We start from the raw sequence: 57054 nt of genomic DNA, 5'->3' as shown, positions 1-57054 counted from the left end.
GGTCTTCCTGCAGGCGCTCTTCGTTGAGTTCGAGCTTGTTCAGGCCGGTCATCAGCGAGCTGTAGGCCAGCGTGGCATAGCCCATGGCCACGCCGATGTTGCGCAGCACGGTGGAGTCGGTCAGGTCACGCTGCCAGCGCGAGATGGGCAGCTTTTCGGCCAGGTGCTTGAGCAGGGCGTTGGCCAGGCCCAGGTTGCCTTCGGCATTCTCGAAGTCGATGGGGTTGACCTTGTGCGGCATGGTCGAGGAGCCGATCTCGCCGGCCTTCAGGCGCTGCTTGAAGTAGCCCAGGGACACATAGCCCCAGACATCGCGCGAGAAGTCGATGAGGATGGTGTTGGCGCGCGCGATGGCGTCGAACAGCTCGGCCATGTAGTCATGCGGCTCGATCTGGATCGAGTAGGGCTGGAAGCTCAGGCCCAGACCCTGGGGTTCCGGCGACTCGATCACGTTCTTGCTGAAGGCTTCCCAGTCGAACTCGGGCCAGGCGGAAAGGTGGGCGTTGTAGTTGCCGACGGCGCCGTTCATCTTGGCCAGGAGCTTGACCTCGGCAATGCGCGCGGCTGCCTTTTCCAGGCGCACCAGCACGTTGGCGATTTCCTTGCCCACGGTGGTGGGGCTGGCGGTCTGGCCGTGCGTGCGGCTGAGCATGGGCACGGCAGCATAGGCATGGGCCATCTCGCGCAGCTTGGCCGTGATGCCGGAGATTGCAGGCAGCAGCACGCTGTCGCGGCCGGCGCGCAGTTGCAGCGCGTGGCTGGTGTTGTTGATGTCTTCGCTGGTGCATGCAAAGTGCACGAATTCGGCGGCCTTGAGCAGCTCGGGACGGCCGTCGAACTTGCCCTTGATCCAGTACTCCACGGCCTTGACGTCGTGGTTGGTGGTCTTCTCGATGTCCTTGATGGCCACGGCATCGGCCTCGGAGAAGTTCTTCACCAGGTCCTGCAGATAGACGCGCGCGCCTTCGGACAGGGGTTTGAACTCGGCAAAGCCGGCATCCGACAGGGCGATGAACCAGGTGACCTCCACCTGCACGCGGCGGTGCATGTATCCCATCTCGCTCATGATCGGGCGCAGAGGAGACAGTTTGGCGGCGTAGCGGCCGTCGAGCGGGGACAGGGCGGAGATGTGCGGCAGATTCATGGGCCGTGATTGTAGGTGCGCGCGGCAAAAACGGGGGCCGAGGGGGAGATCGCCGGGCAGCGCATAGAATCTGCTGCCCGCCCATGGGCCGCCTCTTCGCCACGGAAAATTGCCATGAAACTGATAGGTTCCTCCACCAGCGCCTACGTACGCAAGGTACGCGTCGTACTGGCAGAGAAAAGGCTCGACTATCAGTTCGTCGAGGAAAACCCCTGGAGCCGCGAGCTGTCGCCCGGCACCGGCAACCCGCTGGGCAAGGTGCCGCGCCTGGTCATGGACGGCAGCGATGCCATGTTCGACTCGCGCGTGATCGTCGAATATCTGGACACACTTTCCCCGGTAGGCAAGCTGATCCCCGGCACGGGGCGCGAGCGCGCCGAGATCAAGACCTGGGAAGCACTGGCCGATGGCCTGCTGGATGCCGGGGCGCTGGCCCGCCTCGAAGCCACTTGGGATGGCCGCAGCGAAGAACAGCGCTGCCAGGCATGGATAGACCGCCAGCTTGCCAAGGTGCGGGCTGCACTGAACGTGATGTCCCAGGGCCTGGGCGACAAGCCGTATTGCTGCGGCATCCACTTCACCCTGGCCGACGTGTGCGTGGGCTGTGCCCTGGGCTGGCTGGACTTTCGCTTTCCCGAGCTGGACTGGCGCGCCGACCACCCCAATCTGGCCGCACTGCAGGCCAAGCTGGCCGAGCGTGCCAGTTTTGCAGCCACGCGCCCTCCCCAGCCCTGACGCCGCACCAGCCCGGGAATGCAAAAAGGCCACCCGATGGGTGGCCTTTTTGCTGGCATAAAAAAGTTGCGAAGCATCCCGAAACGAATAAAGAGAGGGAGGGAGGAGAAGCGCTTCGGGCGGAACAGTTCAGGACTGTGGCCCCAGAGGCTTCGCAACGTGAAATTCGGTCTGGATACTCTCTCTCAACAAGCTGTTCAATAGATGAGCTACTTTTGCAGAAGTTCCAGGGGTCGTGGGCAGGAAAAATGTAACATTTTGAGGATGCCCGCGATCCTGCTGTAGGCCAATTTCCACGGATGCTGAAGTGAAGGCGTTCGCAGCCGCAAGCCGCCTTCTTTGCTTCACATCGTCAAGCCGCAACGGCGTTGGCGAAAACCGCATCCCACAAGGCCTTGACGGGCGCACTCAGCGGCTCGGCCTGCCCTGGCACCAGCTGTGCCGAGCGCTCATCCAGCCGTGCCACGTGCTGCAGGCGGCGCAGTTCGCGATAGGCCCGGGCCGCCTGCTGGCCTACGCCGGCCGGGATCAATCCTGCCTGTTCGGCGCGCTGCAGCAACGCGATATTGCCGAGGTTGGCCATCAGTTCCGGGTGCGAGGCCGATTGCGAGAGCACGAGGTACTGGACCGCGAATTCCACATCGACCATGCCGCCCGGGCTGTGCTTGACATCGAACAGGCCGCCGCGCACCGGATGGGCGCCGCGCACGCGTTCGCGCATGGCGACGATTTCGTCGCGCAGCGCCGAGGCGTCGCGAGGCGCGGTGATCACAGCCTCGCGCACGGCATCGAAGCGGGCCTGCAGATCGTCGCTGCCCAGCACGAAGCGCGCCCGCGTCATGGCCTGGTGCTCCCAGGTCCACGCCGTGTTGCTGCCGCGCTGCTGCTGGTAGTTGGCATAGGAGGCGAAGCTGGTCACCAGCAGGCCCGAGTTGCCGTTGGGGCGCAGCGCGGTGTCGATCTCGAACAGGTCGCCCTCGCCCGTCTTGACGGCCAGCCAGTTGATGAGCTTGCGCACAAAGGCGGCATAGATCTCGGAGGCGTGTTCGTCTTCGTCATCGAAGACGAAGACGATGTCCAGGTCGCTGCCGTAGCCCAGCTCCTTTCCGCCCAGCTTGCCGTAGCCGATGATGGCGAACTGCGGCGACTCGCGGTGGCGGTTCTTGAGCCGGCTCCAGCACCAGCTGGCCGTCACCCGCAGCACGCAGTCGGCCAGTGCGCTGAGATCGTCCGCCACCTGCTCGACCGTGATGCGGCCTTCGATATCGCGCGCCAGCGTGCGAAAGACCTCGGCATGGTGGGCGCGGCGCAGCAGGTTCAGCAGGGTTTCGTCATCGTCCTCGCCCGTGGCCTGCAGCGCGGCCAGGCGCAGGGCCAGCTCATGCTCGAAGTCCATGGGCGAGAAACGCTCGCCCAGCATGGCTTCGTTGGCCAGCTCGTCGATCACGCCCGGGTGCTGCTGCAGGTAGCGCGCGGGCCAGCGTGCCGCGCCCAGCAGGTCCAGCAGCCGCTCGTGCACGGCGGGGCGCTCCAGCAGCAGGGCCAGATAGCTTTCACGGCGCAGCAGCGGCTCCAGCCAGTTCAGAAAGCGCAGCGCGGCGTCTTCGGGCACGCTGCGCTCGGCCACCCATTGCGCCGTGCGCTGCACGAGTCGAAACAGCCGGCCGCGCGCCTCGTCGCGCAGGTTGGCGATGCGGGCATTGCCGCGCCAGTCGGCCACATGGGCGGCCAGGGCTGGCGGCAACTGCTCCATGAGGCCGTCTATCTCGCGCGGCGTGCCCTGGGCGGGGCTGCGCGCGCCGTTGCAACGGCCCGAGCCGCACTGGGGCTGGGCCGAGCCGCCCAGCAGGGTGTCGAATTCCTCGGCCACCTTTTCACGATGGGCATCGAGCTGGTGCAAAAAGGCGCAGGCATCGGCAAAGCCCATGGTGCGCGCAATCCATTCCAGGTCATCGTCGCGGGTGGGCAGCACATGGGTCTGCTGGTCGTCCAGGTACTGGATACGGTGCTCGACACGGCGCAAAAAGGTGTAGGCCGAGCCCAGGGCGTCGGCCACTTCCTGGCTCATGAGGCCGGCGCGCGCCAGGCGGCCCAGCGCCTCCAGCGTGGGGCGGCAGCGCAGTTCGGGGAACTGACCGCCACGCACCACCTGCAGCAGCTGCACGGTGAATTCGATCTCGCGGATGCCGCCGCGAGAGAGCTTGACGTCATTGGAGCGGCCCGGATGGCCCGCGCTGCGCCGCGCCGCATGCTCGCGGATCTGGCGGTGCAGCGAGCGCAGCGCATCAAAGACCGCGTAGTCCAGGTAGCGGCGAAAGACAAAGGGCAGGACCACGGCACGCAGCGCCTGCACCTGCTGGGAGCGCACGCAGTCCATGGGCGCCACGACGCGGCTCTTGAGCCAGGCAAAGCGCTCCCACTCGCGTCCATGGGTCTGCAGATACTCCTCCAGCGAGGCCAGCGAGACGGCCGAAGGCCCCGAGTTCCCGTTGGGACGCAGCGCCAGGTCCACGCGGAAGACAAAGCCGTGCTCGGTGGTGTCGCCGATCAGGCCGTAGATGCCCTTGACCACGCGCGCGAAGTACTCGTGGTTGGAGATCACCCCGCGCCCATCGAGCAGGCCGGCGGTGTCGCCGTCCTGCTCGTAGACGTAGATCAGGTCGATGTCGCTGGAGACGTTGAGCTCGCGTGCGCCCAGCTTGCCCATGCCGATGATCCACAGCTGCACTGGCCGGCCGTCGGGGCCTTGGGGCACGCCATGGCGCGCGTCGAGCTCAGCGCGCGCCTGGATGCAGGCGCGCTCCAGCGCCAGCTCGGCCAGCTCGGTCACGGCGCGCGTGACCACGGCCAGCGGCGCCTGCTGCTCGCAGTCGAGCACCATGGTGCGCTCCATGACCAGCTGGCGCAGCACACGCAGCGCAGCCGACAGATCCAGGCCACGCTCCAGCAGTGCCGCCAGGGCCTGCTCCATGGACGCGCGCTCGGGCGGACCCGGCGGCAAAAGGCTCAGCTCGTCGCCATAGCGACGGTGCAGCCGTTGGTGAAAACGGGAATAGGCGGCCTGTGCGGGGACATTCAAGGCCGTACCTGCCATTGCGTGAACTGAGGATTGCATACGGAACGCGAAAGAAGCGGCCACTCACGCGCAGAGGGATTGCAGCAACCCTTGGTTACCGCCCAGGCCCTGAGGGCGCCGGTCATAATTCCCGTCATAGCTGATGCCGCCGATGATCGAACCGAAACCGCACCCCACACGCCTGACCCGTTGGATGGCCGGCCTTGCGCGGTGGTCACTGGGGCTGGTCCTGGCCTTCTGGCTGGTCCTCGCCTCCGTGTGGGGGGTGCTCCATGGCTGGATTGTGCCGCGAATCGGCGAATGGCGTCCTCAGCTGGAATCCCTGGCCTCACGCACGCTGGGCCTACCGGTTCGCATAGGCAGCATCACGGCCCGCAGCGAGGGATTGGTCCCCCGCTTCGAGCTGGGCGACGTGGTGGTGCAAGACCCCGAACATTCGGCAGACGCCCTGCGCCTGCCCAGCGTGGTGGTCGCCGTTTCGGCACGCTCGCTGATGCGCCTGGGCGTGGAACAGATCTACATAGACCGTCCTGAACTCGTGGTGCGCCGCGCGGCCGATGGCCGAGTCTTCGTGGCCGGTATCGAGATCAGCCCTTCGGCCGGCGGGGACAATGCCGCCGCCGACTGGCTGTTTTCGCAGACCGAACTGGCGCTGCGCGGCGGCAGCCTGCTGTGGTTGGACGAACTGCGCCAGGCTCCGCCGCTGGCCTTGCGCGATGTGGACCTGGTGCTGCGCAACAAGGGCTGGGGCCACGGACTGCGCCTGGATGCCACGCCGCCCGAAGGCTGGGGCGAGCGCTTCATGCTGACCGGCCTGTTCCGCGAGCCGCTGCTGTCCACGCACGAGGGCAACTGGCGCCGCTGGAGCGGCCAGGCCCATGCGATGTTCACGCGGATCGACCTGTCCCAGCTCGGCCAGTACATAGACACCTCTGGCTTGCGCCTGCAGCAGGGCCGGGGCGCGCTGCGCGCCTGGATAGACCTGCGCCAGGGCCAGCCCGTGGGCGCCATGGCCGACGTGGCCGTGAACGCGCTGCAGCTGCAGTGGCGCGAAGACCTGCAGCCGCTGAAGCTGCAGGCCCTGACGGGCAGGCTGAGCGTGCAACACCAGGACGGCTGGCGCTTCGCTGCGCAGAACCTGGAATTTTCCACGGGCGACGGCCTGCACTGGCCGGCTGGCAATCTGCGCGCGCGCTACAACCCCGCCGGCGCCAGCACGCAGGGGGCGCTGGGTGAGCACGGCGAGTTCCAGGCCGATGGCATTGACCTGGCCATCCTCGCCCAGCTGGGCCAGCGCCTGCCGCTTCCAGAGCAGGTGCAGCAGCACCTGGCCGATCTGGCACCGGCCGGCCGCCTGCACCAGTTCCAGGGAAGCTGGCGCGGCCCGCTGGAGTCCTTGCAGCAGTACAAGGCCAGTGGCGAACTGCAGCAACTGTCGATCAACGGCGTGGCGTCGTCCGAAGGCCCCGCGGCGCCGGGCATGCCCGGCCTCAAGGGCCTGAACGCGCGCTTCTCGCTGGACCAGGACGGCGGCCAGGCCCAGCTGGAGATGGAGGGCACAGAGCAGCGGCCGGCGTCGCTGTCGTTCCCCGGCGTGTTCGAGGAGCCCGAGATCCCGCTGCACCGCCTGCAGGCCAGCCTGCGCTGGCAACTGCGCGGCCAGGCCATCAGCGTGCAGGTGCCCAGCCTGCGCTTTGCCAATGACGACACCGAAGGCGAGGCCCGCGCGCAATGGCATACCGGCGACGGCAGCGACAGGCAGCCGCGCTTTCCCGGCGTGCTGGACCTGCAGGGCCAGCTGCGCAACGCCGATGGCACGCGCGTGCACCGCTACCTGCCGCTGGAGATTCCCGCCGACGCGCGCCACTATGTGCGCGAGGCCATACACGCCGGGCGCGCGAGCACGGTGAACTTCAAGGTGCGCGGCAACCTGGACCACGTACCCGCCGACAAGCCCAGCCAGGGCGAGTTCCACATCGCGGCCAAGCTGCATGACGTGCACTATGAATATGTGCCGCCCCATCTGCTCACGCATGGCGAGGCGCCCTGGCCGGCCCTGGTCGATCTGTCCGGCGAGCTGGTGTTTGACCGCTCCTCCATGGCCGTGCGCAATGCGCGCGGCCAGTTCGCCGGCTATCCGCAGCTGCAGATGCGCGACATCCAGGCCAGCATTCCCAACCTGGCCCACACCGAGGTGGCCGTCACCGCCAAGGGCCAGGGCCCGCTGGCCGACATGCTGGGGGTGGTCAAGACCTCGGCCCTGTCGGCGCTGACCGGGCACGTGCTGGACGGCAGCGAGGCCACGGGCGCCGCGCAACTGGCCCTGCAACTGCAATTGCCCATCGACCATCTGGACCGCAGCAAGGTGTCCGGGCAGGTCACGCTGGCGGGCAACTCGCTGCAGCTCGATGACGAGACACCGCACCTGAGCCAGCTGCGTGGCGCCGTCAAATTCTCCGACACCGGCTTCTCGCTGGTCGGCTTGCAGGCGCGGGCCCTGGGCGGTGAGCTGCGTGCCGATGGCGGCATGCAGGCGCTGGCGCGCAATGCGCCAGCCACCGAATCGTCCGTCAAGGTGCGGGTGCAGGGCACGGCCACGGCACAGGGGCTGCGCGATGCCAGGGAACTGGGCTGGGTGGCCGACCTGGCCCGCCATGCCGAGGGCCAGTCGCCCTATTCCCTGCTGCTGAAGGTGCGCCGTGGCACGCCCGAAATCCAGGTCCAGTCCAGCCTGCAGGGCATGCGCATCAACCTGCCGGCTCCGCTGGGCAAGGCCGCCGAGTCCATCCAGCCGTTGGCCGTGAGCCACCAGCTCGCGCCCGCCAGCTTCGCCGCGCCCGATGCCCCGCTGCGCGACCAGATCAGCGTGCAACTGGGCGACACGGGCTCGGTCTTCTATGAGCGCGACATCAGTGGCAAGCACAGCCGCGTGCTGCACGGCAGCATCCTCATCGGCCAGGAAGCGGGCACCGCCCCCACTTCGGGCCAGGGCGTGCAGGCCCATGTGCATTTGCCGCTCTTCAATATCGACGACTGGCTGGCGCTGGCGCCGCAGTCCAACGGCGCCAGGCCAGAGCCCGCCGACGCCGCCACGGACCCTGCGCGCGAATACCTTCCCGATCGGCTGAGCCTGCGCGTCAAGCAACTGCAGGCCAAGGGGCGGCAGCTGCACGATGTGGTGGCGGGCATTTCGCGCGATGGCGGCTCGTGGCACAGCAACCTCACCTCCCAGGAGCTGGATGGCTATGTGGGCTTTCGCGAAGGCACGGACGCCCAGCCCGAAGGGCAACTGGTCGCCCGGCTGTCCCGCCTGACGGTGCCGGAGGCCAAGTCCGAACGCGTGGACGCCCTGTTCAACGAAGGGCCGCGCCAGCTGCCGGCGCTGCAGATCGTGGTGGACGACATGCACCTGTCGGGCCACGCGCTGGGCCGCCTGGAGGTCGAGGCCCGCAACCGCCCCGTGCCCGGCAACGCGGCGGCGCGCGAATGGCAGCTGTCGCGCTTCAACATTTCCACGCCCGAGGCCACGCTGACGGCCAACGGCCAGTGGCGCCTGCCCCAGGGGCAGTCCGAGCATCCGGGGCGCAGCCAGCTGCAGTTCCAGCTGGACCTGCGCGACGTGGGCAAGCTGCTCACGCGCTTTGACATGCCCGGCGTGGTGGGCAATGGCAAGGGGAGCCTGCAGGGCTCGGCGGGATGGACGGGCTCGCCCATCACGCCCGATTTCCGCAGCCTCTCGGGCTCCATGCACCTGGATGTGCAGACCGGCCAGTTCCTCAAGGCCGAACCGGGCCTGGCCAAGCTGCTGAGCGTGCTCAGCCTGCAGGCGCTGCCACGCCGGCTGACGCTGGATTTCCGCGATGTCTTCAGCAACGGCTTTGCCTTCGACTTCATGCGCGGTGATGTGCAGATCACCGATGGCGTGGCGCGCACCAACAACATGCAGATGAAGGGCGTCAACGCCGCCGTGCTGATGGAAGGCACGGCAGACCTGGTCCAGGAGACGCAGAATCTGCACGTGGTGGTGGTGCCCGAGATCAACGCGATGACCGCCTCCCTGGTGGCCACGGCCATCAACCCCGTGATCGGCCTGGGCAGCTTTCTGGCGCAGGTGCTGCTGCGGGGCCCGCTGATTGCGGCAGCCACCAAGGAATTCCGCATCGACGGCAGCTGGGATGATCCCCAGGTCACTGCCTTGCCGCGCCGCCGGGCCGCAACGCCCTCTGACACACCGTCGCGCACGCCCTCCACCGCCACCGAGTCAGCCCCTTCAGGAGAGAACCCATGAAAATCGCAGCCCTGCAAATGGTGTCGGAACCCGATGTGCGCGCCAACCTCGACCAGGCCATGGCCCTGCTGCGCCAGGCGCGCGAGCAGGGCGCCGAACTCGCGGCCCTGCCCGAATACTTCTGTGCCATGGGCCTGCGCGATACCGACAAGCTGGCCTACCGCGAGAGTTTCGGCCAAGGCCCCATCCAGGACTTCCTGGGCCGCGCCGCGCGCGAGCTGCAGCTGTGGATCGTCGGCGGCACCCTGCCTCTGGTGGCCGATGACGATGCCCACGTGCTCAACAGCTCGCTGGTGTTCTCGCCCCAGGGCGAATGCGTGGCGCGCTACGACAAGATCCACCTGTTCCACTACGACAACGGCCGCGAGCGCTACACGGAGGCCGCCGTGGTCCAGGCCGGCCACACGCCCGTGACCTGCGACATCACCTCGCGCGAGGGCGAGTCCTGGCGCCTGGGCCTGAGCGTGTGCTACGACCTGCGCTTTCCCGAGCTGTACCGCCGACTGGCCGAGCAGGGTGCCGACCTGCTGCTGGTGCCCGCCGCCTTCACCCACATCACGGGCCTGGCCCACTGGGAGGTGCTGCTGCGCGCCCGCGCCATCGAAAACCAGGCCTACCTGCTGGCGCCCGCCCAGGGCGGCCACCATGAGAACGGCCGCCGCACCTGGGGCCACAGCCTGCTGGCCGACCCCTGGGGCATGGTGCTGGCGCAGCAGGCCGAGGGTGCAGGCGTGGTGCTGGGCGAGATCAAGCGCGAGCGCCTGGCGCATGTGCGCCGCCAGTTGCCGGCCCTGGAGCACCGCGTCCTGTGAATCCGCTGCACCTGTCCACGCCCGCCCCTGCCGAAGGCCGCTGGCCCTGGCGCCGCTGGCGCACTGCCTGGCGGCGCTGGTCGCTGTGGAGCCTGCTGGTCGCTTTGGTGGCCAGCATGCTCATCACCATGGTCTGGCTGGCCGGACGCTATGAGGCCTCCCAGGTCCAGGACAAGCTGGAGCGCGACACCGCCAATGCCGTGGCCGACATACGCGCCGCCCTCAACCGCAACCTGCAGGACCTGCAGGCGCTGAACGCGCCCGACAACGACCCTGCCGAGTGGAAGACCCGCGCCGCCGAGCTGCTGCAGGTGCGCCGCGAGCTGATGCGCATCGAATGGCGCGATGCGGGCCTGCAGATCCGCTCCCATGCCGAGACGCCCTACCGCAACGTGCAGTGGGAAGACCAGCTGCGCACGCAAAACACCCATCCGGAGGCCGTGCTGACCTGCACCCACGCGCGCCGCCTCAACGGCCCGGCCTACTCGCCCAGCTACTTCCAGCTGCTGGCCGAAGGCCTGGGCACGGAGATGATGGAGGTCTGCCTGCCATTGACGCAAAGCGGCCACATCATCGGCTTTGTCATCGGCACCTACAGCCTGCAAAGCCTGCTGATCACCCAGGTCAGCAAGAACCTGCCGCGCACCCAGGAAGTGTCCTTCACCGAGCCGGACGGCACGCGCCTGGCCCTGCTGGGCGCCTCCTGGCGCGGCACGCGCATGTTCACGGCGCAGCAGCTGCTGGACCTGCCGGGCAGCACCCTGGTGCTGCGCATGGACAGCTGGCACCGCGCGCCCAGCGTATTCCCCAACGTGCTCACGGCCCTGGTGACGCTGATGTCCATCGCCCTGGTGTCCGTGGTCGCCGTGCTGGTGCGCGACAACCGCCGACGCCTGCGCGCCGAGCGCGATCTGGGCGATGCGCTGGCCTTTCGCAAGGCCATGGAGGACTCGCTGGTCACGGGCCTGCGCGCGCGCGATCTGCAGGGCCGCATCAGCTATGTGAACCCGGCCTTCTGCAGCATGGTGGGCTTCACGGCCGAGGAACTGCTGGGACTGAGCATTGCGCCCTACTGGCCGCCCGAGCGCGCCGAGATCTACGCGCGCCGGCGCGACAGCCGCCTGTCCGGCAACGCCCCGCCGCCGCGCGAGGGCCATGAAAGCATCTTCATGCGCAAGGACGGAACGCGCTTTCCGGTGTTGATCTTCGAGGCGCCGCTGATCAATGCCCAGGGCCAGCACACCGGCTGGATGAGTGCCTTCATCGACATCAGCGAGCAAAAGCGCATGGAAGAGATCTCACGCGCCTCGCAGGAGCGCCTGCAGGCCACGGCCCGCCTGGCCACGGTGGGCGAGATGGCCTCGCTGCTGAGCCATGAACTCACCCAGCCGCTGGTGGCCATCTCCAGCTACGCCACGGGATCGCTGAACATGCTGGGGAGCGACGATGGCACGGGCACAGGTGCAGGTGCGGGCAGCGCCATCTCGGACCATGAAGCCCGGCTGCGCCAGCAACTGCAGGACCTGCGCATGGCCATGGAGCGCATCAGCTTCCAGGCCGACCGCGCAGGCCGCGTGATCAAGAGCGTGCGCGATTTCGTGCGGCGGCGCGACCAGTCCCGCGAAGTCATAGGCGCCGCCGAACTCATAGACGCCGTGCTGCCGCTGATCAGCCTGCAGGCACGCAACCTGGGCGTGCGCGTGACCACCGACATCGAGCCCGGCCTCCCGCCCGTGCTGTGCGATCCGACCATGATCGAGCAGGTGCTGCTCAACCTGGCGCGCAACGGCATGCAGGCCATGGACTCGCCCGAGACCATGGAGCGCGAGCTGCAGCTGCGCGTGCGCCGTGCGGCCGCCAGCACGCGCCGCAGCTGGGTGGAGTTCGCCGTCATCGACTGCGGCACCGGCATTCCCCAGCATGTGGCGGAGCAACTGTTCACGCCCTTTTTCACCACGCGCAACGAGGGCATGGGCCTGGGCCTGAGCCTGTGCCGTACCGTGGTCGAGCAGCATGGCGGCCACCTGCAGCACAGCCCCCACAGCCCGCGCGGGACCGTCTTCGCCTTCACGCTGCCGGCGCACAGCCCTGCGCAGGTGCAGGCATAGATGGCACCAATGGAACAAATGGAACAATAGGCCCATGGAACCTGTACCCGACGCCACCGTCTACATCGTCGACGACGACACCGATGTCCGCGAAGCGCTGGCCTGGCTGCTGCGCTCGCGCCGCCTGCTCAGCGAATGCTATGACAGCGCAGAGGCCTTCGACGCCATGCTGCAGTCGCGCCCATCGCCACGCAATCCCTGCTGCCTGCTGCTGGACATGCGCATGGGCGGCATGAGCGGGCTGGCGCTGTTCAACCTCATGCTGGAACGCAACCAGATCGCAGGCATGCCCGTGATCTTCCTGACCGGCCATGCCGACGTACCCACGGCCGTGGACACCGTCAAGCGCGGCGCCTTCGACTTCTGCGAGAAGCCTTTCTCGGACAATGCCCTCGTGGACCGCATCGAACAGGCTCTGGAACTGTCGGCCCAGCACCAGGCCGAAACCCGTGCGCGCGAAGCCGTGCGTGCACGCTTCAACGAGCTGACGGAGCGCGAGCGCGACGTGATGCGCCTGGTGGTCGAGGGCATTCCCAACAAGCTCATCGCCGACCAGCTGGACATCAGCGTGCGCACCGTCGAGGTCCACCGCGCGCGCGTCTTCGACAAGATGCAGGTCAAGTCGGCCGTTGAACTGGCCAACCTGCTGCGCACACACGGCTGACCCCTTCAGAAATACGTGGCAATCACGTCCACCACGTCATAGCGGTCATTGACGACGGCCAACTGCCGCCATTTGTCAAAGGTCAGGCAGGGGTGGGAGATGTCGAAGGCCAGCATGTCGCCTATGCGCAGGCCATCGTCCTCGGCCACCTTCAGGAAAGCATGCTGGTCCATCATGGCCGTGACCTCCCAATGCGGTGGCGCCGCCACGGGCGCGGCATCACCGGGGCGGTAGCGCAGCGCGGGCCGGGGCGGCACGGCCTCGAAGGCGGTATCGCGCTTGCCCAGCGCCACGATGGCGCGGCCGGGCTCGGGCAGCGACTGCACATAGGCCCAGACCTGCAGCGCAGGCTGCAGGCTGGCACGCATCTGCTGCGCCACGGGATTGGTCTGGTCGATGCGCCGCTGCGCTGCCTGGTAGATGCCCGCGTCATGCGTGAGATAGCAGCCCGGGCGCAGCACCAGATCCAGCGGACCGCCGATGTCGGCCTTGCCGAACTCCTGGGCCACCACGTCATACCAGGCCGAGCCGGCGCCGGTGAGCACGGCCGGGCTGCGCTGCAGCCGGCCCTCGCCCGCCAGCCGCTGGAGCCAGTCCACGGCGCGCCGCAGCAGGGTGCGGATGGGTTCTTCTTCCTTGAGCACGCCCTCGTAGACCTCGATCCCGGCCAGTCGCACGCCGGCACCGGCCCGGGCCAGCGCGTCCAGCAGCGGCTGCATCTGCGCATCGGAGCGAACGCCCGTGCGCCCGCCGGGCGGGCCCAGTTCGATCAGCACCTGCACGGACCGGCCCGCTGCGCCAAAAAAGGCGGCCAGCTGCTCGACCTGCTCGGCACAATCGACCAGGCAGAAGAACTCGAAGCCGGGATCGGCCAGCAGCTCGGCCACGGCCGCCATGTTGCGCCGGCCGATCAACTGGTTGGCCATGAGCACGCGGCGCACGCCATGGGCATGGGCCACGCACGTCTGCTGAGCGGTGGCCAGCGTGATGCCCCAGGCGCCCGCGTCGATCTGCTGGCGGAACAGGCGGGGCGCCATGGTCGTCTTTCCGTGGGGCGCGAGCTGGGCGCCGTAGGCATCCACAAAGCGCTGCATCCAGGCCAGGTTGTGCGACAGGCGCGACTGCGACAGCACGGCCACCGGCAAACTCAAGTCTTCCCGCAGCAGATTCCAGCCCTGCGCGGCAGCGTCCTGCGGCGTGCAGGGGGCGGACAGCGCGCCCAGGCCCTTGTCGAGCGGGCTGACCACGTCGGCCGCGCCCGCTGTGCTTGCTTCACTCATACGACTCCCCATTGATGGATGGGAGCCAGCATAGGGCAATGCCGGTGCCCGCCCACGCAAAAACGCCCCGCGTTGCGGGGCGTTGCATCTGGCACAGAGCCCGGGTCAGCGGGGCTGCTGGTACTGGGGCTGGTATTGCGGCTGCTGGTACTGCGGCTGCTGTTGATACTGGGGCTGCTGCTGGTGCTGCTGCGGGATCTCGCCCACGAAGATTTCCACGCGGCGGTTCATGGCACGGCCGCTGGCCGAGTCGTTGGAAGCCACGGGCTGGTGCGAGCCACGGCCTTCGGTGGCGATGCGGGCGCCCGAGACGCCTCGCATGGTCAGGTAGTTGCGCGTGCTGTTGGCGCGGTCCAGCGACAGCGGGTTGTTGATGGCATCCGAGCCGGTGCTGTCGGTGTGGCCGATGATGCGCACCTCGGCATTGGGGTTGTTGCGCAGGCCCTCGGCGAAGCGGTCCAGGATGGGAGCGAAGTTGCCCTTGATGTCGGAACGGTTGGTATCGAACGAGATGTCGCTGGGAATGTCAAGCTTGAGCTGGTTGTCAGCCGTCTGGCTCACGTTCACGCCCGTACCCTGGGTGGCCTGCTCCATCTCGCGCTTTTGCTTTTCCATGTTCTGCGACCAGATGTAGGTACCCAGTGCACCCACGCCAGCGCCGATCACGGCACCCGTGCCGGCCCTGCCGCCGGTGACGGCGCCCAGCACGGCGCCGGCTGCAGCGCCCACGCCAGCGCCCGTGGCCGTGCGGCGCTGGGTGTCGCTCATGTTCGCGCAGCCGGAGATGAACAGTGCGGCCGCCGTTGCGGCGGCCAGAACGATGTGCTTGCGCATTGGAAACTCCTTTTGAATCTTGGGAACGCACCGTGCGGTAGCGCCAGGGTCCCCATTGTGGAAAGCAGGCTGCGCACAGCCTATCAGTGCGGGCAGGGCATACCCGTAGGACGGCGCCCGCTCCGCGAGGCTGCCTCCACGGCCGTCACGGGCCGCTGCGATCCTGCCCGGGAGAGGGTTTGTCTGGAGACGGATGCGAATCCCGTGGCGTGTCCACGGGCAACTCGCCCTTGCGGCGTCCGGAGAACATGGTCCACCACACAATAGCGACCAGAATCACCAAGGCCAGCAGTGCTTCGAGCAAAATCAACCCCATGAATTTCCACCTCCTGCGCCATGCCGCGATGGCGCTGATTGTAGGGACGCTGGTCGCCTGCACGACCACCACCAAGCCGGTCTACGACCCCTCGCCCGTACCCGATCTGCAGCCGGGCGGCTCTCCCGCCGTCACGCCCAGGCCCCCGCTGGTCACCAACACGCCCACCAAGAGCCGCTGGATCGCGGCCGACTGGAGCGAATTGCCCGGCCTGCAGGAGGACGCGCTGCACGAAGCCTGGAATGCCTGGCTAAAGAACTGCGAACGACCCAGTTCGGTCTTCGCAGGCCTGTGCCGCGATGTGCGCCAGCTGAGCATCGCCACGGGCGACGAGCAGCGCGCCTGGCTCATGGCCAATCTGCAACCCTACCGCATCGAGGCGCTGGGCGGCGGCCCGGACGGCATGCTGACCGCCTACTACGAGCCGCTGTTCGAGGCGCGGCGCCTGCCCGGCGACGGATTCAACGTGCCCCTGTACAAGACGCCGGCCGGCGCCGGCTTCGGCAGCCGCAAGCCCTGGTTCTCGCGCCAGCAGATCGAGACCCTGCCAGAGGCCCAGGCGGCCCTGGCAGGCCGCGCCATCGCCTGGCTGCGCGACCCCGTCGATGCGATGGTGCTGCACATCCAGGGATCGGGGCGCCTGAACATCACCGAGCCTACAGGCGCGCAACGCACGATCCGCGTCGCCTTTGCGGGCACCAATGACCAGCCCTACAAGAGCGTGGGCCGCTGGCTGCTGGACCAGGGACTGGTGCGCGACGCCACCTGGCCCGGCATCAGCGCCTGGGTGGCCGCCAACCCCGGCCGCGTCAATGAAATGCTGTGGAGCAACCCGCGCTACGTCTTCTTCCGTGAGGAGCCGCTGGAAGGCCTGGACCTGCAGTTCGGCCCCAAGGGCGCCCAGGGCGTGGCCCTGACGCCAGGCCGCTCCATCGCCGTGGACAAGCAGAGCATCCCCTACGGCACACCGGTCTGGCTGTCCACATCCGGGCCCACCGTGGCGCTGAACCGCCTGGTCTTCGCCCAGGACACGGGCAGCGCCATCGTCGGCGCCGTGCGCGCCGACTACTTCATGGGCTGGGGCCCCGAAGCCGGCGACCTGGCAGGCCGCATCAAGCAGAACCTGCGCCTGTGGGCCTTCTGGCCGCGCGCCCTGGCGAGCCAGGCACCGCACTTGAGGTGATTCCCTGAGCGGCTACGCCGCTTCCCCCTCTCTACTCGCTTCGCGAGGGAGGGGGAAGGCGCGCAGCGCCTCAGGGGGTATCGAAGTACCTCGTGACGCGCGGCGGTTCCTTGCCCTTGTGATACGCCAGCTTGCGGTCGCGCAGCGCCACGTCGGCGGCGGTGACGCGGTCGAAGCGGCGAAGGTGCTCGGTCCATGACTCGTCGATGATCTGCTCCACGTAGCGCTCCGGGTGGCTCATGCTGTGCAGCAGGCTCCAGCCCAGCGCGCCCTGGCGCATGCGGCTGCGGCGGCTTTCCTGCATGAGGGCGCGGAAGGCCTCGGCCTGGGTGGGGTCGATCTGGTACTCGATGGTGACGACCACGCGGCCGGCTTCGGGGATGTTGACCTCGGGGCGCTGGAAGGCCTTGGAGGGGCTCAGGTCCTCCTCGATCTGGCGGTCGCGCACCAGGCGCTGCACCAGCAGCATGCAGGCCACGCCGCTGGCGGCCGCCACCATGAGGCTGCCGCGCACGCCCACCATGCTGGCCACCTGTCCCCAGAGCGCGGCGCCTGCCGCCGTGCCGCCCATGATGGACATCTGGTAGATGGACATGCCGCGCGCCCGCACCCAGTTGGGCAGGGCCATCTGGGCCGAAACGCCCAGCACGTTGGCCGTGGAGATCAGCGCCATGCCGGCCAGCATCATGGCCGGCACCGCCATGTAGACATTGGGCGACAGGGCCACGGCCAGCGTGGCCAGCGCATGCACGGCAGAGCCCGACCGGATCAGCCTTTCCTTGGACATGGCCTGGCGCAGGCGTGGCAGGAACATGGCGCCCACGATGGCGCCCGCCCCCATGGAGGCCAGCAGCAGCGTGAAGGTCTCGGCGCCGCCCCCGCCCTCGGTCGGGCCGTGCAGGCGCTGGGCCACCAGGGGCAGCAGGGCCATCACCGCCGTGCACTGCAGGAAGAAACACACCGTGCGCGCCAGCACCGCATGCATGCGCGGCGACTCGCGCACGAACTGCAGGCCCACGCGCATGGCCGAGGGCAGGCGCTCGCGGCCCAGCGGGTTGGCCACGTGGCGGCGTTTCCAGCGGATCAGCACAATGCCCGAGATGACGGACAGCACGGCGTTCAGCACGAACACCCAGGCACTGCCCAGGCTGGCGATGATGGCGCCTGCCACCAGGGGGCCGATGATGCGCGAGGCGTTCATGGCCACGGCATTGAGCGCCATGGCCGAGGGCAGGTGGTGCTTGGGAACGAGTTCGGGAATCAGCGCCGAGAACACCGGCCAGCGCATGGCCAGGCCGATGCCGTTGGCAAAGGTCAGCACCAGCAGCCAGTGCGCCGTCATCCGGCCCGAGAGCACGAACAGGCACAGCACCAGAGCCACGGCCGCCACCCAGAACTGGGTGACGATGAAGTAGCGGCGCCGGTCCAGGATGTCGGCCAGCGCACCGCTGGGCAAGCCCAGCAGGAAGACGGGCAGCGTGGAGGCCGATTGCACCAGGGCCACGAGCACGGGCGAGGTGGTCAGCGAGGTCATGAGCCAGGCCGCCGCCACATCGTTCATCCACATGCAGGTATTGGCCGCCATCCAGATCAGCCAGAGCATGCGGAAGGTGGGGCCGGACAGCGGCGCCCAGACGCCCTGCTGGGCCTGGGCCGTCTTCTGGCCTTCGGCCTCGGCGGCCGCCCTGTCGGCAGCGGCCATGCCGGACGGGTCCTCGAGCAGGGTGCCCGGCGCCCCCGCGCCCGAGGGCTCGGCCGGGGGCTGGGTGGAAGGCTCGGTTTCTGAGGCGGGTGGCTGGGCGGGGTCTGGTGTTGATTGTTCTGCGGCCATGTGTCCCGATTCTCGGGCCAAACGCAGGGTGGCGCCAGAAATGGTTGCCTTACTAATAACCACGATCACCACCTTGTACGACAACCGTTTTTCGCTCCTGTTACAGGAGCACACTGTCGCTTCGGCGCGACCTTCATAGGCCAGTCCGCCGGCCTGCGGCTACTGGCCAGGCAGTCCCTGGCCCGCCATGGGTCCCAACTGGGACAGCGGCAGCGCATGGCTGGACTTGATCTCGCCCAGCGAGAAACTGGTCTGCATGTCCTTCACGTTGGGCAGGTTCAGCAGCGTGTTGCGCGCGAACTGCGCAAAGCTGTCCAGATCGCGCGCCACCACCTGCAGCTCGAAGGTGCCGGTGCCGCTGATGTAGTGGCAGGTGACCACCTCGGGCAGCTTGCGGATGGCGTCCTCCATCTCCAGCGTCAGCGTGCCGGCCGTGCGCACGGCGTCCAGCCGCACGAAGGCCAGCACGCCCAGGCCGATCTTGTGGCGGTCGATGTCGGCGTGGTAGCCGCGGATGAAGCCCGCTTCTTCCAGCGCCCGCACGCGGCGCCAGCACGGCGCGGCCGACAGGCCCACGCGCTGGGCCAGCTCGGCATTGGTCAGGCGCGCGTCGGCCTGCAGGTGGCCGAGGATGGCAATGTCGAATTTGTCCAAAGTTTGCACAAAACACCATTTTCAAGAAAGATCCTTGCTCAGGATACTTGAAACAGCGCAAAGAAAGCAAAGACCTATCAGACGAGCACGAATACACTGAAAAAAGGCGATTTGGTTCAGACAACGAGTGCCGTGCATGCCTCTTTCCCATTCCGGGCAGGACATGACAGGGCACCGACCATCGATGGAGACAAGCCATGAATGCCCCACTGCCCGAAGACGTGCGCCGCGCCCTGGAGACGGTCACCCTTGACGACAAATACGCTCTGCAGCACGGCCGTGCGTTCATGAGCGGAGTACAGGCCCTTGTGCGCCTGCCCATGCTTCAGCGCCAGCGCGACGCTGCAGCGGGCCTGAACACCGCAGGCTTCATCAGCGGCTACCGGGGCTCCCCGCTGGGCGGCTATGACCAGGCGCTATGGGCGGCGAAAAAGCACCTCGAATCCAACAACATCGTCTTCCAGCCCGGCGTCAATGAAGAGCTGGGCGCCACGGCCGTCTGGGGCACGCAGCAACTGGATCTCTATCCCGAGACCAAGAAGTTCGACGGCGTCTTCGGCCTGTGGTACGGCAAGGGCCCGGGCGTGGACCGCTGCTCCGACGTGTTCAAGCACGCCAACATGGCGGGCACGGCCCGGCACGGCGGCGTGATCGCGCTGGCCGGCGACGACCACATCAGCAAGAGCAGCACGGCCGCCCACCAGAGCGACCACATCTTCAAGGCCTGCGGCACGCCGGTGTTCTTTCCCAGCAATGTGCAGGACATCCTGGACATGGGCCTGCATGCCTTTGCCATGAGCCGCTTCTCGGGCCTGTGGTCGGGCATGAAGACCATCCAGGAGGTGGTCGAGTCCTCGGCGAGCGTCTCGGTGGAGCCGGACCGCGTGAACATCATCCTGCCCGAGGACTTCCAGATGCCGCCCGGCGGCCTGCACATCCGCTGGCCCGATGCGCCGCTGGAGCAGGAGCAGCGGCTGATGAACTACAAGTGGTATGCGGCCCTGGCCTATGTGCGCGCCAACCGGCTCAACCACAACGTGATCGAGGGCCCCAACGACCGCTTCGGCCTGATCGCCAGCGGAAAGGCCTACAACGACATGCGCCAGGCCCTGGCCGACCTGGGCCTGGACGACGACACCTGCCGCCAGCTGGGCATACGCGTGCACAAGGTCAACGTGGTCTGGCCGCTGGAGGCCACCATCACGCGCGACTTCGCGCGCGGCCTGCAGGAAATCCTGGTGGTGGAGGAAAAGCGCCAAGTCATTGAATACCAGATCAAGGAAGAACTGTACAACTGGCGCTCCGACGTGCGGCCCAACGTGGTCGGCAAGTTCAGCGATGAGCACGGCGGCGAATGGTCGGTGCCCAATCCCAGCCAGGACTGGCTGCTGCGCCCCAATGCGGACCTGACGCCGGCCCTCATCGCGCGCGCCATCGTCCAGCGCCTGACCAAGATCGGCGTGCCCGAACACATCGCCCAGCGCATGCATGAGCGCATTGCCGTGCTGGACGCCCGCGAGGCCGCCCTCAAGGCCGCCCAGAGCCAGCCCACGGGCGACCGCGTGCCATGGTTTTGCAGCGGCTGCCCGCACAACACCAGCACCCGCGTGCCCGAGGGCAGCCGCGCCGTGGCCGGCATCGGCTGCCACTACATGACGGTGTGGATGGACCGCTCCACCAGCACCTTCACGCAGATGGGCGGCGAGGGCGTGACCTGGGTGGGCCAGGCGCCCTTCACCAAGGACGCCCATGTCTTCGCCAACCTGGGCGACGGCACCTACTTCCACAGCGGCCTGCTGGCGATACGCCAGAGCATCGCGGCCGGCGTGAACATCACCTACAAGCTGCTGTACAACGACGCCGTGGCCATGACGGGCGGCCAGCGCGTGGGCGAGCGGCCCGAGGGCCACTCGGTGCTGCAGATCATGAACAGCCTCAAGTCCGAGGGCGTGGCCAAACTGGTCATCGTCACCGACGAGCCCGCCAAGTACGACGGCGTGGCGCTGGCCGAGGGCGTGACCGTGCACCACCGCGACGAGCTGGACCGCATCCAGCGCGAGTTCCGCGCCCTCAAGGGCTGCACGGCCATCATCTACGACCAGACCTGCGCCACCGAAAAGCGCCGCCGCCGCAAACGCGGCACGCTGGCCACGCCCGACAAGACCGTGGTCATCAACGAATTGGTCTGCGAGGGCTGCGGCGACTGCTCGGTGCAGTCCAACTGCCTGTCGGTCGAGCCGGTGGAGACCGAGTTCGGCCGCAAGCGCCGCATCAACCAGAACACCTGCAACAAGGACTACTCCTGCGTGAAGGGCTTTTGCCCCAGCTTCGTCACCATCGAAGGCGGCCAGCTCAAGAAGCCCAAGAAGGAGAAGAAGGGCGACCTGTCCGTGCTGCCGGGCATCCCCGAGCCCGTGCTCCCCGTGGCCGAGCAGGCCTGGGGCATCGTCGTGGCCGGTGTCGGCGGCACGGGCGTGATCACCATCGGCTCGCTGCTGGGCATGGCGGCCCACCTGGAGGGCAAGGGCGTGATCACCCAGGATGCGGCCGGCCTGGCGCAAAAGGGCGGCTCCACCTGGAGCCACATCCAGATCGCAAACCGCCCCGAAGCCATCTACACCACCAAGGTGGACATGGCCAAGGCCGACCTGGTGATCGGCTGCGACCCCATCGTCACGGCCACGCCGACCACCATGTCGGTGATGCAGCCGGGCCGCACCTTCGTGGCGCTCAACAGCCATGGCTCGCCCACGGCAGCCTTCGTCACCAACCCTGACTGGCAGGCACCGGACGACCGCTGCGCCAGCGCCCTGGCCCAGGCCGTGGGCCCCGAGCTGCTGGGCAGCTTCGACGCCGAGCAGGTGGCCGTGCAGCTGCTGGGCGACAGCATCTACACCAACCCGCTGATCCTGGGCTACGCTTGGCAAAAGGGCCGCGTGCCGCTGTCGCATGCGGCGCTGATGCGTGCCATCGAACTCAACGGCGTGCAGGCCGACAACAACAAGGCCGCCTTCGAGTGGGGCCGCCGCTGCGCCCATGACCTGGCTGCCGTGCGCGCCCTGTTCCAGACGGCCCAGGTGATCCAGTTCGTCAAGAAGCCTTCGCTGACCGAGATGGTGGCCAAGCGCGTGGACTTCCTCACGGCCTACCAGAACGCCGCCTATGCGGCCGAGTACCAGGCCTTCGTGGACAAGGTCCATGCCGCCGAGCGCGCCGTGGCGGGCTCGGGCACGCGCCTGTCGCAAGCCGTGGCCCGCTATCTGTTCAAACTCATGGCCTACAAGGATGAGTACGAGGTCGCGCGCCTGCACACCGATGCGGCCTTCAGCCAGCGCATCGCCAGCATGTTCGAGGGCGACTACCGCGTGGTCCACCACCTGGCGCCGCCGTCGTCGGCCGCCAAGGACGAGCAGGGCCATCTGGTCAAGAAGTCCTACGGTCCCTGGATGCGCAAGGCCATGCAGGTGCTGGCGAAGATGAAGGGCCTGCGCGGCACGGCGCTGGACCCCTTCGGCCGCACGCAGGAGCGCCGCACCGAGCGCGCACTGATCCAGGAATACCGCCAGTGCATAGAAGGACTGCTGTCCGAGCTCACGCCCGAGCGCCTGGCGCTGGCCGTGGAGATCGCCAGCATTCCCGAGGACATCCGCGGCTACGGCCACGTCAAGGAGCGCAACCTGGCTGCGGCCCGCACCAAGTGGAAGGCGCTGATGGCACGCTGGAACGCCCCGTCACGGGGCGCGGGCAGCACGGGACAGCCCGCAGTCGGCGTGGCCTGAAACCACACGGACCGCCCCGCCACAGGGGCGTCCTGTAAGATCGCGGCCGCCGCCCGTACCGTGAGGTGCGGGCGGCGCGGTTGCCTCCGGGGCCGCTTCAAGTGCCGTCACGCCGGGCGCAAAAACCACGAAAAACCGCGCTCCGCCCCTTTAAAAACGGCAGATGGCCGCCAGTTGCAGCCATCGTCGCCGAAAAACCCGCAGCAGCCAGATCCTGGCAGCCCATGTGGGTCAGGGCTGACGCATACAATGCTCCGTTCTCCTGCGCGGGCCCGTGCATATCGGCGTGCGCAGCGACCCTTTTTCGACCTTCCAATCCTGGAGTCTTGCCCGTGTTTATTTCTTCCGCTTTTGCCCAGACCGCACCCGCAGCAGCAGCCTCCGGTGGCGACTTCATGTCGCAGTTGATGGGCATGGCGCCTCTGGCGCTGATGTTCGTGGTGCTGTACTTCGTGATGATCCGTCCGCAGATGAAGCGCCAGAAGGAGCATCGCTCCATGATCGAGGCACTGGCCAAGGGTGACGAAGTGGCAACGGCCGGCGGCATCATCGGCCGCGTGACGCGCATGTCCGAGCAATTCCTGCACATCGAGATCGCCTCGGGTGTGGAAGTCCAGATCCAGCGCAGCGCCGTCGTCCAGGTGTTGCCCAAGGACACGCTGAAGTAAGCGCTGTCCCTGTCTTGCGGGTGTGCGGACCGCGCAGGCGGCAGCACACCCTTTTGTGCGTTGCTGTCTACAAAGAGCGAAGAGCGCGATCATGAACCGATATCCGGTCTGGAAGTACGCGATCATCGTGATCGCGCTGCTGGTAGGGGTGCTCTACACCCTGCCCAATTTTTTCGGTGAGGCGCCTGCGGTGCAGGTCTCCTCGGCCAAGGCCACCATCAAGGTGGACAACGCCGTGCTGCAGAAAGTCGAAGAGGCCTTGAAGGCTGCCGATGTCAAGCCCGACGTCCTGTCCATCGAAGGCACCTCGGTGCGCGCGCGCTTCAACACGCCCGACGAGCAGCTCAAGGCCAAGGACGTGATCCAGAAGGCCCTGATCCCCGATGCCAACGACCCGGCCTACATCGTGGCCCTGAACCTGGTGTCGCGCTCGCCGCAATGGCTCACGGCCGTCGGCGCCAAGCCCATGTACCTGGGGCTGGATCTGCGCGGTGGCGTGCACTTCATGCTGCAGGTGGACATGGCCGCCGCCCTGACCAAGAAGGCCGACTCCTTTGCCGGCGACCTGCGCAGCTCGCTGCGCGACAAGAACATCCGCCACGGCGGCGTCTCGCGCAACGGCAACACCGTCGAGATCCGCGTGCGCGACGAAGCCATGCTCACGGCCGCGCGCAACCTGGTCTCCGACCAGTTCCCCGATCTGGCAGCCACCTCCGAGCCGGATGGCGCAGGCTTCAAGCTGCTGGCCTCCATCAAGCCCGAAGCCCTGCGCAAGGTGCAGGAGCAGGCGCTCAAGCAGAACATCGTCACCCTGCACAACCGTATCAACGAGCTGGGCGTGGCCGAGCCCGTGATCCAGCAGCAGGGCCTGGACCGCATCATCGTGCAACTGCCCGGCGTGCAGGACACGGCCAAGGCCAAGGACATCCTGGGCCGCACGGCCACGCTGGAAGTGCGCCTGGTCGACGAATCCTCCGAGGCGCGCGGCGCCGAACTGGGTTCGGGCCCCGTGCCCTTCGGCTCCGAGCGATACCTGGACCGCAACGCCCAGGCTGTGATCGTGCAAAAGCAGGTCGTGCTGACCGGCGAGAACCTCACCGACGCACAGCCCGGCTTCGACAGCCAGACCCAGGAGCCCACGGTCAACCTGGTGCTGGATGCCAAGGGCGCACGCATCTTCAAGGACATCACGCGCGAGAACGTGGGCAAGCGCATGGCCATCATCCTGTTCGAAAAGGGCAAGGGCGAGGTCGTGACGGCTCCCGTGATCCGCACCGAGATCGGCGGCGGACGCGTGCAGATCTCGGGCCGCATGACCACGGCGGAAGCCAACGACACGGCCCTGCTGCTGCGCGCCGGCTCGCTGGCCGCGCCCATGGAGATCATCGAGGAATACACCATCGGCCCCAGCCTGGGCGCCGACAACATCAACCGCGGCATCCACTCCGTGGTCTGGGGCCTGGTGGCCATCGCGGCCTTCATGTGCGTGTACTACCTGCTGTTCGGCGTGATCTCCACGGTGGCCCTGTCGGTCAACGTGCTGCTGCTGCTGGCCATCCTGTCCATGCTGCAGGCCACGCTGACCCTGCCCGGCATCGCCGCCATGGCGCTGGCGCTGGGCGTGGCCATCGACTCCAACGTGCTGATCAACGAGCGCATCCGCGAGGAACTGCGCGGCGGCGCGTCGCCGCAGGCGGCCATCCATGCAGGCTACGAGAACGCCTGGCACACCATCCTGGACTCGAACGTGACCACGCTGATCGCGGGCCTGGCGCTGCTGGCCTTCGGCTCCGGCCCGGTGCGCGGTTTCGCCGTGGTGCACTGCATCGGCATCCTGACCAGCATGTTCTCGGCCGTGTTCTTCTCGCGCGGCCTGGTCAACCTCTGGTACGGCCGCCGCAAGAAGCTCAAGAGCATTTCCATCGGCCAGGTCTGGAAGCCTGAAGACACCAGCCAGCTGCGCTCGGTGACGGCCAAGGGATCCAGCGTCGCCGATTCCGGCGCCAACAACTGAAAGGGGGAAGACCATGGAGTTCTTCCGCATCCGCAAAGACATCCCCTTCATGAAGTACGCGTTGATCCTCAACGCGGTGTCCTTCATCACCTTCGCGCTGGCCGTGTTCTTCCTGCTCACCCGCGGCCTGCACCTGTCCGTGGAATTCACGGGCGGCACCGTGATGGAGGTGGCCTATACCCAGCCCGCCAACATCGCCAAGGTGCGCGACACGGTCGCCGGCCTCGGCTACGCCGATGTCACGGTGCAGAACTTCGGCACATCGCGCGACGTGATGATCCGCCTGCCCGTGCAAAAGGACGTGACCTCGGCCCAGCAAAGCGAGCAAGTACTCACGGCACTCAAGAAGGAAGACGCCGAAGTCACGCTGCGCCGCACCGAGTTCGTGGGCCCGCAGGTGGGTGACGAGCTCATGCACAACGGCCTGATGGCCCTGGGCTTCGTGGTGCTGGGCATCGTGATCTACCTGGCCATGCGCTTCGAGTGGAAGTTCGGCGTGGCCGCCGTGATCGCCAACCTGCACGACGTGATCATCATCCTGGGCTTCTTCGCGTTCTTCCAATGGGAGTTCTCGCTGTCGGTGCTGGCCGGCGTGCTGGCCGTGCTGGGCTACTCGGTCAACGAGTCGGTCGTGATCTTCGACCGTATCCGCGAAGCCTTCCGCAAGTTCCGCAAGCTCAGCACCACCGAGGTGATCGACCACGCCATCACCAGCACCATGAGCCGCACCATCATCACCCACGCCTCCACCGAGGCCATGGTGCTGTCCATGTTCTTCTTCGGCGGTCCCAGCCTGCACTACTTCGCGCTGGCGCTGACCATCGGCATCCTGTTCGGCATCTATTCCTCGGTCTTCGTGGCCGCCGCCATCGCCATGTGGCTGGGCGTCAAGCGCGAGGATCTGATCAAGGCGCCCAAGGCTTCCTCGGACCCCAACGACCCCAACGCCGGCGCCACCGTGTAAGCGGATGTTTTAGCCCTGGACCGGCTTACACTCCCGGGCATGCCCTCCCTGCCCCACCCTTCCAACGCGCCTGCTGGCCCCCAGTCCTCCCTGGGCCAGCAGGCGCGTTTGCATTGGGTGCGAGGACTGTGCAAGGGCCTGCCCGGCGTGGCCCAGCAGCTGCTGGCGCAGATGGAGCAACAGGCCCAGGCCGTGGGCACGCAGCGCGAAATGCAGGAGCGGCGTGAAGCCTGGGGCAACTACCGCCAGCACCAGAACGCCTGGCTGAACGCCAGCATGCAGGCCCTGCAAGGCGCGCTGCAGCCGGCCAAAGCCGCGCCTGCCGCCGTGCCGCAGCGCGGCGCGCTGCAGTTCGAGTTGCTCAGCGACGATGTGGTGGAGAACAAGATCCTGGCCTCCCGCATGGCCCTGGCCATGGGAGAGACCGCAGCGCCGGCCTTCGACACGCTGCGTCTGCGCATGCAGTTCATCGAGGGCCGCGAGCTGCCCTCGGACGACATCCTGCGTACCGAAACCGTGTGCCGGCACCTGGTCGAGCAATGGCTGGCCACGGGCCTGCAGCGCGGTGATCTGCAGCGCGTGCTGGACCTGCTGCAGACGGCCCTGGCGCCCGTGCTGGTGACCGAGTACCAGGCCGCCCATGTGCTGCTGGACGGCCAGGGCGTCACCCGCTCACAGGACGTGGCCATGCGCGTGCGGCGCACCGAGGCAGGCAACTCCACGCGCGCCATGGGCCTGGGCCAGACCGCCGCGCCACCTGCTGCGGCATCGCAGCATGCCACTGCATCACAGCATTCCTCGGCCTATGCGCCCACGCAGATGGGCGGCGTGCCCGGCGCTGCCGCCTACCCGCCCGACACTGCGGCGCCCCCCCATGGCCAGATGCCGGCGATGCCCGCCATGCCCGTAGGCCTGACAACCCTTTCGCGCGCACGCCACCGCGCCCAGGAAGTCGTGGGCCAGTTGCGCCGCCTGCTCATGCAGCCGGGCGTGGGCGTGCAGGGCCTGGTGCCCGGTGTGGGCGCAGGCATGCCCCAGGCGCCCGCATCGGCCGCGCTGACCCAGGCCTTGCTGGAGCAGCGCGTGGTGGCCCAGACGCAGTACCAGCAGATGCTGGCCCAGGGCCTGACCACGCTGCACATCGATGTCAGCCCGGCTGCCATCGGCCAGCTGGTCGGGCAGGTGCGCGAACGTTCGGCCGACCTCAAGCGCAAGGCCACCACCTCGGGCGAAAAGGCCACCATCGAGATCGTGGCCCTGATGTTCCAGGCCATCCTGACCGAGGACCGCATCCCGCCCTCGGTGCGCGTCTGGTTTGCCCGGCTGCAGGTGCCGGTGCTGCGCGTGGCACTGGCCGAGCCGGAATTCTTCAGCAACCTGCGCCATCCGGCCCGGCTGCTGATCGACCGCCTGGGCTCCTGCGTGATGGGATTCGACGCCTCCAGCATCAGCGGCAGCGCGCTGGAGTCCGAGATCCGGCGCATCGTCCAGGTCATCGAGCAATACCCCGAAACGGGCCAGAAAGTGTTCGTGCTGGTGCTGCGCGAGTTCGAGGATTTCCTGGCGCGCTACCTGACCCAGTCGCAGGACAAGGCCAAGATCGTCACCGTGGCCCAGCAGGTGGAGCAAAAGGAAACCCTGGCCATCCAATACACGATCGAGCTGCGCCACCTGCTCACCGACATGCCGGTGCGCAAGGAGATCCGCGAGTTCCTGTTCAAGACCTGGACCGAGGTGCTGGCCCTGGCCGCCGTGCGCCACGGCGCCAAGGACGCGCGCACCATGCGCTTCAAGCAGGCCGCCAGCGAACTGGTCTGGGCCGCCAGCGCCAAGCCCACGCGCCAGGAACGCTCGCGCGTGATCCAGACGCTGCCGACGCTTTTGCAGACCCTGCGCGAAGGACTGGCCCTGATCGGTGTCACGGGCGACGCCCAGTCCACGCGCATCAAGCTGGTCACCGACACGCTGGCCGAGGCCTTTGTCTCCAAGACCGCGACCATCGCCCCGGCCCGCATCGAGGCCATGGCGCAGCGGCTGGCCCATCTGGAGCAGTACATCAATGAAGACGGCATGCTCGACGAGGACATGCCGCTGTCGCCCGAGAACATCGAGATGATCCTGGGCGTGGACACGGCCGGCCTCAACGTCATCCCGAGCACCAACACGGCCGTGGAGCCGGTGATGCTGGAATGGGCGGCCTCTCTGGAGACGGGCCGCTGGTTCACCCTGGACCACAACGGCGCGCGCATCCAGGTGCAATACACCTGGCGCAGCCGCCGCAAGCAACTGCACCTGTTCGCCGCGCTCGATGGCACCTGCCACCTGCTGCAGCTGCGGCGCATGGCCTCCTACCTGCAGTCCGGACTGCTGGCCGTGCATGACGAGGAGGCGCTCACCGTGCGCGCGACGCGGGATGCGCTGCAGAAGATTCAGGCGAACCCTGAAAGGCTAAGCTCCCCCTGAGGCGCTACGCGCCTTCCCCCCGGGGCACGGCGCCTCTCTACCCGCTTCGCGGGGGAGGGGGACGATGCCATCGGCTAGGCGCCCCCACCGCGAGGCGGCTCTTGCTCGGCATCTCCCGCTTGGGGACGCGCCAGTTTTTGAGATCAGGCCTGGGCCAGGCGCTGGAACAGGCCGCCGGGCAGGCGTTCCACGCGGCCGTCCAGTTCCAGCTCCAGCAGGCGGGCCTGCAGGGCTGAGGCGTCCATGCCTGTGCGGTCCATGAGCTCGTCCAGCGACAGCGGGTCGTGGGCCAGGGCGCGCAGGGTGGCGTCGCTCTCAGGGTCCTGGGCGGACTGGAAAGCTGCCGCTGCCGGTACGGGCTTGGGAAGCGGCAGGCGCGCGGCCGTGCCCTGCAGCTCATCGAGCACGTCCTGCGCCGTTTCCACGAGCTTGGCGCCCTGGCGCAGCAGCGCATGGCAGCCGCGAGACTGGGGCGCGTGGATGGAGCCAGGAATGGCAAAGACTTCGCGGCCCTGTTCGCTGGCCAGCCTGGCCGTGATCAGCGAGCCCGACTGCAGGGCCGCCTCGACCACCAGCGTGCCCTGGGACAGGCCCGCGATGATGCGATTGCGCTGCGGAAAGTGCGCGGCCATGGGGCCGGTGCCCAGCGGATATTCGCTGACGATCAGCCCGTGGCTGGCCACTTCGCGGGCCAGGGCGGCATGGCGCCGCGGGTAGACCTGGTCCAGGCCCGTGCCGACGACGGCAATGGTGACGGGAGCAGCCAGTCCGCCCAGGCGTGGCGCCGCGCGCAGCGCGCCTTCATGGGCCGCGCCATCCACGCCCTGCGCCAGTCCGGAGACGATGCACAGGCCGGCCTCGGCCAGCGCCTGCGCCATGGCACGCGCGTTGGCCGCGCCCTGGACCGTCGGCCCGCGGCTGCCCACCATGGCCAGGGATTGGGGATAGGGGAACCAGGGCCCCGGCCCTGCCATGCAGCGCTCGCTGCCCTGCACATGCAGCAGCAGTGGCGGATCTTCCGTCTGCAGCAGCGCCTGCGGATATTGGGGGTGGCCCAGCACGAGCACGGCGTGCAATTGACCGGACGCGGGCTTGTCCAGCCATTGCGCCGTGGCCGCTACAAGCTGGCCCAGGCGCTGGGGCACGGTCTGCAGGGCATGGGCCTGAGCGGCGGTCACCAGTCCGTGCCAAGCGGACGGCGGGCCGCTCCAGATGTCCTGCGCACCACCGCAGGCCGCCAACAGACGCCGGGCCGTGGTGCGGCCCACGCCGGGCGTCAGCAGCAGCCGGAGCCAGGCAGAGAGTTCGTCAGGAGCCAACCGGTCCGTGGACTGCAGGGCGGCCGCCATGGCGCTGCCGGCAGGCCGTGGTGGCTCAAGGAGCCGGCGAGGTCAGGCTGTCGCCGACCTCAACACCGCGCCGCGCCTCCATGATCAGCGCGTAGGAGACGCGATCGAAGGTCCGGAACACCATGGCATGGCCGTTGTGTTCGTCGGGCAGTTGCACCTCTTCCTTTTTCTCGCCCGTCTTGTCCACGATGCGTGCGCCGCGGCGTATCAGCTCCAGCACCGTGCCCACGTCCATGCCGTCCTGCGTGCCCTTGTTGATGGCAATGACCTGGTTGTTGGCCGCCCAGCGCACGGCCTGATCACCGTACAGGGAAACCACATGGGCCTTCACTGCCTGTTGCGGCGCGTGGGGCGCGTAGTTCATGTAGCTGCGCTCGGGCGCGGGCAGCAGGCGGTCGCCGGCGCGCATTTCGGTCTTGGAACGCGACAGGTCCACCGTGGCGGGAGAGTTCTGCTGGTGCTTTTCGCCCTTGCTGTCGACGATCTCCAGCGTGGTCTCGCCCTCGATGAGATCGGCCAGGCCCAGGTACTTGGCCTCATAGCCCAGCACCTCGCCGGAGATGGGATCCTTGAGCGCCACGGCATCGCGGAAGACGCGGTACTGGCGCGGCAGGCCGTCGCCCTTGCGCAGCGGCGCCTCGGCGGTGCCGCGTGCATAGGCGCGGTCGCCGCTGGCCATGAGCACGCGCTCGTCCGTGGTGGCGATCAGGCGTGGCGCGCGCAGCAGCGTTTCGGCATCGACGACCAGGGGCTCGGCCAGGAAGGGCTCGATCAGATGAGGCTGCAGCGTGGGCAGGGCCGCCTGGGCCAGGGATTCGCTGCGCGTGCTCGGAGTGATGCGGACCACGCCGGGCTCGCCGCCATCGCCCATGGGGCGGGCCGTGCTCAGGCGGGCGTAGCCGTCACGCTTGTCCAGGTACAGCACCTGGCCCGGATAGATGAGATGGGGGTTGGCGATGGCCTGCATGTTCATGCCCCACAGCTCGGGCCAGCGCCATGGACGGCGCAGGAACATGCCGGAGATGCCCCACAGCGTGTCGCCGCGCTTGACGGTGTAGCTGTCGGGCGCATCGGGCGCCAGCTCACCCACGGGAACGCCCTGCTGCGCCACCTGCTGGGCTGCCGAGCGCTGCGATGGCGTCACCGGATACTGCTGCGCGTGGGCCGCCGCACACGCGGCGATCAGGGCCGAGGCAACAGTCCAGGTACGAGCTGTGGCGAATGCAGTCATGGAATTCCTCTTCTTGTGTCTGACACAGCGTCCCTCCTAGGCACTGCGGCACGGCCGATCTTGTCATGAACGGCCATACAGGTCTTACAAATCAGCAAAGATTCTGCGTGCAAGGCCATGAGAGGGCAACGCTTATTGCGTCGTCCCGCTGCGCCCAGGCAGAAAAGTGGCGAAAATAACGACATTCACCGACCACGCCATGTCCATTCTGCCCATTCTTTGCTATCCCGACCCCCGCCTGCACACCGTCGCCAAGCCGGTCGCCAAGGTCGATGACCGCATTCGCCAACTGGTCCAGGACATGTACGCCACCATGTATGACGCCCAGGGCGTGGGACTGGCCGCCACCCAGGTGAATGTGCATGAACGCGTGGTCGTGGTCGATGTCTCCGAAGGCCGCGACGAGCCCTTTGCGCTGATCAACCCCGAGCTGCTCTGGGCCAGCGACGAGAAGCAATTGGGCGAGGAAGGCTGTCTGTCCGTGCCCGGCATCTACGACGGTGTCGAGCGCTCCACGGCCATCAAGGTCAAGGCGCTGGACGAGAACGGCAACGAACGCATCATCGAGGCCGAAGGCTTCAAGGCCATCTGCATCCAGCACGAGATGGATCACCTGATGGGCAAGGTCTTCGTCGAATACCTGTCGCCGCTCAAGCGCAACCGCATCAAGACCAAGCTGCTCAAGCAGCAGAAACAGGCAGAACGCGCATGACCCGCCTGCCAGCGCCTCGCTTCATGCCGCGCTGGAAGATGGACGGCGCGGGCCTCGTTGCCTGGGCGCTGCTGGCCCTGTCCCTGCTGCTGGTCGGCTGCACCGTACCCGAGTGGCAAAAGCCCGGCACGCCACGGGCCGACATCGAGCGCTCCATGGGCCGCCCGACCCTGAGCCTGCCGCTGGACGGCGGCGGCACGCGCCTGGTCTACAGCTGGCAGCCTGCAGGCCAGCAGGTCTACCACATGGATTTCGACGCCAGCCAGCGCCTGGTGCGCGTGGAGCAGGCGCTCACCATCGAACGCTTCCACGCCCTGCGCAATGGCGAGGACACCCGCGAAAGCGTGCGTCAGCTCTTCGGCCCGCCTGCGCTGATCGAGAGGGTCTACAGTTTCAACGGCGACATCTGGACCTACCGTATTCTGGAAAATGGCATTCGCCGCCAGGCCCATGTGCATATCGACCCCGCCGGCGTGGTGCGCCGCGTGATGTTCACCGACGAAGTGTTCAATGACGACGATCGGCGTTGAGCCTGCACACCGTCCCCACCGTCCCTACTGGATTGCATGAGAGTCATTTTTGCCGGCACGCCCGAGTTCGCGCGCGTTGCCCTTGAACGCCTGCTCGCCGCGGGCTTCACCGTCCCCCTGGTGCTGACCCAGCCCGACCGTCCCGCCGGGCGCGGCATGAAGCTGCAGGCCTCTCCCGTCAAGCAGTGCGCTCTGGAGCATGGCATTGCCGTGGCCCAGCCGCGCAGCCTGCGCCTGGACGGCAAATACCCCGAAGAGGCCGCCGCCGCCCGCGCCGCCATCGAAGCGGCCCAGGCCGATGTCATGGTCGTGGCCGCCTACGGGCTGATCCTGCCGCAGTGGGTGCTCGATACGCCCCCGCGCGGCTGCCTGAACATCCACGCCAGCCTGCTGCCGCGCTGGCGCGGCGCCGCGCCCATCCATCGCGCCATCGAGGCCGGCGATGCCGAGACCGGAGTCACCATCATGCAGATGGACGCCGGCCTGGACACGGGCGACATGTGCCTGGTCGAGCGCCTGCCCATCACCGCCGACGACACCACGGCCAGCCTGCACGACAAGCTGGCCGACCTGGGCGGGCGCCTCATCGTCGAGGCGCTGGAGATGAGCGCCTGCGGCGGCCTGCCGCGCACGCCCCAGCCTGCCGAGGGCGTGAACTACGCGCACAAGATCGAAAAGGCCGAAAGCCAGATCGACTGGCGCCAGGATGCCGAGGCCATTGCCCGGCGCCTGCGCGCCTTCAATCCCTTCCCGGGCGGCGCCACGCAGTACGGCGATGAAGCCATCAAGGTCTGGGAGGCTCACGCCGACCCCGCCGCCGCCGTGGCGGCGGCAGTGCCCGGCACCGTGCTGTCCGCAGGCGCCGACGGCGTGCGCGTGGCCTGCGGCCAGGGCGTGCTGTGCATGACGCTGCTGCAGCGCGCGGGCGGCAAGCGGCTGGCGGCGGGCGATTTCCTGCGCGGCTTCGATCTGCCTGAAGGAGCCATCCTGGACGGTGCTGCCAGCGGCGGCACGCCATGAACCTGCAGCCCCTGGTGGAGCGCGCACGCGGCATTGCGCGCGATCCCGCCTTCATGACCGGCGTGCGCGACATGTCGGGCACGGCGCTGGGCATCGGCGCCTGGGGCCTGGTCACGGGCGTGGCCATGATCAAGAGCGGCATGTCCCTGCCCCTGGCGCTGTTCATGGGCCTGCTGGTCTATGCCGGCAGTGCCCAGCTGGCCGTGCTGCCGCTGATGGCCGTGGGCGCGCCCATGTGGGTGGTCTGGTTCACGGCCATCTGCGTGAACCTGCGCTTCGTCATCCTCAGCAGCATGTGGCGCAGCTACTTTGCCCACCTGCGCCTGCGCCACCGCCTGGCCATCGCCTATTTCAGCGGCGACGTGATCTTCGTGGGCTTCATGAAGCGCTACCCCGATGCCCGGCCCCAGCCCGAGCAGTTGCCCTATTTCTGGGGTGCCGCATCGACCAACTGGCTGGCCTGGCAGATCCCGTCCACGCTGGGCATCCTGCTGGCCGACCAGGTGCCCCTGTCCTGGGGCCTGGGCTTTGCGGGCGTGCTGGCCCTGATGGGCGTGCTGCTGTCCATGCTCAACGACCGTGCCACCTGGGTGGCAGGCGTGGTTGCGGCCAGCGCGGCCGTGGCGACCTTTGCGCTGCCGCTCAAGCTCAATATCCTCGTGGCCATCGCGGCAGCCGTGGCCGCAGGCCTGCTGGCGGAATCGCTGCAGCAGCGCCTGCGCGCACTGCAGGCGCCTGAAAAAGGGGAGCCAGGCCCGGTGATTCTCCCGCCCGATACAGCCCATGGCGAGCGCCATGCCCGGCTGCCGCTGGACGAAGACGTCCGACCCGTGGAAACAACCAAGGAAAAGGAAACGCTCTGATGGATCTGTCCTGGCTGTGGCCCTGGCTGGCCTGCGTGGGCCTGGCGGCCATCACGCTGTTCACACGCGCCTTCTTCCTGATTCCCGAGCGCGAGGTGCCCTTGCCGCAATGGCTCAAGCGCGGCCTCAAGTACGCGCCGCTGGCGGCCCTGGCGGCCGTGATTGCGCCCGAGATCGTGATGACCAACGGCCGGCTGATCTCCACCGTGGTCGATGCGCGCCTGCCGGCCCTGGCTTGCGCGGTCATGTATTTTTTTTACAAGCGCAGCATCATGGGAACGATCGCGCTTGGCATGGCGGTCTATCTGCCACTGCATATCGGCCTGGGCTGGTAGGCGCAGCGCGGCCGAGAGCGACCGAGAGCGCCCGGCTGCCCGGCTGAAACCGGATTACAGGCGCTCCCGATGCCCCGGATCGCCGGTGCGCCCGCCCGCTGCCAGGGCGGGCACGCCGCCTACAATGGCCGCGCTTTACCCCTTTTTCGTTTCAATTCCATGGCGATCGCCACCGATCGCAACGCCGCCGTCATGAACATTCTCCGCTTCTCCGATCTGTGCGCCCAGGGCAAGGCCCAGGGCCAGCGCGTCTTCATCCGCGCCGACCTCAACGTGCCCCTGAACGATGCTGGCGAGATCACCGAGGACACGCGCGTGCGCGCCTCCGTGCCCGCCATCGAGATGGCACTGAAGGCCGGCGCCGCCGTGATGGTGACCAGCCACCTGGGCCGCCCCACCGAAGGCGAGTTCAAGCCCGCCGATTCGCTGGCGCCCGTGGCCCGCCGCCTGGGCGAGCTGCTGGGCCGCGAAGTGCCCCTGGTCGCCGACTGGGTGGACGGCGTGCAGGTGGCGCCCGGCCAGGTCGTGCTGCTGGAGAACTGCCGCGTGAACGTGGGCGAGAAGAAGAACAAGGAAGAACTGGCCCGCAAGCTGGCCGCGCTGTGCGACATCTTCGTGCACGACGCCTTCGGCACTGCCCACCGTGCCGAGGGAACCACCTACGGCATCGCCCAGTTCGCGCCCATTGCCTGCGCGGGACCGCTGCTGTCGGCCGAGATCGACGCCATCACCAAGGCCCTGGCCAACCCGCGCCGCCCGCTGGCCGCCATCGTGGCCGGCTCCAAGGTGTCAACCAAGCTGACCATCCTGCAGTCGCTGGCCAAGAACGTGGACCAGCTCATCGTGGGCGGCGGCATTGCCAACACCTTCATGCTGGCGGCGGGCCTGAAGATCGGCAAGAGCCTGGCCGAGGCCGACCTGGTCGGCGAGGCCCGCGCCGTGATCGACGCCATGGCCGCACGCGGCGCCGAGGTGCCGATTCCCACCGACGTGGTGGTCTCCAAGACCTTTGCGGCCGACGCGCCCGCCACCGTCAAGAAGGCCACCGAAGTGGCTGACGACGACATGATCCTGGACATCGGCCCCGAGACTGCCGCCCGCCTGGCCGAGCAACTGCGCAAGGCCGGCACCATCGTCTGGAACGGCCCCATGGGCGTGTTCGAGTTCGACCAGTTCGCCAACGGCACCAAGGTCGTGGCCCAGGCGATTGCCGAGTCCGACGCCTTCAGCATCGCCGGTGGCGGCGATACCCTGGCCGCCATCGCCAAGTACGGCATCGAGGACAAGGTCGGCTACATCTCCACGGGCGGCGGCGCCTTCCTGGAAGTGCTGGAAGGCAAGACCCTGCCTGCCTTCGAGATCCTGCAAAAGCGCGCCAACGGCTGAGCACGGCAACATCCGGATACGGGGCACTTTCTTGTCAGTGCCTCGCGGCGAAGCCACAATCGACACTTTGCGCAGCTGCAGCAATCCGCCGCAGCGCGCACCCGCACCGAGGAGAAATCCATGCGATCGTTCAAATCCGCCGGCGGCCTGGCCCTGGCGGGCCTCTGCCTGGCCCTGGCGGGCTGCGTCAATGCACCGATGACCAGCTACTTCGAAGCCACGGCCCAGCCCAAGATCGGCGCTGCCGGCCACTGGGACTCCGTGGCCAACGATGTCGTCGCCAAGACGCTGGAGACACTGCAAAAGACCGGCATCGAGCGCACCACGCCGGTCCACGTGGCCCTGCCGGCCGAGCCCAGCCCGTTCGACAAGGGCTTTCGTGAGCTGATCATCACCAAGCTCGTGCAAAGCGGCGTGACCGTCATGCTGCAGCCGGCCCAGGCCCAGCTGCAGGTGAGCTACGGCACCCAGGTCGTGCGCCACGGCAAGCGCCTGCCCAACCCCGAACTCGTGCTGACGACGACGGTGGTGCGCAACAACCAGTACCTGGCGCGCAAGACCGACGTCTACTACCTCGAAAAGAGCGACGCCGTGCTGTTCACGGCCGAGGACGAGCGCCCCGAATTCCCCACCAAGAACCTGAAGGTGGTGGGCCAATGACGCTGCGCACGCCCCTCCTGCCGGCCGTGCTGGCTGCGGCGGCCCTGCTGTCCGCCTGCGCCGTGCCCGCCCCCGCGCCTTCGCCCGAGTTCTCGGCCGCACGCCGTGGCGAGCCCACCTACCAGTCGGCCGCAGCCAACCCCTTCATCGCCAGCAGCCGCGCTGCCGTGGACGAGCTGGTCAAGGGCCTGAACACCGAGGAACTGGGCGAGGCGCCCGTGCTCGTGGCCACCGTGGTCAACGTCAACGACCTGACGCGCTCGGCCCCGCTGGGCCGCACGCTCAGCGAGCTGTACGCCTCCCAGCTGTCCGCCAAGGGCTACAACGTCAAGGAGCTGAAGCTGCGCGGCGATGTGTACGTCAAGGAAGGCACGGGCGAGCTGCTGCTGTCGCGCGAGATCAAGGACATCGCCCGCAACCACAATGCGGCCCTGGTCCTGGTGGGCACGTACTCGGCGGCTGCCAAGTACACCTATGTGAGCCTGAAGCTGGTTCGTACCGACGACAGCCGCATCGTGCGCAGCCACGACTACGCGCTGCCCAACAACATCGACATCCAGCGCCTGCTGGGCGCCCCGGCCACGGCGCAACGCTGAGGCCCTGCAGCCTGACTGCGCCCGTGTGCGCAGTCAGGCTGCGTCTTCTTCTCCCGACCTTCTCCTGCTTGCCCTCAGCGGCCGCGCGCCGGCCACAGCACCGAGGCAATGGCCACCACCATCAGCGCCACGGCCGTCCAGTCCTGCCAGTGCAGCACCTCGCCCAGCCACCAGGCGCCGCTGAACACGCCCAGCACGGGGATCATCATCACGCTCAGCGTGGACGCCACGGGCGGCAGGCTGCGCGCCAGGAAGAACCAGACCGTCTGGCCAAAGCCCAGCACCAGCACGCCGTTGAAGACGATGGCGCCCGTGGCCTGGGCATCGGGCCAGTGCCACAGGTGGCGCTCGAAGACGAAGGCCAGCACCGTGAGCGTCAGCGCGGTCAGCGCCACCATCCACAGCGTCATCGTCAGCAGGGGCACGGGCACCTCGGCGCGGCGCAGCTTCTGCGTGCCGAAGGCCCAGCTCAGCGCGGCGGCCAGCATCAGGCCCACGCCGATGGGGCGGCTGCCCAGGGCGCCGACCTCGTGCCACAGCAGCAGGAGCACGCCCGCCAAGGCCGCCGCCACACCCGCCCAGGCACGCGGCGCCAGCCGGTCATGGAAGAACAGGCTGCCCAGCACGGCCGAGAAGATGGGCATGGTGTAGCCCAGGATGGCCGCCCGCCCGCTGGACAGCATGGGGATGGCAATGATGATCAGGCTGTTCCACAGCACCATGTTGAACAGCGTCAGCTGCGCCAGCCGGGGCCAACAGGCGCGCGGCACGGCCAGCGGCAGGCGGCGCCAGACCACGAAGGCCGCCAGGATGGGCAGCCCCACCCACATCGAGGCCATGCGGAAACTCAGCGGCGGGAAATGCTGCACGCCCAGCTTCATCACCGGCCAATTGATGCCCCAGATCAGGGTCAGCGCGATCAGCAAAAGGATTTGTCGGGCGGTGAAGGCAGGCATAGGCCGCCGATTGTGCCCATGGGCCGCCAAACCCGCTGGATGCCCGGCGACAGGCCCCGGGAAGGGCCGATCGCTAAAATCGCGCCCCATGACCTTTCTCGACATGCTGCGCAATGCCACCGCCCAGAACCAATCCATGCTGTGCGTGGGCCTGGACCCCGAACCCAGCCGCTTTCCTGCGGCCATGCGCGGCGATGCAAGCAAAATCTACGAATTCTGCGCCGCCATCGTCGAGGCCACGGCCGACCTGGTGAACTCCTTCAAGCCCCAGATCGCCTACTTCGCGGCCCACCGCGCCGAAGACCAGCTGGAAAAGCTCATGGCCCACATGCGCGCCGTCGCGCCCCATGTGCCCATCATCCTGGACGCCAAGCGCGGCGACATCGGCTCCACCGCCGAGCAGTACGCCAAGGAAGCCTTCGAGCGCTATGGCGCCGACGCCGTGACCCTGTCGCCCTTCATGGGCTTCGACTCCATCACGCCCTACCTGCAGTACGAGGGCAAGGGCGCCTTCCTGCTGTGCCGCACCTCCAACCCCGGCGGCGACGACCTGCAGGCCCAGCGCCTGGCCGACCTGCCGGGCCAGCCCCACCTGTTCGAGCATGTGGCGCGCCTGGCGCAAGGCCCCTGGAACACCAACGGCCAGCTCGGCCTGGTGGTGGGCGCCACGCGCCCGCAGGAGATCGAGCGCGTGCGTGAATTCGCGCCCTCGCTGCCGCTGCTGATTCCCGGCGTGGGCGCCCAGGGGGGCGATGCCGTGGCCACGGTCAAGGCGGCGCGCATCGGCGGCGGCCCCATCATCATCAATTCCTCGCGTGCGGTGCTCTATGCATCGCAGGGCGACGACTTCGCTGCCGCCGCGCGCACCGCCGCCCAGGCCACGCGCCAGACGCTGCAAGACGCAGCCGCTGCCTGAGACGGCAGGGAAGCCCGGCCATGCAAGGCAAATGGCTGGAAGACTTCCTGCTGCTGGCCCAGGAGCGCAGCTTCACGCGCGCGGCCGAGCTGCGCCATGTCACCCATCCGGCCTTCGGGCGGCGCATCCGCGCGCTGGAGGCCTGGGCCGGCACACCCCTGGTCGAGCCCGGCGGCGGCCCCGTGCGGCTGACGCCGGCCGGTGAAGCCTTCCGCGATACGGCCGAGCAACTGGTGCGCACGCTGGCCCAGTCGCACGATGAACTGCAGGCCGTGGCCGGGCGCCAGGCCCGCGTGATCACCCTGGCCACGGGACGCACGCTGGCGCGCACCATCGTGGCCGACTGGCTGACGCGCCACGGCAGCGTGCTGCAGACGGCCGAGCTGCGCGTGGTCACGCGCACGCTGGACGAGACCGTGGCCATGCTGCAGCGCGGCGAAGTCAGCTTCACGCTGGTCTACCACCACGCCGCCATTGGCGTGCGCCTGGACGGCCGCCAGTTCAGCTACCTGACGGTGATGCAGGACAGGCTGGTGCCCGTGGCCCGCGCCGATGCCCGGGGCCGCCCGCTGTACGAGCTGTCGGCCAGCCACCAGCCCGTCGCTCCCGTGCCCTACCTGGCCTTCTCGCACAGCATGGCCCTGGGCCGGCTGGTGGAAGACCACCTGGCCCGGCATCCGCTGGCGCCGCGCCTGCGCCGCTGCGTGGACTGCGACTCGGCCGACGCCCACTACGAATACGTGCTGCGCGGCCTGGGCCTGGCCTGGATGCCGTGGTCCATGGTGCGCGGCGACTGCCAGGCCGGCCGCCTGGCCGTGGCCGGCGACCCGGGCCTGGAAGTGCACTTCGACGTGCGCCTGTACCGTCCCAAGCGCCACCTGGGCCCCGCGGCCGAGCAGTTCTGGAGCGACATCACGGGCGCCTGACGGGTGCATGCATGCGCCCTCCTGGTGCAAACCCGCACCGCGCTGTGGAACAAGCGGGTTTTGGTGCTGCAATGGCTCCGCCTCGTGCTGAATCAGCACCAAATGCCTGGGAAGTCCTTCGCACAATCAATCTCATACATTTCAGGAATAACCCCATGCCCAGCAACTCCCTCCTGCGCCGCACCGCCCTGGCCTGCGGCCTGCTGATCGCCGCCACCGGCAGCGCCTTCGCCGACGACGCCGCCAGCTACCCCAACCGCGCCATCACCATGATCGTGGGCTACCCCGCCGGCGGCAGCACCGACCTGGTGGGCCGCTTCGTGGCCGATGGCCTGGCCTCGCGCCTGGGCCAGCCCGTGGTGGTGGAAAACCTGGGCGGCGCAGGCGGCGCCATCGGCGCGCAAAAGGCCGTCAAGGCCACGCCCGACGGCTACACGCTGTTCGTGGGCGCCAACAACGAGCTGGCCATCGCCCGGCTGATCAACAAGAGCATCAAGTACTCCATCGGCGACTTCACGCCCATCGGCATGATCGGCTCCCAGCCCATGGTGCTGGTGGCCTCGCAGAAGGCCGGCGTGAAGACCGCCGCCGAGTTCAGCGCCCTGGTGGCCAAGAACCCGGGCAAGTTCAGCTACGGCAGCTCGGGCGTGGGCACGGCACTGCACCTGGCCGGCGAGATGGTCAAGGAGCAGGGCAAGCTGCACATGACCCACATCCCCTACCGTGGCGTGGCGCCCCTGACCACGGACCTGGTGGGCAACAACATCGAGTTCGGCATGTTCGTGCTGTCCTCGGGACTGCCCCAGATCCGCGCGGGCAAGGTCATCGCCCTGGGCACGACGGAGGCCAAGCGCTCGGCCATCACGCCCGACATCCCGGCCCTGTCCGAGCTGCCCCAGTACAAGAACGTGGACATCAACGTCTGGTTCGCGCTGATGGCGCCCAAGGGCCTGCCCGCACCCGTGGCCGCCAAGGTCAAGAAGGCGCTGGACGAGACCATGGCCTCGCCCGAGTTCCGCAAGAAGATGGAAGAGTCGGGCTCGGTCGTGGCCGATCCCAAGACCGATGCCGGCAAGTACATCAACGCCGAGATCGCCAAGTACACAAAAATCGTCCAATTCGCCCACATCGAGAACTGAGCCAGCCATGGACGCTTTGCGATTTGACCTTCCCCTGCCCGACCTGAGCGCCTGGCGCGCGGGCAATACCGGTACCGAGGGCGTGTGGCAATTCGACTCGGGACGCCCGGGCCGCCACGTGATGATTTCCGCGCTGGTGCACGGCAACGAGATCTGCGGCGCCTGGGCCGTGTCCGGGCTGCTTCAGGCCCTGCACAACGGCCTGGCGCTGGACAACGGCCGCCTGACCCTGGTGCTGGCCAACCTCGATGCCTTCGACCGCTTCGACGCGGCCAGCCACGATGCCTCGCGCTTCGTGGACGAGGACATGAACCGCCAGTGGATAGACGCACGCATCGACGAGGGCAGCACCCGCGAACGCCGCCGCGCCGCCGCGCTGCGCCCCTTCGTGCAGCAGGCCGACTGGCTGCTGGACCTGCATTCCATGCACGAGCCCTCGGCCCCGCTGCTGCTGACCGGCATGCAGCCGCGCAACCGCGATCTGGCACGCCAGATGGGTGCGCCGGCGAACATCGTCGTGGATGCCGGCCACAAGGACGGCACGCGGCTGCGCGACTACGGGCGCTTCGGCCTGCCCGACGCCGAGGCCGGCGACTCGCGCTCGCTGCTGATCGAATGCGGCTTCCATGGCGATCTGGCCAGCCGCGACGTGGCGCACGACCAATGCCTGCGTTTCCTCGAAGTGGCCGCCATCTTCGACAACGGCGCGCTGCACGCCGCCCTGCCCGACTGGAAGCAGGCCGACGCACCGGCCCAGTGGGCGCTGGAAGTCACGGCGCCCGTGGTGGCCAAGAGCAGCGGCTTTCGCTTCACGGCGCCGTTCACGGGACTGGAGCGCTTCGAGAAGGCCGGCACGGTGATCGGCGACAACGATGGCGAGCCGGTGATCACGCCCTATGGCGACTGCGTGCTGGTCATGCCCTCGGTGCGCCAGGCGCGCGCGGGCGTGACCGTGGTGCGCTTTGCGCGGCGCTCGCCGCTCTGAGCGGCACGCTTCAACCGAACCTCAGCCGCGCTGGCAGCGCGCAGGCGACAGCCGTTCAGGCTGCACGCCCTGCGCGGCCAGGCGTGCATCCAGCGGCTCGCCGCACAGCAGGTTGCGCGCCAGCAGGCTGTAGCCGAAGGCGCTCTGTATGCCGTAGCCGCCCTGGGCGGCCACCCAGAAAAAGCCCGGCAGCGGCACGGGCGAAGCATCCCAGCCCACGGCCATCTCGCCGTCGGCCACAAAGCTGCGCAGCCCGGCCCAGGTGTGGGAGGGGCGGCGGATCTGCAGCGTGGTCACTTCCTCGATGCGCCAGATGCCCGTGGCCACGTCCAGTTCCTCGGGCGCCACGTCCTGCGGCGCCACGGGGTCGGCGTTGGCGGGCGAGCCCAGCAGCTGGCCTGCATCGGGCTTGAAGTAAAAGCCCTCGTCGGCGCTGATCACGGCGGGCCAGTGCGCGGCGTCCATGCCGTCGGGCACGGCAAAGGTGAAGGCACTGCGCCGCTTGGGCACCAGGCCGATGGGCGCTGCGCCCGCCAGTGCGCCCAGCGCATCGGCCCAGGCGCCGGCCGCGTTGACCACGCAGCGCGCGCGCACCTGGCTGCCGTCGGCCAGGTCCACGGTCCAGACACCTGCGGCATGCGCCAGCGCACGGACCTCGGCGCTGCAGCGCAGCTCGCCGCCGCACTGGCGCAGGCCGCGCAGGAATCCCTGGTGCAGGCCATGCACGTCGATGTCGCGCGCGCCGTCGTCCGCAAAGCCATCGACCAGCAGCGTGGTGTTCAGGCAGGGCACCAGGGCCTTGAGTTCATCGGGGCCCAGGCGCCGCGCCTGGGGCGAGTGCAGGAGCGCCTCGGCATGGGCGGCATCGAGCAGGTCCTTCTGCGCGGCCGTGCCCACATAGAGCACGCCGCGCGGCGCCAGGATGGGCGCCTGCACAAAGCCCTGCGGCGGCTGCTCGTAGAAGGCGCGGCTGGCGCGCGTCAGCGCCTGGACTTGCAGCGGGCCATAGTGCTCCTCATACAGCGCGGCCGAGCGGCCCGTGCTGTGGTAGCCGGGCTGGGATTCGCGCTCCAGCACCAGCACCGAGGCGCCGCCATCGCGCGCCAGCTGCCAGGCCACCGAGGCACCGGCCATGCCCGCGCCCACCACCACGAAATCAAGGATGCTGCTGTCCATGGCCGGCCTCACTGTGCTTTCCGGCGACCAGCCTTGGCCGCTGCAGGAGCCGACACCGACGCTGCCTCCAGATAGGGCCGCAGGTAGCGCCCCGTATGGCTGGCCGGGTTGGCCGCCACGTCCTCGGGCGTGCCCGTGGCCACCACCTGGCCGCCGCCCGAGCCGCCTTCGGGGCCCATGTCGATGATCCAGTCGGCCGTCTTGATCACGTCCAGGTTGTGTTCGATGACCACGATGGTGTTGCCCGCATCGCGCAGCTGCTGCAGCACCTTGAGCAGCAGGGCGATGTCGGCGAAGTGCAGGCCCGTCGTGGGCTCGTCCAGGATGTAGAGCGTGCGCCCCGTGTCGCGCTTGGACAGCTCCTGGGCCAGCTTGACGCGCTGCGCCTCGCCGCCCGACAGCGTGGTCGCGCTCTGGCCCAGCCGGATATAGGACAGGCCCACGTCCAGCAGGGTCTGCAGCTTGCGGGCGATGGTGGGCACGTCCTTGAAGAAGGCATGGGCGTCCTCCACCGTCATCTCCAGGATCTGGGAGATGTTGCGGCCCTTCCACTGCACCTCCAGCGTCTCGCGGTTGTAGCGCTGGCCGTTGCAGATGTCGCAGGGCACGTAGACATCGGGCAGGAAGTGCATCTCCACCTTGACCACGCCGTCGCCCTGGCAGGCCTCGCAGCGGCCGCCGGCCACGTTGAAGGAGAAGCGCCCGGGGCCGTAGCCGCGCTCCTTGGCGGTGTTGGTCTCGGCCATCAGGTCGCGGATGGGCGTGAACAGGCCCGTGTAGGTGGCCGGGTTGCTGCGCGGCGTGCGGCCTATGGGCGACTGGTCCACATTGATGACCTTGTCGAAATAGCCCATGCCGATGATGTCGTCGTGCGGCGCGGCCTCGCCGCCGGCACGGTGGATCTGGCGCGCGGCCTCGGTATAGAGCGTGTCGTTGACCAGGGTGCTCTTGCCCGAGCCCGAGACGCCGGTCACGCAGGTCAGCAGGCCCACGGGAAAGTCCGCCGTCACGCCCTTGAGGTTGTGGCCGCGTGCCCCCACCACGCGCAGGGCCTGCAGTTGCGGCGCAGCCGCACCGGCCTCGGCCGGATGCTGGCCCGTGCGTGCGGGGAAGCCCTTGGCAGGAGACCGGACCTCGCCCTCGGCCGGCGCCTCGACCACGGGCTGCCAGGGCGTGCGCCGCGCAGGCACTTCGATGCGCTGGGTGCCCGCCAGGTAGCGGCCCGTGGGCGAATCGGGGTTGGCGCGCACCTCTTCGTAGCTGCCCTGGGCCATGACGCGGCCGCCATGCACGCCCGCGCCCGGCCCCAGGTCGATGATCTGGTCGGCCGCGCGCATCATGTCCTCGTCGTGCTCGACCACGATGACGCTGTTGCCGATGTCGCGCAGGTGCTGCAGCGTGCCGATGAGCTTGTCGTTGTCGCGCTGGTGCAATCCGATGCTGGGCTCGTCCAGCACATACATCACGCCCGTCAGGCCGCTGCCGATCTGGCTGGCCAGGCGGATGCGCTGGGCCTCGCCGCCGGACAGCGTGTCGGCCCCGCGCTCCAGGCTCAGGTAGCTCAGGCCCACGTCGTTGAGGAACAGCAGGCGCGAGGCGATCTCGCGCACCACCTTGCCCGCGATCTCGGCCTTGGCGCCCGACAGCTGCAGGGACGCGCACCAGGCATGGGCCTCGGCCAGCGTGGCGTGGCCCACCTCGTAGATGGCGCGGGCCTGCTCGCCCTCGCCGATGCGCACGAAGCGCGCCTCGCGGCGCAGCCGCGTGCCGCCGCAGTCGGGGCAGACGGCGACGCTGCGCAGCCGCGCCAGGTCGTCGCGCACCACGCTGGACTCGGTCTCGCGCCAGCGCCGCGTGATGTTGGGGATGATGCCCTCGAAGGGATGGCTCTTGACCAGGGTCTCGCCCTTGCGCGCACCGCTGTCGAAGACATAGGTGAAGGGCATTTCCTCCTCGCCCGAGCCCCACAGCATCACGTTGCGCACCTTCTCGGGCAGCTCCTCGAAGGGCAGCTCCACATCGGCGCCATAGTGGCGCGCCACGCTCTCCAGCATGGAGAAGTAGTAGCCGTTGCGCCGGTCCCAGCCCTTGACGGCGCCGCTGGCCAGGCTCAGCGTGGGAAAGGCCACCACGCGCTCGGGATCGAAGGACTCCGTGCAGCCCAGGCCGTCGCAGCCCGGGCAGGCGCCCATGGGCGAGTTGAACGAGAACAGGCGCGGCTCCAGCTCGGGCAGCGAATAGCTGCACAGCGGGCAGGCGAACTTGGCGCTGAAGAGGTGTTCCTTGCCGCTGTCCATCTCCAGGGCGATCACGCGGCCGCCGGCGTCGGCGCCACCCGCGCGCAGGGCGGCCTCGAAGCTCTCGGCCAGGCGCTGCTGGGCGTCGGCGCGCACCTTGAGGCGGTCGATCACCACGTCGATGTCGTGGCGCTCGTTCTTCTCCAGCGCGGGCAGGGAATGGGACTCGTGGATCTTGCCGTCGATGCGAAAGCGCACATAGCCCTGGGCCTGCATCTGCGCGAACAGCTCGGCGAACTCGCCCTTCTTGTTGCGCGCCAGCGGCCCCAGCACCATGAGGCGCGTGTCCTCGGGCAGGGCCAGGGCCGCATCCACCATCTGGCTGATGGTCTGGGACTGCAGCGGCAGGTTGTGGTCGGGGCAGTAGGGCGTGCCGGCGCGTGCGAACAGCAGGCGCAGGTAGTCGTTGATCTCGGTCACCGTGCCCACGGTGGAGCGCGGGTTGTGGCTGGTGGCCTTCTGCTCGATGCTGATGGCGGGCGACAGGCCCTCGATCAGGTCCACATCGGGCTTGTCCAGCCGCCCCAGGAACTGGCGCGCATAGGCCGACAGGCTCTCCACATAGCGGCGCTGGCCCTCGGCGTACAGGGTGTCGAAGGCCAGGCTGGACTTGCCCGAGCCCGACAGCCCGGTGATCACCACCAGCCGGTTGCGCGGAATGTCCAGGTCGATGTTCTTGAGGTTGTGCGTGCGCGCACCGCGGATGGCGATGCGTGACTGCGCCAGCGCCTGGCCGAGGTAGCGGCCGTCGGGCTGGGAGCGGGAGTCGGCGGCCCGGTCCAGGCCGCCGTCTTCGGAAATCGTGTGGGAACCAGGCATCGGGAAAACCCCTGCGAAGGCGAACCCGCCATGATAGGTCAGAACCCGTGCCACCGCATGGCGGCTCGGTCTGCGGGGCGGCAGGGCCTGCCGCGGCGCCCCTTCACAAAACTGTCTTGCACTGCCTTGCATAACCCAGCCACCCCGCAGCGCCGGCCTATGGGCGAGAATGGCGGATTGCTTGCCCCCACAACAGTGCACCCCGTGCTCGATTCCCCCACACCCGTCCACGGCGCCCAGGCGCCAGCCCCCTCCTCGGCCGCATCGGGCCGCATGACCTCGCAGGAACGCCGATCCAGCGCCAGCCTGGCGCTGATCTTTGCGCTGCGCATGCTGGGCCTGTTCCTGGTGCTGCCGGTGTTCGCGCTGGAGGCGCGCAAATACCCGGGCGGGGATGATCCGGCCATGATCGGCCTGGCCATGGGCCTGTACGGGCTCACCCAGGCCGTGTTCCAGCTGCCCCTGGGCCTGGCTTCGGACCGGTTCGGGCGCAAGCGCGTCATCGTCGCCGGGCTGCTGGTCTTTGCCGCGGGCAGCCTGCTGGCGGCCACGGCCGACTCGCTGCTGGGCCTGATGTGGGGCCGGGGCCTGCAGGGCGCGGGCGCCGTCTCGGCCGCCGTGACCGCGCTGCTGGCCGACCTCACGCGCGACAGCGTGCGCACCAAGGCCATGGCCATGGTGGGCGGCAGCATCGGCCTCATGTTCGCGCTGGCCCTGGTGCTCAGCCCCTTGCTGGCGGCCTGGGGCGGGCTGCCCGGCATCTTCGGCCTGACCTGCGCCCTGGCGCTGGCGGGCATTGCCGTCGTGCTCTGGGTCGTCCCGCCCGAGCCAGCGCGCCACGCCGACCAGCCGCGCGGCCGCATGGCCGAGCTGTGGCGCCACGGCGACCTGGTGCGCCTGAACCTGGGCGTGTTCGTGCTGCACACCGTGCAGATGTCCATGTGGGTGGCCGTGCCCGCCATGCTGGTGCAGGCAGGCCTGGACAAGCAGGCGCACTGGCATGTCTACCTGCCGGCCGTGGTGCTGTCCTTCGCCGCCATGGGCGGCCTGTTCGCCATGGAGCGGCGCGGGCGCCTGCGCGCGGCCCTGCTGGGCGCCATCGCCCTGATCACCCTCGTGCAGATCGGCCTGGGCCTGCTGGCGGCCGGCGGCACGCAGCCGCCGCTGTGGGCCATGGCCGTGCTGATGTTCGTGTTCTTCTGCGGCTTCAACGCGCTGGAGGCCACCCAGCCCAGCCTGGTCTCGCGCATGGCGCCGGCCCCGCTGCGCGGCGCGGCGCTGGGCGCCTACAACACGCTGCAATCGCTGGGCCTGTTCGCAGGCGGCGCGCTGGGCGGCGCCGTCGCCAAATGGGCCGGCATGCCGGGCCTGTTCACCCTGACGAGCGTCCTGGCCGTGCTGTGGCTGGTCGTCACCTGGCCGCTGCGCCCCGTGGGCCGCCACGGCTGAACGGCAGTTTTCCGACGGTTACAAACTGCTGCAGCCAGCCGCTGCACCGGCATATCCGCCCCCTGCCAACGGCGGACGGCTTGCGGCACAATGGCGCGTCTGGCCCGGGATCCATCCTTCTATGCCCGGGCCACTTCTCTCTGTAAAGGTATTTCACTCATGGCATCCGTCAACAAGGTCATCATCGTCGGCAACCTCGGGCGCGACCCCGAAATGCGCACCTTCCCGAGTGGCGACCAGGTGGCCAACGTGACCATCGCCACCACCGACCGCTGGCGCGACAAGAACACGGGCGAGAACAAGGAAGCCACCGAGTGGCACCGCGTGGTCTTCAACGGCCGCTTGGCCGAAATCGTGGGCCAGTACCTGCGCAAGGGCAGCCAGGTCTATGTCGAAGGCAGCCTGCGCACGCGCAAGTGGACCGACCAGGCCTCCGGCCAGGAACGCTACGCCACCGAAATCCGCGCCGACACCATGCAGATGCTGGGCAGCCGCCAAGGCGGCGGCGGTGGCCAGCAAGGCGGCGGCTATGGCGATGAAGGCTATGGCGACAGCGGCTACGACGCCCCTCCCCAGCAGCAACAGCGCCGCCCGGCCCCTGCCCCCATGGCAGCGCCCGCACCGCGCCAGGCCCCTGCCCAGCGCCCCGCTCCCGCACCCATGGCACCCCCGCCGCAGCGCGCGGCCTCGGGCTTTGACGACATGGATGACGACATTCCGTTCTGATTCGGACCATCAAGGTTCTTGAGCATCCAGACCCGCTTTCCCCGGAAAGCGGGTTTTGTTTTTCCAGGCGCCCGACGACAAATCCCATGCTCCTGCCGCGTGCCAGAACCCTGTTGTGGAGTCTTGTCCTGTGCCTGCCGCTAGCCGTGTTCGGCTGGCTGGCTGCAACCCTATGCCTGATCTCGCAGGAGGACTACACGCCCGAGCCCGGCAGCTTCACCTACTACATCGGCATCTCGTCCCTGGTGCGCCATGCGCCGCTGGTGGGCGCGCTGGGCAAGGCGGAGTACTTCGGCACCGTGGGCGACGGCAACAAGCCGCCACACGGCCTGGTGTCCTATGACGTGGAGTTCGCAAGCATTGGCCCCGCCACGCACGCCTTCGATGCCTACCTGCTCGGCAAAGGCTATTCCCGGAGTGCGGACGACGAAACGCCCGGCCCCTCCTACGGCACGGGGCGGCGCGTTCGCCATGCCAGGTACACGGCGGCTTCGGGCCAAGTCGTCTACGTGGAAGTGGTGCAGGCCTCGTCGGCCGAGCAAGGCCCTGTGCGCTACCGCGCCACCATGGCGCACTACGACTGATTGCGGCCAGGGGTCCATCCCGCGGCAGGCAGCACCCCCTCGTACAATCGCGCCCGTGATTTCAGTCCACCGGCACCGTCAACCCGGGGCTCGCCAAGCGCGCAGCCGCGATGCCGCGCGCCTTCACAGCTTCACGCTGGCCCGCATCGCGCGCGGCTCGCAGAGCCGGCGCTCGGGCTGCACCCGCCTGGCGCCGCCGTAGCACGGCCGAACCGTACAAGCCGCCAGGTTTCGGGCATCGCCCGACGCCCGGCATGTTCATTCCCGTCTACAAAATCCTGCCCCGCCCTGCCACACCCAGCGCGGCGGGGCTGGCCATTTCCATGTCGAAGCATCCCCATCCCTTTCGCGCCGAGTGGGCGCCCAGCATTCCGCGCGAGCTCATGGCCGGCGCCGTGGCCACCTTTGCGCTGATCCCCGAGGTCATCGCCTTTTCCTTCGTGGCTGGCGTCGATCCTGCCGTCGGGCTGTTCGCGTCTTTCATCATCAGCATCGTCATCGCCTTCACGGGCGCGCGCCCGGCCATGGTGTCGGCGGCAGCGGGCTCGGTCGCCCTGGTGGCCGCTCCGCTGGTGCATGCGCATGGCGTGCAATACCTTTTTGCGGCCGGCATTCTTGCGGGAGCCGTGCAGATCCTGTTCGGCCTGCTGCGCCTGGGCGTGCTGATGCGCTATGTGTCGGGCTCGGTGCGCACGGGCTTCGTCAATGCGCTGGCCATCCTGATCTTCTCGGCCCAGATGCCGCACCTGATCGGCGCCAATGCCGCCACCTGGGCCATGGTGGGCGCCGGCCTGCTGATCATCTACGGCCTGCCCCGGCTGACCACGGCCGTGCCCTCGCCCCTGGTCTGCATCGTGGTGCTGACGGTGGCGGCGAATTGGCTGGACCTGCCCTTGAAGACGGTCGCCGACCTGGGCCTGCTGCCGGACGGCCTGCCCAGCTTCGGGCTGCCGCAGGTGCCTTGGTCGCTGGAGACGCTGCGCCTGATCGCCCTGCCCGCGCTGGCGATCGCCATGGTGGGATTGCTGGAGTCCATGATGACGGCCAGCGTGGTCGATGAACTCACGGACACGCCCAGCTCCAAGAACCGCGAGTGCAGCGGCATCGGCGTGGCCAACATCGCAGCCAGCCTGTTCGGCGGCATCGCGGGCTGCGCCATGATCGGCCAGACCGTGGGCAATGTGCGCTACGGCGGCCGGGGCCGGCTGTCCACGCTGTTCGCGGGCGCCTTCCTGCTCATCCTGATGGTGCTGCTCAAGCCCTGGGTGTCCCAGGTGCCGGTGGCGGCGCTGGTGGCCATCATGGTGATGGTGTCGGCCTCCACGCTGGACTGGGGATCGGCCCGCGCCCTGCTCAGGCATCCCAAGCTGTCCAGCGCCGTGATGCTGGCCACCGTGGTGGTCACCGTGGCCACGGACAACCTGGCCGCCGGCGTGGGCGTCGGCGTGCTGCTCAGCGGGGTGTTCTTCACCTTCAAGGTCTCAAGGCTGCTGTCCGTCGAGAAGACGCAGGACGGCGCAGGCCTGACCTACCGCGTCTCGGGCCAGGTCTTCTTTGCCTCGGCCGACCAGTTGGTCGATGCCTTCGACGTGCGGGACATCGAAGGCCGGCCCGTGCGCATCGAACTGACCAACGCCCATTTCTGGGACATCACGGCCGTCAATGCGCTGGACAAGGTCTGCCAGCGCCTGCGCAAGCACGGCAGCAAGGTCAAGGTGACGGGCCTGAACGAACACGGCCGGGCACTGGTGTCGCGGCTGGATATCGGCATCGAGTAGGAAACCTGCCCCGGGCATGGTTTCACTGCGCTGGCAGACCGCTTGCTTTCCTGGGGCAGACGCGGTCTGCTCTTTCGCAAAGAGAAATCCGTCAAATATCGAATGTGGCATTCAGAAAATTCTCTATTTCAAAGAGTTACTCTTTTGAAATAAAGATTCCAGCCCGCTCATTTAGGATCTGGACCGCTGTCACCTCCCCGAACCCGTTCCATCTCTTCCATGCGACTCAGATCCGTTATCTTGGGCCTTGTCCTCCTGGTCTTTGCCGCATCCGCATCCTGGTTGGCCGTGTATGGGTTTCTCATCTCCCAGGAGGACTACTCGCCTGAGCGGGGATCGCTCAGATATTACGTAGGCATCTCTTCCCTGATACGCAATGCGCCAGCGACAGGGACGATGGCGCAGCCCACCTACTTCGGCTCCGTCGGTGATGGCAACAAGCCCCCGCAGTCCGAGATGACCTTCGAGACCAGCGCCAAGGACATCACCGAGGCCACTGCGGCCATCACCAGCTACCTGCGCCAGAAGGATTTCCACCAGAGATCCATCGATGCCGGAAATGCCGCCGCATCGTTTGTCCCCGAGGGAGAGCGCCTTGTCCAATACGCGCAATACGCGTCATCGGCCGGCGAAGTTGCCGTACTGGCGGTCACCCAGGCAATCGCAACAGGCCTTTGCAAGGTCACGCTCACCCATTACGACTGAACATGTCCAGCAGATCCCACATACCCCGAAGACTCATCTATACCTGCAACTGCGGATGGATTGACCTGGGCCACCTCCAATCGGTCGAGAGCCATCGCAATCGCTACGCCAGTGCGGCCTATCTCTGGAAAGACATACTGCATGAGCGCGGCATCGGGATTCCCGGTCACTCCGACAGCCATCTGATTCAATACAAGCAATCCATGGGGCGCTTTGGCCTGACCCAGGAATTTGCCAAGTTCTATCTCGTCAAGAAAGGCCTGTCTCTTTCAGCGAAGCGCTCCGTGGCCCTGGCCATATTCATGGAGGTTTCCATGGGCTTCGAGAGCCTGCAGGCATCCATGTCGCTCCTCACAGACAGTGGATTCAGCCAGGAAGACCTGGTTTCCAACCTGATTGGCTTCTACATGGTCGTGCACGGGGCACTGGACTGGAAGAATCTGTGCAAGCCGGTTTCCACCGAGGCATCGCTGGCCGTCTGGGATGCCAACGGTCCCGTGGGAAGCCATAAAAACAAAGTCTTCCAGCCGCAGTTCCACGCCTGCGAGGAATGCAAGAGCAAGCACCATGTGCAGCTGCCGCGCTTTCCTTCCGCGTTTCAGTCCATACAGCCCGCATCCAAGGGTCTGCATTTCATCGAAGCATCTGATGGGCTGCCAGTGCCAAAGCACATGCTTTCGACACTGTTTCCCTGAGTCTTCCTGCCCTGCGCCAGAACGCAGGCGCCCTCACCGCTCATCGAACGACAGCACCACGCGCTCGGTCAGCGGATGCGCCTGGCAGGTCAGGACAAAGCCGCAGGCGACCTCGTTCTTGTCGAGGGCGAAGTTGCGCTCCATGCGCACTTCGCCCTCGACCACCTTGGCGCGGCAGGTGCCGCAGACGCCCGAGGTGCAGGAATAGGGCACTTCCAGCCCGGCCGAGGAGGCCGCGTCCAGGATGCTGGCCTGGCCGCGCGTGAAGGGGATTTCGCGCGAGAGGCCGTCGCGCACCAGGGTGATGCGGGCGGTGGCGGCGTCGCCGGGCTGGGCCTCGTGCACCACGGCGCCCACCGTGCCCTGGCCTGCGACCGGCAGGGCCACGCCGAAGCGCTCGATGTGGATGCGCTCCTCGGGCACGCCGGCAGCCAGCAGGGCGGCCTCGGCCTCGTCGTTCATCTGGAAGGGTCCGCAGATGTAGACATGGTCGATGTGCGCGGCCGGCACCACGCCCTGCAGGAATTCGGCGATCTTGGTTCGGTCCATCACGCCCATGTTCAGCGGCAGGTCGGTGTGTTCGTCCGAGAACACATGCTGCAGCGACAGCCGCGACATGTAGCGGTTCTTGAGGTCCTCGATCTCCTCCTTGAACATGGTGGACTGCAGCTGGCGGTTGCCGTAGATCAGCGTGAAGCGGCTGGCGGGCTCGCGCGCCAGCACGGTCTTCATGATGGACAGGATGGGCGTGATGCCGCTGCCGCCGGCGATGCCCACATGGTGGCGCGCGGCCTCGGGCTCGATGGGCACGAAGAAGCGGCCCTGGGGCGCCATGACCTGCAGCGTGTCGCCGGGGCGCAGATGCTCGTTGATCCAGTTGGAGAACTGGCCACCGCGCACCTTGCGCACGCCCACGCGCAACTCGCCGTCATCCACGCCTGCGCAGATGGAGTAGCTGCGGCGCAGGTCCTGGCCGTCGATCTGGTGGCGCAGCGTCAGGTACTGGCCCTGGGTGAAGCCGAAGACCTCGCGCAGCGCGGGCGGCACGTCGAAGGAGACGACCACGGCCTCGGCCGTGTCGGGCGCAATGCTGCGCACGCGCAGCGGGTGGAACATCGTGGTCGTGGTCATATCGGCTTGAAGTGTTCGAAGGGTTCGCGGCAGTCCAGGCAGCGGTGCAGGGCCTTGCAGGCCGTGGCGCCGAAGGCCGACAGCCGCTCGGTGTGCACGCTGCCGCAGTGCGGGCAGGCAACGGGCTCGGGCACGACAATGCCCTGGCGGCGGCGCACCAGGCGGATGGGCGAAGTGCCCTCCGGCAGGCCGGGGTCGCCACAGCGCCCGGGCGGCGCGATGCCGTACTCGCGCAGCTTGCGCCGGCCGTCGTCGCTGATCCAGTCCGTGGTCCAGGCCGGGGCGCGGCGCAGCACGGCGCGCGCGGGGCCCAGGCCTGCGGCCTCGATGGCATCGAGCACGCTGCGCTCGATGACCTCGGTGGCGGGGCAGCCCGAGTAGGTGGGCGTGAGCACGATCTCCATGCCCTGGCCTTCGGGCAGGGCATGGACCTCGCGCACGATGCCCAGCTCGCAGACCGAGATCACGGGCACCTCGGGATCGGGCACGTCCTGCAGCGCGGCCCAGGCCAGGCGCTCGCGCTCGGCCGAGGCGGATGTGACGGCCACAAGCCGTGCGGCAGCCATCACCACACCCCGCCCGGATAGGCGCGCTGCAGGTGCTGCATCTCGGCCAGGATGAAGCCCATGTGCTCGCTGTGCACGCCGTTGCGGCCCGTACTGCGGAAGGCGGATTCGGCCGGCATGTCCAGCGTGGCCTCCTGCAGCAGGGCGGCCATTTCGGCCTGCCAGGGCTCGCGCAGCTCGGACCAGGCCGGGCCCAGGCCGCTGGCGCGCGCGGCGGCGTCCGTGGCGTCGTCGGTGAACAGCTCGGCCGCATAGCGCCACAGCTGGGCCAGCGCCGCCTCCATGCGCTGGCGCGATTCCTCGGTGCCGTCGCCCAGGCGCACCACCCAGTCGCCCGCGTGCTGCTCGTGGTAGCGCGCTTCCTTGAGCGCCTTGGCGGCGATGGCGGCCAGCTCGGCGTCGCTGGAGTGCACCAGGCGCTCCCACATCAGGCGCAGCCAGGTGGCAGCCATGGCGTTGCGCAGCACGGTGAAGGCGAAGTCGCCGCGCGGCAGCTCGGCCAGCGTGGCGTTGAAGTAGTCGCGCTCGTCGCGCAGAAAGGCGAGCTGGTCCTCGTCGTGCGCGCGGCCTTCGAGCTGGCCGGCGCGCGTGAGCAGCGCACGCGCCTGGCCGACCAGGTCCAGCGCCATGTTGGTCATGGCGATGTCCTCTTCGAGGATGGGCGCGTGGCCGCACCACTGGCCCAGGCGCTGGGCCAGGATCAGGCAGGTATCGCCCAGGCGCAGCAGGTACTGCACCTCGGGGCGGGCGTCGATGGCGATGGAGGAGGCGGAGGCGGTCATGGCTGCACCCCGCTCACATGTGGTCCACCGAGGGCGGCAGCTGGTAGAAGGTCGGATGGCGGTAGACCTTGTCCTGGGCCGGGTCGAAGAACATGTCCTTGTCGCCGGGGTCGCTGGCCACGATCTGGTCCGAGCGCACCACCCAGACGCTCACGCCCTCCTGGCGCCGCGTGTAGACATCGCGCGCCATCTGCAGCGCCATCTGCGGGTCGGCCGCATGCAGGCTGCCGCAGTGCTTGTGGTCCAGGCCGGCCTTGCTGCGGACGAAGACTTCCCACAGCGGCCATTCGTTGGTGATGTTCTGTTCGACGGTGGTCATGCGGCCTCCTTGCGGGTCTGGTTTCTCTGTGTCTGCTTGCGGGCATGGGCCAGGGCGGCCTCGCGCACCCAGGCGCCTTCGTCCCAGGCCTTGACGCGGGCGCCCAGGCGCTCGCGGTTGCAGGGGCCGTCTCCGGCGATCACGCGCCAGAACTCGTCCCAGTCGATGGGGCCATGGTCATGGGCCTGGCGGGCCTCGTTCCATTTCAGGTCGGGATCGGGCAGGGTGACGCCCAGCACCTTGGCCTGGTCCACCGTGGCGTCGATGAACTTCTGGCGCAGCGCGTCGTTGGAGATGCGCTTGATGCCCCAGCGCATGGACTGCGCGCTGTTGGGCGACTGGTCGTCGGGCGGGCCGAACATCATGATGGACGGCCACCACCAGCGGTTGACGGCGTCCTGCACCATGGCCTTCTGCGCCTCGGTGCCCTGCTGCATCATGGTCAGCAGCGCCTCGTAGCCCTGGCGCTGGTGAAAGCTCTCCTCGCGGCAGATGCGCACCATGGCGCGCGCGTAGGGCGCATAGGAGCAGCGGCAGATGGGCACCTGGTTCATGATGGCCGCGCCATCCACCAGCCAGCCGATGGTGCCCATGTCGGCCCAGGTCAGCGTGGGGTAGTTGAAGATGGAGCTGTACTTGGCCTTGCCCGTGTGCAGCGCGTGCAGCATCTGGTCGCGGCTGCTGCCCAGCGTCTCGGCGGCCGCGTAGAGGTACAGGCCATGGCCGCCCTCGTCCTGCACCTTGGCCAGCAGGATGGCCTTGCGCTTGAGGGTGGGCGCGCGGCTGATCCAGTTGCCCTCGGGCAGCATGCCGACGATCTCGCTGTGCGCATGCTGGCTGATCTGGCGCAGCAGCGTCTTGCGGTAGTTGTCGGGCATCCAGTCCTTGGCCTCGATGAATTCGCCGGCATCGATGCGCTCGTCAAAGCGCTGCTGCAGGCGCATTTCGTCGGCCGAGCGCACGGCCTTGCCGCCATCGCCCGCTTCCTTGCCCATGGTGTCCATGGCCTGGGTGTACATGTGCGATCTCCTTCAGTGAAATGGTTGACGACGGCCGGCGGTGCCTCAACGCGGCCGCTTGTCGTACACGCGCCGGGCCTTGCCGGTCTGCGTGCGCTCGATGGTGTCGGGATCGAAGACGCGCACCGCCGTGGAAATGCCCACCAGGGTCTTGATGCGCTGCTGCACCCACTGCGCGATCTCGCCGCGCTCGGCATCGCCCAGGCCGCGCCGCTGCGGCTGCAGCTCGCAGTGCACCTCGACGGTGTCCAGCAGGCCTTCACGGCTGATGTGCATCTGGTACAGGCCCGTGAGGCTGGCATTGGCCAGCACGATTTCCTCGATCTGGGTCGGAAAGACGTTGACGCCGCGGATGATCATCATGTCGTCGCTGCGCCCCACGATCTTGCCCATGCGCCGGAAGCTGCGCGAAGTCGGCGCCAGCAGCCGCGTCAGGTCCCGCGTGCGGTAACGAATGATGGGCATGGCCTCCTTGGACAGCGACGTGAAGACCAGCTCCCCCTCGCTGCCGTCGGGCAGCACCTCGCCCGTGTCCGGGTCGATGATCTCGGGATAGAAATGGTCTTCCCAGATCACCGGCCCGTCCTTGCT

46 protein-coding genes and 1 pseudogene (1 of these 47 only partly in view) are annotated in these 57054 nt (G+C 68.2%); 29 read left to right on the top strand and 18 right to left on the bottom strand.

All coding sequences use genetic code 11. From position 1 onward, the window contains the following. Window positions 1-1144: the 5' portion of an adenylosuccinate lyase gene (purB, locus tag ACF8NF_RS05285; protein WP_017404067.1), read on the bottom strand. Its footprint begins 236 nt before the window's first position; the window shows 1144 of its 1380 coding nt (coding positions 1-1144); it begins with the start codon at window positions 1142-1144; the stop codon falls past the left edge of the window. 114 nt (window positions 1145-1258) lie between these two features. Here purB and ACF8NF_RS05280 point away from each other — a divergent pair, with 114 nt between their 5' ends. Continuing rightward, complete coding sequence (locus ACF8NF_RS05280; protein WP_016449378.1) at window positions 1259-1879, top strand: glutathione S-transferase family protein; 621 nt, start codon at window positions 1259-1261, stop codon at window positions 1877-1879. Between the two features lie 352 nt (window positions 1880-2231). Here ACF8NF_RS05280 and glnE read toward each other — a convergent pair whose 3' ends face one another. Continuing rightward, on the bottom strand, window positions 2232-4973 hold the full coding sequence (gene glnE, locus ACF8NF_RS05275; RefSeq protein ID WP_392450396.1) for a bifunctional [glutamate--ammonia ligase]-adenylyl-L-tyrosine phosphorylase/[glutamate--ammonia-ligase] adenylyltransferase: 2742 nt from the start codon (window positions 4971-4973) through the stop codon (window positions 2232-2234). Window positions 4974-5106: 133 nt separating this feature from the next. On the opposite strand from glnE, the gene ACF8NF_RS05270 reads away from it, so the two are divergent. From ACF8NF_RS05270 to ACF8NF_RS05255, 4 genes are read left to right on the top strand one after another with little or no spacing between them, the layout of a single operon-like run. Beyond that, on the top strand, window positions 5107-9243 hold the full coding sequence (locus ACF8NF_RS05270) for a YhdP family protein (RefSeq protein WP_016454245.1): 4137 nt from the start codon (window positions 5107-5109) through the stop codon (window positions 9241-9243). Continuing rightward, on the top strand, window positions 9240-10055 hold the full coding sequence (locus ACF8NF_RS05265; protein WP_016454246.1) for a carbon-nitrogen hydrolase family protein: 816 nt from the start codon (window positions 9240-9242) through the stop codon (window positions 10053-10055). Before ACF8NF_RS05270 ends, ACF8NF_RS05265 begins: the two co-directional genes overlap by 4 nt. Continuing rightward, a complete protein-coding gene (locus ACF8NF_RS05260) occupies window positions 10052-12163 on the top strand; it encodes a nitrogen regulation protein NR(II) (protein WP_016454247.1) in 2112 nt (703 codons plus the stop codon). The genes ACF8NF_RS05265 and ACF8NF_RS05260 overlap by 4 nt, the downstream gene beginning before the upstream one ends. Window positions 12164-12197: 34 nt before the next feature. Next, complete coding sequence (locus ACF8NF_RS05255) at window positions 12198-12827, top strand: response regulator (RefSeq protein ID WP_312840845.1); 630 nt, start codon at window positions 12198-12200, stop codon at window positions 12825-12827. A 5-nt stretch (window positions 12828-12832) separates the two neighbouring features. Here the strand turns inward: ACF8NF_RS05255 and ACF8NF_RS05250 are convergent, their stop codons facing one another. The 3 genes from ACF8NF_RS05250 to ACF8NF_RS05240 all read right to left on the bottom strand — a co-directional run bounded on the left by ACF8NF_RS05250 (window position 12833) and on the right by ACF8NF_RS05240 (window position 15257). Continuing rightward, window positions 12833-14107: an amino acid deaminase gene (locus ACF8NF_RS05250; protein WP_017404062.1), complete on the bottom strand. Its 1275-nt coding sequence runs from the start codon at window positions 14105-14107 to the stop codon at window positions 12833-12835. 105 nt (window positions 14108-14212) lie between these two features. Beyond that, on the bottom strand, window positions 14213-14941 hold the full coding sequence (locus ACF8NF_RS05245) for an OmpA family protein (RefSeq protein WP_016449372.1): 729 nt from the start codon (window positions 14939-14941) through the stop codon (window positions 14213-14215). Window positions 14942-15086: 145 nt separating this feature from the next. After that, a complete protein-coding gene (locus tag ACF8NF_RS05240; RefSeq protein ID WP_016449371.1) occupies window positions 15087-15257 on the bottom strand; it encodes a hypothetical protein in 171 nt (56 codons plus the stop codon). On the opposite strand from ACF8NF_RS05240, the gene ACF8NF_RS05235 reads away from it, so the two are divergent. Continuing rightward, complete coding sequence (locus ACF8NF_RS05235) at window positions 15256-16440, top strand: murein transglycosylase A (protein ID WP_017404060.1); 1185 nt, start codon at window positions 15256-15258, stop codon at window positions 16438-16440. The two genes, ACF8NF_RS05240 and ACF8NF_RS05235, sit on opposite strands and share 2 nt — an antisense overlap. Window positions 16441-16510: 70 nt before the next feature. On the opposite strand, the gene ACF8NF_RS05230 is transcribed toward ACF8NF_RS05235, so the two are convergent. Next, complete coding sequence (locus tag ACF8NF_RS05230) at window positions 16511-18271, bottom strand: MFS transporter (protein WP_374006324.1); 1761 nt, start codon at window positions 18269-18271, stop codon at window positions 16511-16513. A 159-nt stretch (window positions 18272-18430) separates the two neighbouring features. Continuing rightward, window positions 18431-18934 (bottom strand): Lrp/AsnC family transcriptional regulator, encoded by a 504-nt coding sequence (locus tag ACF8NF_RS05225; RefSeq protein ID WP_016449368.1) that lies wholly within the window; start codon window positions 18932-18934, stop codon window positions 18431-18433. 188 nt (window positions 18935-19122) lie between these two features. On the opposite strand from ACF8NF_RS05225, the gene ACF8NF_RS05220 reads away from it, so the two are divergent. The 5 genes from ACF8NF_RS05220 to ACF8NF_RS05200 all read left to right on the top strand — a co-directional run bounded on the left by ACF8NF_RS05220 (window position 19123) and on the right by ACF8NF_RS05200 (window position 28813). Next, entirely contained in the window at window positions 19123-22704 is a 3582-nt protein-coding gene (locus ACF8NF_RS05220) for an indolepyruvate ferredoxin oxidoreductase family protein (protein WP_288897891.1), read from the top strand. A gap of 332 nt (window positions 22705-23036) precedes the next feature. Beyond that, window positions 23037-23372 (top strand): preprotein translocase subunit YajC, encoded by a 336-nt coding sequence (gene yajC / locus ACF8NF_RS05215; RefSeq protein ID WP_016449366.1) that lies wholly within the window; start codon window positions 23037-23039, stop codon window positions 23370-23372. Window positions 23373-23463: 91 nt separating this feature from the next. Beyond that, window positions 23464-25386 (top strand): protein translocase subunit SecD, encoded by a 1923-nt coding sequence (gene secD, locus ACF8NF_RS05210; protein WP_016454252.1) that lies wholly within the window; start codon window positions 23464-23466, stop codon window positions 25384-25386. Between the two features lie 13 nt (window positions 25387-25399). After that, window positions 25400-26350 carry a protein translocase subunit SecF gene (gene secF, locus ACF8NF_RS05205; RefSeq protein ID WP_017404054.1) on the top strand — a complete coding sequence of 317 codons (951 nt, stop codon included), beginning with the start codon at window positions 25400-25402 and terminating at the stop codon, window positions 26348-26350. A 39-nt stretch (window positions 26351-26389) separates the two neighbouring features. After that, window positions 26390-28813, top strand: coding sequence for a DUF1631 family protein (locus ACF8NF_RS05200; RefSeq protein ID WP_250439023.1), 2424 nt, complete (start codon window positions 26390-26392; stop codon window positions 28811-28813). A 143-nt stretch (window positions 28814-28956) separates the two neighbouring features. On the opposite strand, the gene dprA is transcribed toward ACF8NF_RS05200, so the two are convergent. Beyond that, entirely contained in the window at window positions 28957-30162 is a 1206-nt protein-coding gene (dprA, locus tag ACF8NF_RS05195) for a DNA-processing protein DprA (protein WP_392450199.1), read from the bottom strand. 25 nt (window positions 30163-30187) lie between these two features. Then, window positions 30188-31393: a LysM peptidoglycan-binding domain-containing protein gene (locus ACF8NF_RS05190; RefSeq protein ID WP_074920909.1), complete on the bottom strand. Its 1206-nt coding sequence runs from the start codon at window positions 31391-31393 to the stop codon at window positions 30188-30190. A gap of 199 nt (window positions 31394-31592) precedes the next feature. On the opposite strand from ACF8NF_RS05190, the gene def reads away from it, so the two are divergent. From def to ACF8NF_RS05150, 8 genes are all read left to right on the top strand, one after another. Beyond that, entirely contained in the window at window positions 31593-32105 is a 513-nt protein-coding gene (def, locus tag ACF8NF_RS05185) for a peptide deformylase (protein ID WP_016449360.1), read from the top strand. Further along, window positions 32102-32635: a membrane protein gene (locus ACF8NF_RS05180; RefSeq protein ID WP_034366210.1), complete on the top strand. Its 534-nt coding sequence runs from the start codon at window positions 32102-32104 to the stop codon at window positions 32633-32635. The genes def and ACF8NF_RS05180 overlap by 4 nt, the downstream gene beginning before the upstream one ends. A gap of 36 nt (window positions 32636-32671) precedes the next feature. Continuing rightward, window positions 32672-33655, top strand: coding sequence for a methionyl-tRNA formyltransferase (gene fmt / locus ACF8NF_RS05175; RefSeq protein WP_016449358.1), 984 nt, complete (start codon window positions 32672-32674; stop codon window positions 33653-33655). Continuing rightward, window positions 33652-34518, top strand: coding sequence for an AzlC family ABC transporter permease (locus tag ACF8NF_RS05170; RefSeq protein ID WP_392450197.1), 867 nt, complete (start codon window positions 33652-33654; stop codon window positions 34516-34518). Before fmt ends, ACF8NF_RS05170 begins: the two co-directional genes overlap by 4 nt. Continuing rightward, window positions 34518-34853: an AzlD domain-containing protein gene (locus ACF8NF_RS05165; RefSeq protein ID WP_012202761.1), complete on the top strand. Its 336-nt coding sequence runs from the start codon at window positions 34518-34520 to the stop codon at window positions 34851-34853. The genes ACF8NF_RS05170 and ACF8NF_RS05165 overlap by 1 nt, the downstream gene beginning before the upstream one ends. Before the next feature lie 192 nt (window positions 34854-35045). Continuing rightward, complete coding sequence (locus tag ACF8NF_RS05160) at window positions 35046-36239, top strand: phosphoglycerate kinase (RefSeq protein ID WP_026062985.1); 1194 nt, start codon at window positions 35046-35048, stop codon at window positions 36237-36239. A gap of 120 nt (window positions 36240-36359) precedes the next feature. Further along, window positions 36360-36899 carry a hypothetical protein gene (locus tag ACF8NF_RS05155; protein ID WP_074920911.1) on the top strand — a complete coding sequence of 180 codons (540 nt, stop codon included), beginning with the start codon at window positions 36360-36362 and terminating at the stop codon, window positions 36897-36899. After that, window positions 36896-37495, top strand: a complete 600-nt coding sequence (locus ACF8NF_RS05150) for a FlgO family outer membrane protein (RefSeq protein WP_016449354.1) — start codon at window positions 36896-36898, stop codon at window positions 37493-37495. Before ACF8NF_RS05155 ends, ACF8NF_RS05150 begins: the two co-directional genes overlap by 4 nt. 74 nt (window positions 37496-37569) lie before the next feature. Here the strand turns inward: ACF8NF_RS05150 and ACF8NF_RS05145 are convergent, their stop codons facing one another. Beyond that, complete coding sequence (locus ACF8NF_RS05145) at window positions 37570-38451, bottom strand: DMT family transporter (RefSeq protein ID WP_026062986.1); 882 nt, start codon at window positions 38449-38451, stop codon at window positions 37570-37572. An 88-nt stretch (window positions 38452-38539) separates the two neighbouring features. Between ACF8NF_RS05145 and pyrF the strand changes: the two genes are divergently transcribed. From pyrF to ACF8NF_RS05125, 4 genes are all read left to right on the top strand, one after another. Next, on the top strand, window positions 38540-39367 hold the full coding sequence (gene pyrF, locus ACF8NF_RS05140) for an orotidine-5'-phosphate decarboxylase (protein WP_016449352.1): 828 nt from the start codon (window positions 38540-38542) through the stop codon (window positions 39365-39367). Window positions 39368-39387: 20 nt separating this feature from the next. Next, window positions 39388-40293, top strand: coding sequence for a LysR family transcriptional regulator (locus ACF8NF_RS05135; protein WP_017407708.1), 906 nt, complete (start codon window positions 39388-39390; stop codon window positions 40291-40293). A gap of 155 nt (window positions 40294-40448) precedes the next feature. Then, window positions 40449-41432: a tripartite tricarboxylate transporter substrate binding protein gene (locus tag ACF8NF_RS05130; protein ID WP_016449351.1), complete on the top strand. Its 984-nt coding sequence runs from the start codon at window positions 40449-40451 to the stop codon at window positions 41430-41432. Between the two features lie 7 nt (window positions 41433-41439). After that, entirely contained in the window at window positions 41440-42417 is a 978-nt protein-coding gene (locus ACF8NF_RS05125; RefSeq protein ID WP_209799372.1) for a succinylglutamate desuccinylase/aspartoacylase family protein, read from the top strand. A 21-nt stretch (window positions 42418-42438) separates the two neighbouring features. Here the strand turns inward: ACF8NF_RS05125 and ACF8NF_RS05120 are convergent, their stop codons facing one another. Further along, complete coding sequence (locus tag ACF8NF_RS05120) at window positions 42439-43593, bottom strand: FAD-binding oxidoreductase (RefSeq protein WP_016454261.1); 1155 nt, start codon at window positions 43591-43593, stop codon at window positions 42439-42441. 8 nt (window positions 43594-43601) lie between these two features. Then, window positions 43602-46709: an excinuclease ABC subunit UvrA gene (uvrA, locus tag ACF8NF_RS05115; protein ID WP_016449348.1), complete on the bottom strand. Its 3108-nt coding sequence runs from the start codon at window positions 46707-46709 to the stop codon at window positions 43602-43604. Between the two features lie 273 nt (window positions 46710-46982). Here uvrA and ACF8NF_RS05110 point away from each other — a divergent pair, with 273 nt between their 5' ends. From ACF8NF_RS05110 to ACF8NF_RS05085, 6 genes are all read left to right on the top strand, one after another. Next, complete coding sequence (locus tag ACF8NF_RS05110) at window positions 46983-48158, top strand: MFS transporter (RefSeq protein ID WP_034348262.1); 1176 nt, start codon at window positions 46983-46985, stop codon at window positions 48156-48158. Window positions 48159-48317: 159 nt separating this feature from the next. Next, window positions 48318-48884 carry a single-stranded DNA-binding protein gene (gene ssb, locus ACF8NF_RS05105; protein ID WP_016449346.1) on the top strand — a complete coding sequence of 189 codons (567 nt, stop codon included), beginning with the start codon at window positions 48318-48320 and terminating at the stop codon, window positions 48882-48884. 86 nt (window positions 48885-48970) lie between these two features. Then, complete coding sequence (locus ACF8NF_RS05100; RefSeq protein ID WP_392450195.1) at window positions 48971-49468, top strand: hypothetical protein; 498 nt, start codon at window positions 48971-48973, stop codon at window positions 49466-49468. Between the two features lie 323 nt (window positions 49469-49791). Continuing rightward, complete coding sequence (locus tag ACF8NF_RS05095; RefSeq protein ID WP_392450194.1) at window positions 49792-51246, top strand: SulP family inorganic anion transporter; 1455 nt, start codon at window positions 49792-49794, stop codon at window positions 51244-51246. Window positions 51247-51642: 396 nt separating this feature from the next. Further along, on the top strand, window positions 51643-51951 hold the full coding sequence (locus ACF8NF_RS05090) for a hypothetical protein (protein WP_267179028.1): 309 nt from the start codon (window positions 51643-51645) through the stop codon (window positions 51949-51951). 2 nt (window positions 51952-51953) lie between these two features. Beyond that, window positions 51954-52646, top strand: a complete 693-nt coding sequence (locus ACF8NF_RS05085) for a hypothetical protein (protein WP_016449342.1) — start codon at window positions 51954-51956, stop codon at window positions 52644-52646. A 33-nt stretch (window positions 52647-52679) separates the two neighbouring features. On the opposite strand, the gene paaE is transcribed toward ACF8NF_RS05085, so the two are convergent. The 6 genes and pseudogenes from paaE to ACF8NF_RS05055 form a co-directional block, all read right to left on the bottom strand. After that, window positions 52680-53777 (bottom strand): 1,2-phenylacetyl-CoA epoxidase subunit PaaE, encoded by a 1098-nt coding sequence (gene paaE / locus ACF8NF_RS05080; protein ID WP_047328037.1) that lies wholly within the window; start codon window positions 53775-53777, stop codon window positions 52680-52682. Continuing rightward, on the bottom strand, window positions 53774-54343 hold the full coding sequence (gene paaD, locus ACF8NF_RS05075) for a 1,2-phenylacetyl-CoA epoxidase subunit PaaD (protein ID WP_392450193.1): 570 nt from the start codon (window positions 54341-54343) through the stop codon (window positions 53774-53776). Before paaD ends, paaE begins: the two co-directional genes overlap by 4 nt. Then, complete coding sequence (gene paaC, locus ACF8NF_RS05070; RefSeq protein WP_016454265.1) at window positions 54343-55125, bottom strand: 1,2-phenylacetyl-CoA epoxidase subunit PaaC; 783 nt, start codon at window positions 55123-55125, stop codon at window positions 54343-54345. Before paaC ends, paaD begins: the two co-directional genes overlap by 1 nt. 13 nt (window positions 55126-55138) lie before the next feature. Next, a complete protein-coding gene (paaB, locus tag ACF8NF_RS05065) occupies window positions 55139-55444 on the bottom strand; it encodes a 1,2-phenylacetyl-CoA epoxidase subunit PaaB (RefSeq protein WP_016454266.1) in 306 nt (101 codons plus the stop codon). Then, entirely contained in the window at window positions 55441-56463 is a 1023-nt protein-coding gene (gene paaA / locus ACF8NF_RS05060; protein ID WP_012202742.1) for a 1,2-phenylacetyl-CoA epoxidase subunit PaaA, read from the bottom strand. Before paaA ends, paaB begins: the two co-directional genes overlap by 4 nt. Window positions 56464-56508: 45 nt before the next feature. Then, a pseudogene (locus ACF8NF_RS05055) lies at window positions 56509-57054 on the bottom strand (phenylacetate--CoA ligase); the annotation flags it as partial.

Origin of the sequence: Delftia sp. WSY_22 (assembly GCF_043104185.1) — a bacterium.
Taxonomy (GTDB): Bacteria; Pseudomonadota; Gammaproteobacteria; order Burkholderiales; family Burkholderiaceae_C; genus Comamonas; species Comamonas tsuruhatensis.
This window is presented reverse-complemented; position numbering and strand designations above follow the sequence as displayed.

What these genes read in the sequence shown, in the direction of transcription:
- ACF8NF_RS05265 (WP_016454246.1), top strand. Translation starts at nt 9,240, where the DNA reads ATGAAAATCGCAGCCCTGCAAATGGTGTCGGAACCCGATGTGCGCGCC.
- uvrA (WP_016449348.1), bottom strand. Translation starts at nt 46,709, where the DNA reads ATGCCTGGTTCCCACACGATTTCCGAAGACGGCGGCCTGGACCGGGCC.
- ACF8NF_RS05145 (WP_026062986.1), bottom strand. Translation starts at nt 38,451, where the DNA reads ATGCCTGCCTTCACCGCCCGACAAATCCTTTTGCTGATCGCGCTGACC.
- glnE (WP_392450396.1), bottom strand. Translation starts at nt 4,973, where the DNA reads ATGGCAGGTACGGCCTTGAATGTCCCCGCACAGGCCGCCTATTCCCGT.
- ACF8NF_RS05200 (WP_250439023.1), top strand. Translation starts at nt 26,390, where the DNA reads ATGCCCTCCCTGCCCCACCCTTCCAACGCGCCTGCTGGCCCCCAGTCC.
- ACF8NF_RS05120 (WP_016454261.1), bottom strand. Translation starts at nt 43,593, where the DNA reads ATGGACAGCAGCATCCTTGATTTCGTGGTGGTGGGCGCGGGCATGGCC.
- ACF8NF_RS05165 (WP_012202761.1), top strand. Translation starts at nt 34,518, where the DNA reads ATGGATCTGTCCTGGCTGTGGCCCTGGCTGGCCTGCGTGGGCCTGGCG.
- ssb (WP_016449346.1), top strand. Translation starts at nt 48,318, where the DNA reads ATGGCATCCGTCAACAAGGTCATCATCGTCGGCAACCTCGGGCGCGAC.
- ACF8NF_RS05250 (WP_017404062.1), bottom strand. Translation starts at nt 14,107, where the DNA reads ATGAGTGAAGCAAGCACAGCGGGCGCGGCCGACGTGGTCAGCCCGCTC.
- ACF8NF_RS05245 (WP_016449372.1), bottom strand. Translation starts at nt 14,941, where the DNA reads ATGCGCAAGCACATCGTTCTGGCCGCCGCAACGGCGGCCGCACTGTTC.
- ACF8NF_RS05090 (WP_267179028.1), top strand. Translation starts at nt 51,643, where the DNA reads ATGGCGCAGCCCACCTACTTCGGCTCCGTCGGTGATGGCAACAAGCCC.
- ACF8NF_RS05135 (WP_017407708.1), top strand. Translation starts at nt 39,388, where the DNA reads ATGCAAGGCAAATGGCTGGAAGACTTCCTGCTGCTGGCCCAGGAGCGC.
- paaD (WP_392450193.1), bottom strand. Translation starts at nt 54,343, where the DNA reads ATGGCTGCCGCACGGCTTGTGGCCGTCACATCCGCCTCGGCCGAGCGC.
- fmt (WP_016449358.1), top strand. Translation starts at nt 32,672, where the DNA reads ATGAGAGTCATTTTTGCCGGCACGCCCGAGTTCGCGCGCGTTGCCCTT.
- def (WP_016449360.1), top strand. Translation starts at nt 31,593, where the DNA reads ATGTCCATTCTGCCCATTCTTTGCTATCCCGACCCCCGCCTGCACACC.
- ACF8NF_RS05230 (WP_374006324.1), bottom strand. Translation starts at nt 18,271, where the DNA reads ATGGCCGCAGAACAATCAACACCAGACCCCGCCCAGCCACCCGCCTCA.
- paaB (WP_016454266.1), bottom strand. Translation starts at nt 55,444, where the DNA reads ATGACCACCGTCGAACAGAACATCACCAACGAATGGCCGCTGTGGGAA.
- paaC (WP_016454265.1), bottom strand. Translation starts at nt 55,125, where the DNA reads ATGACCGCCTCCGCCTCCTCCATCGCCATCGACGCCCGCCCCGAGGTG.
- ACF8NF_RS05180 (WP_034366210.1), top strand. Translation starts at nt 32,102, where the DNA reads ATGACCCGCCTGCCAGCGCCTCGCTTCATGCCGCGCTGGAAGATGGAC.
- ACF8NF_RS05130 (WP_016449351.1), top strand. Translation starts at nt 40,449, where the DNA reads ATGCCCAGCAACTCCCTCCTGCGCCGCACCGCCCTGGCCTGCGGCCTG.
- ACF8NF_RS05150 (WP_016449354.1), top strand. Translation starts at nt 36,896, where the DNA reads ATGACGCTGCGCACGCCCCTCCTGCCGGCCGTGCTGGCTGCGGCGGCC.
- ACF8NF_RS05085 (WP_016449342.1), top strand. Translation starts at nt 51,954, where the DNA reads ATGTCCAGCAGATCCCACATACCCCGAAGACTCATCTATACCTGCAAC.
- ACF8NF_RS05170 (WP_392450197.1), top strand. Translation starts at nt 33,652, where the DNA reads ATGAACCTGCAGCCCCTGGTGGAGCGCGCACGCGGCATTGCGCGCGAT.
- ACF8NF_RS05160 (WP_026062985.1), top strand. Translation starts at nt 35,046, where the DNA reads ATGAACATTCTCCGCTTCTCCGATCTGTGCGCCCAGGGCAAGGCCCAG.
- ACF8NF_RS05095 (WP_392450194.1), top strand. Translation starts at nt 49,792, where the DNA reads ATGTCGAAGCATCCCCATCCCTTTCGCGCCGAGTGGGCGCCCAGCATT.
- secD (WP_016454252.1), top strand. Translation starts at nt 23,464, where the DNA reads ATGAACCGATATCCGGTCTGGAAGTACGCGATCATCGTGATCGCGCTG.
- paaE (WP_047328037.1), bottom strand. Translation starts at nt 53,777, where the DNA reads ATGACCACGACCACGATGTTCCACCCGCTGCGCGTGCGCAGCATTGCG.
- pyrF (WP_016449352.1), top strand. Translation starts at nt 38,540, where the DNA reads ATGACCTTTCTCGACATGCTGCGCAATGCCACCGCCCAGAACCAATCC.
- ACF8NF_RS05100 (WP_392450195.1), top strand. Translation starts at nt 48,971, where the DNA reads ATGCTCCTGCCGCGTGCCAGAACCCTGTTGTGGAGTCTTGTCCTGTGC.
- ACF8NF_RS05110 (WP_034348262.1), top strand. Translation starts at nt 46,983, where the DNA reads ATGACCTCGCAGGAACGCCGATCCAGCGCCAGCCTGGCGCTGATCTTT.
- ACF8NF_RS05190 (WP_074920909.1), bottom strand. Translation starts at nt 31,393, where the DNA reads ATGACTGCATTCGCCACAGCTCGTACCTGGACTGTTGCCTCGGCCCTG.
- dprA (WP_392450199.1), bottom strand. Translation starts at nt 30,162, where the DNA reads ATGGCGGCCGCCCTGCAGTCCACGGACCGGTTGGCTCCTGACGAACTC.
- ACF8NF_RS05235 (WP_017404060.1), top strand. Translation starts at nt 15,256, where the DNA reads ATGAATTTCCACCTCCTGCGCCATGCCGCGATGGCGCTGATTGTAGGG.
- ACF8NF_RS05155 (WP_074920911.1), top strand. Translation starts at nt 36,360, where the DNA reads ATGCGATCGTTCAAATCCGCCGGCGGCCTGGCCCTGGCGGGCCTCTGC.
- ACF8NF_RS05220 (WP_288897891.1), top strand. Translation starts at nt 19,123, where the DNA reads ATGAATGCCCCACTGCCCGAAGACGTGCGCCGCGCCCTGGAGACGGTC.
- ACF8NF_RS05240 (WP_016449371.1), bottom strand. Translation starts at nt 15,257, where the DNA reads ATGGGGTTGATTTTGCTCGAAGCACTGCTGGCCTTGGTGATTCTGGTC.
- secF (WP_017404054.1), top strand. Translation starts at nt 25,400, where the DNA reads ATGGAGTTCTTCCGCATCCGCAAAGACATCCCCTTCATGAAGTACGCG.
- ACF8NF_RS05255 (WP_312840845.1), top strand. Translation starts at nt 12,198, where the DNA reads ATGGAACCTGTACCCGACGCCACCGTCTACATCGTCGACGACGACACC.
- paaA (WP_012202742.1), bottom strand. Translation starts at nt 56,463, where the DNA reads ATGTACACCCAGGCCATGGACACCATGGGCAAGGAAGCGGGCGATGGC.
- ACF8NF_RS05280 (WP_016449378.1), top strand. Translation starts at nt 1,259, where the DNA reads ATGAAACTGATAGGTTCCTCCACCAGCGCCTACGTACGCAAGGTACGC.
- ACF8NF_RS05125 (WP_209799372.1), top strand. Translation starts at nt 41,440, where the DNA reads ATGGACGCTTTGCGATTTGACCTTCCCCTGCCCGACCTGAGCGCCTGG.
- ACF8NF_RS05270 (WP_016454245.1), top strand. Translation starts at nt 5,107, where the DNA reads ATGATCGAACCGAAACCGCACCCCACACGCCTGACCCGTTGGATGGCC.